Below are 45170 nucleotides of genomic sequence, written 5' to 3' on the forward strand. Positions count from 1 at the left end.
TTCTGATTGCTGCCTTGCTTTTCGTTGTTAAAGCTTTGAATCAATTAAATGAAGAAAATCAAAGATTAAAGAAACGAAGAGACGAATTTGAACAAACTTTTAACAGCGTTAAAGTAGCGTTATGGTCATTCGATGTGAAAACATCGTCTTTCTTATTTTCCAGCGGTGTCAGCCGCATTTTTGGATACAATAGCGAGTATTTGTCACACAATACGAATGCCTGGCGTGAGGCTGTTTATCCAAAGGATGTTAAAAAAGTAAGAGCGTTTGAGGAAAGATTGCTGCGAGGGGAACCGGCAACGATAGAGTTTCGCGTTATTCATCCGAATAGTGAAATTCGCTGGCTGCGCGTTGATGGCACGCCTGTTTTTGATCGCGAAGGTAGGCTTGTAAAAGTCAATGGCATCATTTTAGATATTACAGAAGTGAAGAGCTATGAGGAAAAAATTGACCGCATGGCTCATCATGATTTGTTAACCGGCCTGCCTAACCGCTACTATCTAAAAAAATATTTAGCCAGTTTAGTGGAAAGTCATGTCAAGAAGCAGCTGGCGATTTTATTTATTGATCTAGATCGCTTTAAAGTGATTAATGACACGCAAGGCCATACATTTGGCGATATATTATTGGAAAAAGTAACAGAGCGTTTGCAAAACTGTCTTTCGAAAAATGACTTTATTGTCCGCTATGGCGGAGATGAGTTTATTATTGTTTTGCAAAATGTAACGAGAGAGAAAGTAAGCCATATGGCGGAAACGATTATTGAACGATTTGCAGAAAGCTTTGTTGTAAATGGATTAGAAGTATTTACAACGCCAAGCATCGGCATCAGTATGTATCCAGAAGATGGAAGGGATATTGACACTCTTATAAAAAATGCTGATGCGGCGATGTATCTTGCAAAAGAAAGAGGGAAAAACAATTACCAATTTTACAATTCGTCGCTTCATGAAAAAAATGAGAAGAAGATGAGAATTGAAGGAAAGCTGCGAAAAGCATTGGAGCACAACGAGTTTGTCCTTTATTATCAACCGAAAATTGAATTGAGTACAAATCGTTTAGTGGGTGTGGAAGCATTAATCCGTTGGTACAACAAAGAGCTGGGATTTGTCTCTCCGGCAGATTTTATTCCGATTGCCGAGGAACTAGGACTTATTATTCCAATAGGCAAGTGGATTTTAAGGGAAGCGTGCAGACAATGTGTTGAGTGGCAGCAGCTGGGCTTTAAAAATTTAAGCGTAGCTGTCAACATTTCTCCACGCCAGTTTAAGGACCCTTCTTTTATTCAAACGGTTGTAAATATATTAGAGGAAACAGGCTTGTCTCCGCATTATTTAGAATTGGAAATAACGGAAAGCATTATGGAAGATATAAAGCGGTCGCGCGCTATTTTAGAAAAACTAAAACAAGTCGGTGTAAAAGTGGCTATCGATGATTTTGGAACAGGATACTCTTCTTTGCACTATTTATGCCATTTGCCGATTAATACGATTAAAATTGATAAATCGTTTGTCGACGGAATACATATTAGCGCTGAAAAAGTAGCGATTTTACAGACGATTATTGATATGGGACACCGCCTCCAATTTGAAGTGGTTGCAGAAGGAATTGAAACGCGGAGCCAAGTAGATTTCTTAGTAAATCACAGTTGTCAAGTTGGTCAAGGCTATTATTTTAATAAACCTCTATCTGTAAACGACTTTGAGAAATGGTATATTGCACAAGCTTTTGCAAATAAAGCATAAAGAACGGGGCTGACCCATAAATGTTCTGCTTCCACGTATAGTGGATTTTATCCATTGTTATGTCCTATATATATGATAGTTGTGGAGTTTTTGGGTCAGCTTCCTATTTTTGCTGAAGTTCCATTTTCATCAATTTACGCGTATCCGGGCCGTAAATTCCATCATCTTTTAGCGCGGCATACATGGATTGGAACCTTCTAACAGCATTTTCTGTTTTTTTACCGTAAACGCCATCAATATCTTTCGGATCGAAGTTTAGATGTTTTAAAGCGCGCTGTACCATTTTCACCTCTTCTCCTTCGTCTCCTCTTTTTAAAAATTTGTTTGGAAGAGGAAATTCTTCATTGTGCTGTTATCATACGTAAAGCAGAAAAAATGTTAAAATATTCTTTGTTAAAATAGGAAAACAAGGGAATTTACATATTCTCTACTTTAAATATAATCACTTTAAAGAGTATAAAAAGTTATTCCTAAATTTTCGGTGCAAAAGTATTAAGAAGTATATGAAGCAAAGGAGCAGTTGTAGATGAGGCTAATTATGATTGACGAGTACAACGATAAAACGATGCAATTGGCAAGACCTGTTTATGATCGCCATCGCCGTGTATTGTTAGCAGCAGGGCGGACGATTCATCCGAAATATTTGGAACGTTTGCGGCAAATGGATATTAAATATTTGTTTGTCGATGATTTCATTTCAGAAGGAATTACAATGGAAGAATTAATGGATATGCCATCATGGATGGAAGCGACGGAAATTGTCCAAAAAGCTTTTGAAGACGTAAAAGCAAACAAACCGTTCAATGTTCGTGAACTGCAAAAACTTGCGGTGAAATTAGTAGATGAAGTAAGCAGACGTAAAATGATTATCATTATTCCGTCCACTTCTTTGGCTGCGGAGCTTCGGCCTTATGCCCATGCTGTGAATGTCGCGCTTTTATCGCTGCAGCTGGGAAAGCAGCTGCGGCTCAATGGTTTACAAATGCACGACTTAGCAATGGGAGCTTTATTACACGATATTGGAAAAGCAGTGGAAGGAGACGAACATCATGCGATAAAAGGTTTCGAGTATTTGCGGAAAAACAGGGAAATCAGTCTATTGTCTGCTCATGTTGCCTATCAGCATCATGAAGCCTTTAACGGGGAAGGTGCTCCGAGAAAAGTTCGTCATAAAGAAATCCACCAATATGCGCAAATTTGCGGGATTGCCAATCGGTTTGAAAATCTCATTTCTGAAGAAGGCATTCCGCCGCATGAAGCGATGGAAGCTTTGATGGCAAAAAGCAATATCGATTTTGCACAGGATTTAGTCCGCCTTTTCGTTAATACAATTCCTTCTTATCCGCCAGGCGCAAAGGTGAAAATGAGCGATGGCAGGGAGGCAATCGTAACGAAAATTGTGAATCACATGCAGCGGCCATACATTCGCTATTTATCAACGAACGAGGAAATTTCATTGGCAGAGAAACCGAATTTGCTCATTATTAGCGTTACAGATAAAGATAAAAAATGAGGCTGTCCCCATAAGTGTCTGACCTCACGCGAAACCCATCATATATAGTGTTTTCGTCTAATGTTTTATATGATGGTGGTTGTGGGGTCTGATACTTGGATTAGGGGCAGCCTATTTTTATTTTTTGCGCAAATTCCCTAATTCTTCGGCAATTGCTTGCATTTCACTCGGGCTGAATGATGTTTTTTTCATGACCATATCGTAAATGTCTTTTAAGTCGTCATACAAACTTTCATCAAAATGAGAAGGCTTGATGGCATCAAAATTTAATACTTTAAGTTTTTCCTTAATTTTTTCAATCATGTATTCAATATTTTCTATTGATTTTTTTGTTAAATCCAACGTATTCATTCCTTTCATATGTAATTATCCACATTGTAACATACGGGATGTATATTTTCTTAACTTTTTCCATTATCGAATTTTGTTTATAATGTGTTAGTAAGCAGGGGAAGGAGTTGTCAGGAAAATGGTGAAAGTATTGTTCGTTTGTTTAGGGAATATTTGCCGTTCACCAATGGCGGAAGCGATTTTTCGCGATTTAGTGAAGAAAGAAGGGCTCGAAGATAAAATTATCATTGATTCAGCAGGCACAGGAAATTGGCACATTGGCAAACCGCCGCATCAAGGAACACAACAAATTTTAATGAAAAATAATATTAGCTTTGAGGGGATTCGTGCCCGACAAGTTGTGAAAGAGGATTTGGAAACGTTTGATTATATTATTGCTATGGATGTTGAAAATTTAGGAAATTTACGGCGATTGGCCGGATACAATAAAACCGGCTTTATCGGCCGGCTTCTCGATTTTGTACCGGATAGCGATATTGCAGATGTGCCAGACCCTTACTATACGGGTAATTTTGATGAAGTGTATGAGCTGATTCAAAAAGGGTGTAAAAACTTGCTGGAAACGATAAAAAAAGAGCATCATTTATAAACAACATATTGAAAAGAGGAGGAATAATGGTTAGGAAGATTAATAAGGTATGGAAAGGAATCATGATTGGTGCAGCTATCGGTGCGGCTATGTCTCTTCTTGATCAAGAAATAAGAAAAAAGTTAGGTGCTGACAATAAGTTAGCTCATTTCCTAAAAGATCCAGTTCATATTGTTGAAAAAGTTAGCCAACATATACATAAATGCCGACAATCATTGGAGCAGTTGTCTGAGGATATTTCTTTTATCGCGGACAAAATAAAAGAAATAAACGAAAAAACACCTGAAGTGCTCGAATTGGTTAAAGAAACATTTGCACGGCGAAAGGACGATGATCCTCAACTGTAAATTGGGGGAAGAAGCATGATAATTGACCTCTCGTTTGTTCGGGAGCTTGTGAAGCGGTTTCAAGAAGATGAGATTTCTCGTTTATCGGCAGAATTGGCGTATTTTTTTCTTCTGTCCCTTTTTCCTTTTTTAATTTTCTTATTTACATTGCTTGCCTATTTGCCTATTCCACATGAAGATGTATTGTTGCTTGTGCGTGAATATGCGCCAAAAGAGGCGCTTCGCTTAATCGAAACAAACGTACATGCCATGATGGACCATCAAAACGGAAAATTGTTGTCATTTAGCATTATCGCAACGGTTTGGTCGGCCTCTAATGGGATTAATGCGCTTGTCCGCGCTTTTAACCGCGCTTACGATGTGAAGGAAGAGCGTTCTTTTATTGCGGCAAGAGGAATGTCGGTTTTATTAACGTTTGCGATGATGTCTGTCATTGTTGTTGCGCTTGTCCTTCCTGTTTTCGGACGGGCGCTTGGCAGTTTTTTGTTTTCGGCATTTGGCTTTTCCAGTGAGTTTTTAGCGGTTTGGAATACATTCAGATGGGGGGGCAGCTCTGTGATTTTGTTTATCGTTTTTACCGCTTTATATTATTTTGCTCCCAATAAGCATTTACGTATAAAGGATGTAACAAGAGGCGCTTTGTTTGCAACGATTGGCTGGATGGTTGTTTCGTTTGCTTTTTCTTATTATGTGGGAAATTTGACTGATTACACAGTGATGTATGGGAGCCTCGGCGGCATTATTATATTGATGGTTTGGTTTTATTTATCAGGGATGATTATTGTTTTAGGAGGAGAAATGAATGCGCTTTTTTCTTGCCGCCGCCAGAAAAGAATGTACGAACGTTAAAACCACAAACTTCCTCTCATGAAGAAAAAGAAGCGAGAGATATTAAATGCTGTAAGGCTGGTTGCCTTCACTCCATCATGAGGGGGATTTTACATGACGAAGCATACAAAAAAAGATGGCGGTACGAAACAAAAAGGAAAGCATAAACCGAAGCATAAAACAAGCGGAAGCGCTAACGGACAAAACGGTTATCATTAAAAAGGAAATGAGGCTGACCCATAAGTGTCTGACCTCACATGCATTTCACTATCTTATATATTGTGTTGTGGGGTCTGATACTTTGTTTTTGGGTCAGCCTCTATCTTTGTTAGATTGGCAACCGTTTTTTATTCAACGATTTCTTCATAATGGTAATATGTTTGGTTATAAATGTGTTCAATTTCTGCGTCTGTCATATAAAGAAGTTCGCTTTTGTTAATTCCTTTCATTTTTTCAATAAAATCAATCATATTTTTCCGTTCCGCTCTACTCATTGATCATCGCTCCTTTAATCTGTTTTAAAACAGTATTTTTATGTTAATTGTATTATATAACAGATTTTAAAAAACGGTCAATATATTTTCTGAAAATTAGGCGAAAAAATAAAAAGCCTGTCAATCACTTTAAAGCGATTTCAGGCTTTTTGCGTACAAACAAGGCTGCTGCAATGGTTAACAATATAAAACTTATGACAATAAAAAAGCTTCCGCCTTGCCAATATTGAATGACCACACCGCTAATGAAGGGACCGACAATGCTGCCGATGCTATAAAGAATTCCGCACAGCAAATTTCCGGCAGGAAGCAAATGTTTAGGGAGAAGGTCAGCCGTGTATGACATTCCTAGTGAAAATAAAGATCCAACAAACATGCCGGCAATAAAAAAGCAAACAAAAAGAGCGATAAAGGATTGCGAAAGCACGCTGGCTGTTATAAAGCTGATACAACCGATAAATAGCGCGAATATAAGAACGGTCTTTCGCGGAAAACGGTCGCTCAATAAACCAAGTGGCAGCTGAAAGACGATGCCGCCAATCGTAAAGGCCGGCAAAAGAACAGAGACATGTTGTACAGGAATATTCTCGCGAAGAGCGAAAATTGGAAAGCTTCCGTTGACGGCTGTTTCTAAAAAGCCGTAAGCAAACGGTAATAGAAGAGCAACCCACGCGTATTTCCAAGCTTGTGCAAATCGTTTAAACGTAGCAAAGAAGCTTTCATGTTCATCAGCGGCATCTGGATATTCATTTTTTAACAAAAATAAGGTCAGCCAACCAAGTAAGCTGAGAAAAGATGAAATGATAAACGGCAGTGACTGATGCACTTCAACAAGCGGTGTCAGCAGCGGCCCGACCGCGAAACCGATGCCGAAAAATAAACCGTACAACGACAAGTTGCGGCCGCGGCGATGAGGCGGCGAAAAATCTGTAATCCACGTTTGCGTGGCAAAATGCAGCATATGATCGCCGATGCCAATCAAAAGCCGTAACAAAAACCAGAACATAAACGAGTGCCAAAGTGGAAATACAGCCAGTGATAGTAATACAATAAAGCCACCGAACATAATAATCGGTTTGTATCCATATTTTCTAAGCGGCTTCTCCATAAATGGAGAAATAAGCAGCACGCCGATGTATAAAGCCGTCGCGTGAATACCATTTAGTGACGAAGAAAATCCATTTTTTTCAAGGATAATTGAAATAAGCGGCAGCAGCAAACCTTGTGATAGTCCGGAAATGGCAACAATACTGACTAAAATCCAAAAATGTATGTTGTTCATTTTCATAAAAATAACCCCGTCTGAAAGAAGTCACACTGAATAAAATAGTACAATATATTTTTCGTTAATGACAAGAAAAATGAGGTAATACAAAATGGAATTTCAGAAGTGACAGAATCGTCTGAACTCATTTAACATCCTTTTAAGTTCTCTGTCCTTGAGGGAATATTTGTCTATTTTATATTGATTTGAGACATAAAAAGCGGGAAAATGTTCATGATAGAATAAAAAATAACATTACACTATGAAGGGCTGGAAATGTATGTTTAATAAGCTCTTTTCTTTCATGGTATTCGTTGGTGTGCCGCTGTCTATTGTCGGCAGTATTTTGCACTGGCCTTCCATTCTTATGTTTGTGATTTACTGCTTAACGATTATTGCATTAGCAAGTTATATGGGAAGAGCGACCGAGAGCTTAGCGATTGTAGCGGGACCGCGAATTGGCGGTTTGCTAAATGCAACGTTTGGCAACGCTGTTGAGCTGATTATTTCGATTTTTGCTTTAAAAGCGGGACTGGTAGAAGTTGTGCTGGCTTCCTTAACCGGTTCAGTGCTGGGGAATTTATTGTTAGTTGCAGGATTGTCCTTTTTTGTCGGCGGTTTGAAATATAAACGTCAAGAATTCAATGTATATGATGCCCGCCACAACGCCGGTTTATTAACATTTGCCATCTTAGTCGCATTTGTCATACCGGAAGTTTTCTCAATGACCATGTCCGAAGCGAAAACATTATCGCTCAGTGTCGGCATTTCTGTTATTATGATTACCCTTTACTTAGCTGCGTTATATTTTAAGCTTGTTACACACCGCGGGGTTTATCAGCATAAATCAGATGAAGTCGAAGAGCATGAGGAGCCGGAGTGGTCAAAAGGGAAGTCGATGGCGATTTTGGCGCTTGCCACTGCCGCAGTTGCTTATGTATCGGAAAATTTAGTACATACATTTGAGACGGTTGCGGAGTCATTTGGCTGGAGCGAACTGTTTATCGGGGTCATCATTGTTGCGATTGTCGGTAATGCCGCAGAACACGCTTCAGCGATTATTATGGCCTATAAAAATAAAATGAATGTTGCTGTTGAAATTGCGATTGGCTCAACATTGCAAATCGCGATGTTTGTCGCACCTGTCCTTGTGCTCGTTTCGCTGCTTTTCCCTGTGCAAATGCCGCTAGTCTTTTCTTTGCCTGAATTAATTGCGATGGCCACAGCCGTTCTGCTTACCATCGTTCTTTCAAATGATGGCGATACCAACTGGTTTGAAGGGGCAACGATGCTGGCGGCTTACATTATTATGGGAATAGGTTTTTATTTATTATAAGCATTTTATAAAAAAGGGCTGACCTATAAGTGTTTTACCTCATGTGTAATCCATCATATATAGTGTTCTTACTTGGTGTTATGTACTGTATATGATGGTTTCGGGGTTTGACACTTTGTTTTAGGGTCGGCCTCATTTTCTGTTTGGACAAAACATATATCATCAATAGGTGAAAAAGAAACATCATTTAAATAGCTAGTCGTTATTATCCTTTTATTTCATAAACGAATAAATTTTCGGAGGACTAAAATGATTTATCGTTTTTTATTTTACATCGTTGGTTTGTTTATTATTTCGTTCGGTGTTGCATTAACGATTAAAGCTGATTTAGGTGCTGGGGCATGGGATGCGTTAAATGTTGGTTTAGCAGAAACAATCGGCTTTACGGTTGGAACGTGGGTTGTGATTGTCGGCGCTGTATTAATGAGTATTAATGCTATTCTCTTAAGAAGATTTCCAGAAATATTAGCTATTGCTACCATTATTATTATCGGTATGTTTATTGACTTTTGGCTGAAATTTATTTTTGACAATTGGGAACCATCTGGTTTGTTGTTGCGGTTTTTGTTATTTTTGCTCGGTTTAATCGTTATTTCTATCGGGGTATCTATTTATTTGCAGGCAAAATTTCCACTTAATCCGATTGATCAATTTATGATGGTTCTTAAAGAGAAATTGAAAATTACATTAATGACGGCAAAAACGATAGGAGAAGTGTTGGCGCTTATTTTAGCGCTGGCATTTAATGGTCCAATAGGGGTAGGTACCATTGTGATTACGCTTCTTATTGGGCCGTTTATTCAATTTTTCTTTCCTAAATTTGAGCATCTATTTAAACAAATGAGCAAAAGTCACTAGAAATTTTCAAGTGGCTTTTTCATGATTTGATGGATAAACGGTTTATCTTTGAAAAAAATAACGGTGTAAGCAGTATTTTGAAAGGAGTGAGCGTGATGAAAAAATGGAGTCTTATCTGTTTTATTAGTTTCTTTTTCTTCCAATCATCTGTTATCGCTGCAGAGTCTGCACAAACGTATACAGTTCCAAATTCAGTAATGGATATATCAAAAGATAATACGTACCCGAATCCGACGCAAGATTTGCCATATTTACAGCCGAGTAAATTTGCCAAGCAATTAATTGATTCAGCCAACGTAGAAATTGAAAATCCTGAATTAATTCGTTTATTAAATGAATCTTCTGCTGCAACTACACCGTTTGCGATTGGCTACCGCGCCACTATTTACTTAGGACAATGGCCGCTTAATTATCAATCAACAGAAACGGCAATCAATTGGGAGTATCAAAAAATGAATACGAATTTTTATGATAATCGCGGCGGAAATGCTCCGCAAAAACTTTTTTATAAGCAAGAGATGCAAAAACATATTCACGGTGGCTTAACCGCAAAAATTCCGAATGAAGAAGCCGTCAAAAAGATGATGCTATTAACAGCAATGAAAAAGACAAATTTGCCATTGGCGTTCGATACGGTGATTGGCATAGGAACGAAAAAAGACCGAGTCTATAACGTCCCTGCAAAAAAACTTGGCTATTTATATGCTTATGCTCCTGCTGTCAATGAAAAAGGAAAGGTCACATACGGGGAAGTATATGTCGTCTTAAAAGGAAACAAAAAACGCATTGTTGTGAAAAATATTACAACCCAAGGAATTGGCGCATGGATTCCGGTACAAGACCGCGTATCACTTTCCTACATCATCAGCGACTCTCCAAGATAAAAAAGGGGTCTGTCCCCATCGCGTTAACGCGGTGAATCAATGGGGGCAGACCTCTTATTTTGTCATGTTCGCTTTTCTTACGGTAAAGTCGACATGACGATAATAACTGTTTTTGACAAGTACGTTTGGCCCTAGGCATTGAACAGCTGGGCAATGGCAGTTTAATTGTTTGGCAAGAGATGAATTCATCCATTTTTCATATGCTTCAAGAAGAGTATTATGCTGAATATTGCCAAGGGTTGGTTCATCACCAAAATCTGTAACGATAATATCGCCTGTAAAGATATTGACATTTAAGCGTGAACGTCCATCTGGATCGTTGCGAACAGTCACATTTTTGCTTGAATACAATCGTTTCAACAGCGCTAAATCCTCTTCTTTATCGCTGCATGGATAAAAAGGAAGCGTGCCAAAAAGCATCCATACATTTTCATCGCGGATGTCAAGCAAATGATGAATCGCTTCACGTAATTCATCAAGGCTTAACGTTTCAAGTGCGCTGGCAAAATCGCTCGGATACATTGGGTGCACTTCGTGACGTTTACAATGCATCTCATCGACAATTTGGCGGTGAATCTTCTCTAAATGCGGCAATGTCCGTTTATTCAGCATCGTTTCCGCCGATACGATAACTCCCATTTTCGCAAGCGCTTTAGCATTTTCAATCATCCGTTCAAAATATTTTTCTCTCTGGGCAATCGTCGGCTTGCGTTCCATCATGGCAAATCCGCCTTCAACGAAATCTTCCACTGTACCCCAGTTATGCGAAATATGCAGCACATCTAAATAAGGAATAATTTTTTCATAGCGCTCAAGCTCAAGTGTCAAATTCGAATTGATTTGTGTGCGTACGCCCCGCTCATGAGCATATTTTAAAAGAGGAACAACATATTCGTTTACCGATTTCAGAGAAAGCATCGGCTCCCCGCCGGTAATGCTTAATGAGCGAAGATGCGGTATTTCTTCAAGGCGTTGAATGAGCAAATCGAGCGGCAAGGCTTTCGGGTCCTTTGTTTGCAATGTATACCCAACCGCGCAATGCTCACAGCGCATATTGCATAAAGTAGTGGTTGTAAATTCAACGTTCGTTAATTGCAATTTACCATACTGCTCAATATCTAAATACGCTTCCCACGGATCGTAGTTTGGAGTAATGGGTTGGAGTGTAACACTGTTCATCGTATTCTCCTCTTCTTTCATGAATTGATAAACTAACGTTAATTATGTAAAACAATGTAGAAAGTTGTCAAATTCCTTGCCGATAAATGAAGGTGGCAAGAGAGGATACTTTTGGGCAATATCGTATATGAAAAAGACCTACAACTAAAAATATTGAAAAAACAGTCCGAATATGTATGGATTTAAACCATTTAAAAAATAAGTAATAGCCGCTATAACAGGCAGTTTTTTTCTTTTTTAGGGAGTTTTTGTTACACCATCCCTTTTCAATTGCTTTTCATACTCGGCGAAAAAGGAGTATAATAAACAGAGGCAGTATTCTAAATATTTAGTACATATTTTGAACAAAGGGGAAGGGGCGTTAAACTGTGGAGAAGTTTCAAGAAAGTATGTACAAGCTGATCGTAGAAACGTCTACAAAATTGCCGAAAGATGTTCGCCGCGCCATCGCCCGTGCAAAGGCGAAAGAGAATGCGGGAACGCGTGCAGCAATGGCATTAACGACCATCGCCTGCAATATTAAAATGGCAGACGAAAATGTATCACCGATTTGCCAAGACACAGGGCTTCCGACATTTAAAATTAAAGTTCCTGTCGGTGTCAATCAAATTAAAATGAAAGAAGCGATTCGAAATGCCATCGCTCAAGCGACAAAAGATGGAAAGCTTCGTCCAAACTCTGTTGATTCATTAACAGGAGAAAACAGCGGCGACAATCTCGGCGAAGGTGTTCCGGTCATTAAATTTGAACAGTGGGAAAAAGATTATATTGATGTGCGCCTTATTTTAAAAGGCGGCGGCTGTGAAAATAAAAACATTCAATACAGTCTTCCTTGTGAGCTGGAAGGATTAGGACGAGCCGGCCGCGATTTAGACGGCATTCGCAAATGTATTTTACATGCCGTTTATCAAGCGCAAGGACAAGGATGCAGCGCTGGTTTTATCGGCGTTGGCATCGGCGGCGACCGTTCTTCTGGCTATGATTTAGCGAAGGAACAGTTATTCCGTTCAGTTGACGATGTCAATCCGAATGAAGAACTTCGCCAATTGGAAGAATATATTATGGAAAATGCGAACAAACTTGGCATCGGTACGATGGGCTTTGGCGGTGAAACAACGCTTCTTGGCTGTAAAATCGGTGTGATGCACCGCATCCCGGCAAGCTTCTTCGTTTCCGTCGCTTATAACTGTTGGGCGTTTCGCCGTTTAGGTGTGAAAGTCGACCCGGCAACAGGCGATATTATTGAATGGCTATATCAAGAAGGCGAAGACGTTGATTTTGCGAAAGAGTTAGAAAAGGCAGAAGAAAAGGCTTCTGTAAACATCGGAGAAACTCGTGAGTTCGTTCTAGAAGCACCGATTACCGAAGAACAAATTCGTCAGCTGAAAGTCGGTGACGTTGTCCGCATTAACGGCATGATTTATACAGGCCGCGACGCGATTCATAAACATTTAATGGATCATGATTCTCCGGTTGATTTAAATGGACAAATTATTTACCATTGCGGACCGGTAATGTTGAAAGATGAAAACGGCAAATGGCATGTAAAAGCGGCAGGACCGACAACAAGCATTCGCGAGGAGCCTTATCAAGGAGAAATTATGAAAAAATTTGGTATCCGTGCTGTCATCGGTAAAGGCGGTATGGGGGCAAAAACCCTCGCGGCGTTGAAAGAGCACGGCGGCGTTTACTTAAATGCGATCGGCGGAGCAGCGCAATATTATGCTGACTGTATTAAATCCGTTGAAGGCGTCGACTTCTTAGAGTTCGGTATTCCAGAAGCGATGTGGCATTTAAGAGTGGAAAACTTTACAGCCGTTGTCACAATGGACTCACACGGGAACAGCTTACATGAAGATGTGGAAAAATCATCATTGGAAAAATTAGCGCAATTTAAAGAACCGGTATTTAAGTAAAAATATATCTTTAAACCGCTGGCATTGAATGCCGGCGGTTTTTTATGTAAAAAAATGGAGCGGTTAAGATTGGTCACGTGGAAAAACCTATTTTTAGAAATATCTTTAAGGAGGAGAAGAAAATAATGAAGAAAATTGCAGCTATGCTTTTTCTACTGCTCGTTTTTGGATCTACAATTATTCCTTACCAAGCCTCTGCTATTTCTAACAAAGCGATTCATTGGGGATTTAAGAGAAGCGAGAATCACAAGCCTCCGTCTGCTGGGAAAGAACTGGATGATTTGCTTGCGAAGTATGATGCTTTTTACTTAGGTAATACAAGTAAAAAAGAAATTTATTTAACGTTTGATAACGGCTATGAAAATGGTTATACTGCGAAAATACTTGATGTTCTAAAAGAAAAAAACGTGCCGGCCACGTTTTTTGTAACAGGACATTACCTAAAATCTGCCCCGGATTTGGTCAAACGGATGGTGAAAGAAGGCCATATTGTCGGAAATCATTCTTGGCATCATCCGGACTTAACGCAAGTAAGCGATGAAAAACTGCGGGAAGAATTGGAATCCGTGCGCAAAAAAACGGCAGAGCTGACGGGGCAAAAAACAATGAATTATCTGCGCCCGCCGCGTGGCATTTTTAGCGAACGCACGATTGCTGCCGCAAGAGAGCTGGGATATTATCATGTTTTTTGGTCGCTTGCCTTTGTCGATTGGCACACCGATCAACAAAAAGGCTGGCAATACGCGTATAATAATATTATGAAGCAAATTCACCCGGGAGCGATTCTTTTGCTTCATACCGTTTCGAAAGATAACGCTGAAGCTTTAGCCAAAGTGATTGACGATTTGCGAAAACAAGGTTATACATTTAAGAGTCTTGATGATTTGATGTTAGAAAAAACGATGCCTCACCCGTGGCTGCTTACCCTTTGAGCATGTTGTTCAAAGGGTTTTTTAGACGATTGAAGCGGACTTGCGCACACGGGTGTTGATTAATCAATAAAATCCAGATAAAGCAGGTTTATTTAAGTAGCTTTTCTGCCGAAGTCAGCTAAGCGTTTCGCTTAGCTGACTGGGCATGCGCCCGCATGCCTAACCCGAACGGAGAACGCTTTGCGGACAAATGGATTTGTCTGCCGGCGTTCTCGTTCGGGTATCACGGCAGAAAAGCGTGAATCACTGAGAAAATAGTTATAAATAATCGACATCAACACACCTGAACTTGCTCAAGTTTCTGTTATGATATAATGAAAAGAAAAAGGAATGAACGTCGATGTGGCAGGAACGAGTTGAAGTGCAGGCTCCTTATGATTTTTCCCGCGTTTTGGAGCATTTGGCGCGTGATCCGCTGTCCAATATCCATTTAAATAAGCAAGAAATTATTGTCCCGCTTTATATTCACGAGATCCCTGTAGCTGTTTCCGTACAAAGCATCGGGACAAAAGAAAGGCCGCATTTTCTTGTGACCGCTAAATATCAAGAGTTAAAAGAAGAAATACTTGAGCGCATTTCTTATCTTTTTCAATGGAAAACGCCATTGGCAGCGATACATAACCACTTTTTAAACACAGAGTTAAAAGAAATTTTTATTCAGCATGAAGGCACGCCGCTTATTTTAGATTTTGACCTTTATTTTTGTTTAATGAAATGTCTCATTCACCAGCAATTAAATATGAAATTCGCTTATCGTCTTACCGAACGGTTTGTAAAAACGTTCGGAAAAGAAATCGATGGAGTATGGTTTTATCCGCGTCCGGAAGATATCGCGGCATTAAGTTATGAAGATTTACGGTCATTACAGTTTAGCGGGCGCAAAGCGGAATATATCATTGATACATCAAAGCTCATTGCAGAGGGAAAGCTGAATTTAGAGAAGTTGAGAGAAGCATCGGATGAAGAAGTGATGAAAGCGTTGCTTCCAATTCGCGGCATCGGGCCATGGACAGTCCAAAATTTCCTTTTATTCGGCCTTGGACGTCCGAATCTTTTTCCAAAAGCGGATATTGGGATTCAAAATGCGATTAAGCAGCTTCTTCATCTCGAGCAAAAACCTTCCTATGAACAAATGGAAGAGTTAAGTAAAAAGTGGGAGCCGTATTTAAGCTATGCTTCCTTATATTTATGGAGAAGTATTGAATAGGAGTTAAGAAAATGGAAAAAGCAGCAATCAAAATCAAAAAGGGACAACAGTTTCCGCTTACCATTAAGCGTCTTGGCATCAATGGAGAAGGAGTAGGATATTTCAAAAAACAGGTCGTTTTTGTACCAGGGGCGCTTCCAGGCGAGGAAGTGGTCGTTGAGGCGACAAAAATTGAACCGAGATACGCAGAAGCGAAAATCAAAACGATTCGTAAAAAATCTCCTTACCGCGTTCAACCACTTTGTCCTGTTTACGAGCAATGCGGCGGCTGTCAGCTTCAGCATCTAGATTATGAAGCACAATTGAACGAAAAGCGCGACATTGTGATCCAGGCATTTGAACGTCATTGCCGCATTCCAATTAGAGAGTTGCATATAAAACCGACCATCGGTATGGACAACCCTTGGAATTACCGTAATAAAAGCCAGTTTCAAGTCGGAAAGCAAAAAGGAAAAGTCATTGCGGGGCTGTATGGGCTTAATTCTCATCAACTAATCGATATTTCTGAATGTTCTATTCAGCATCAAGCTACAAATAAAGTAACGAAAATCGTCAAAATGATTTTGCAAGACTTGCAAATTCCGATTTATGATGAGCGAAAACGGACGGGACTTGTAAGAACCATTGTTGCAAGGGTAGGTTTTCACACGGGAGATGTCCAGCTTGTATTAATTATGGCTGAGAAAGAAATTCCCCGTAAAGAACTGCTAATCGCTGAAATTAAGCGCCGTCTTCCTGAAGTAAAGTCGATTGTCCAAAATGTAAACGGACGGAAAACATCTCTTATTTTCGGTGAAGAAACATTTTTGCTTGAAGGAGAAGAGTATATTCAAGAAGTATTGGGAGACCTTTCTTTTGAATTGTCAGCCCGGGCGTTTTTCCAGCTGAACCCTGTACAAACGGTAAAATTGTATGACGAAGTGAAAAAAGCCGCAGCATTAACGGGCAGTGAAAAAGTAGTGGACGCTTATTGCGGTGTAGGAACGATTGGACTTTGGCTGGCAAAAGAAGCCGGGGAAGTCCGCGGGATGGATATCATTCCAGAAGCGATTGAAGATGCAAAGAAAAACGCGGTGAAACATGGCTTTACAAATACGTGGTATGAAGTGGGCAAAGCGGAAGTATTGCTTCCGAAATGGGTAAAAGAAGGATGGAAACCGGATATCGTCATTGTCGACCCGCCGCGCACAGGCTGCGACGAACAACTGCTAAAAACGATTCTTAAAGTAAAACCGAAAAAAATGGTGTATGTCTCTTGCAATCCATCCAGCCTGGCAAGAGACATCGACGCACTGTCGAAATTTTATAAAGTTGATTACATTCAGCCTGTGGACATGTTTCCGCATACCGCTCATGTGGAGTGTGTGGCGAAACTAACCTTGAAATTGTAAAGCCAAAATAAACTCTTGCCATTCACAATAAACCCCTGCAAAAATCAAAACAAAGTTGTGCAAAAGGGCAGGGAAAAGGAGAGAGGAAAAGTGGAAAAGAGAAAAATCCTTATTCCTTAAGCCTTTTCCCTGTCTTTCTATCACGACTTTATTTTCAAACATAATAAAGTTCTGCCAGAAAAAATCGAATCAAAAATCGAGAAAATGAGCGATTCGTGAACGACTTTGTTTTAAATAGAAATAAATGTAATTTTAGAAATGCAGGTTGAAGTGAGGGGGAGAGCAGGAGTTTATTTTGACGGGATAAAAAGATAATAAAGAGATGTAGCAGTAAGTAATAGTCCTTATCGAAGAACCGATAAGGACTATTTTTTATAGAGATTTATGAACCTCTCCCACCTACACTTCGCTTAGAGGTGAGAGACTTCTCGGAGACATGTTAAATTTGGAAATCTAGGTCATTTTACTAAGTTGAAAAAGACAACCAAGTAAGGAATGAATTTGAAAAGCGGAAGATGACTTATGCAAAACTTCATCATTAGAAGATGATCTGTTCTCCCCCAATCGATATAGCAAGCAAGTCTATGCACAGATGACGGTCAATCCTTAGAACGATACAGACACAGCTTTGTTAATAATGTGATCCTCCTATTTCTGTTTTAAACGGTTTTACGAAGTCTCAATAAAAATAGGCACTTCAATCGGTGACAATAACCTAACATGGTTCATAGTTTGTTGAGGAGAGTACTCAAAATAGTTGGCGGATTTATCTGCGGTTTGCTACTTTCGTTCTACTCTCTTTCCCGTTTCTGGTTTCGTCGCTGGAAACAACCAAATTCATAACGATAGGATGGTGCAAAATGGATAATTTCCAAAATGAACTTCAAATGTTAGGCATGGACAATTTCGTGACGGGTGAGGTGATGGTTTGGGATCCTCAAACCCAGACCTATATTATTGAAGATGCTCGTCAATGCGGTGGACGCTGCGGAGGACGTTGTGGCGGACAATGTTTTGGACGTTGTGGTGGACAGTGTTTTGGACGTTGTGGTGGACAGTGTTTTGGACGCTGTGGTGGACAGTGTTTTGGACAGTGTTTCGGACAATGTTTTGGACGTTGTTTTAACTGCTTTAGCTGCTTCCATTGCTGGGGTGGTGGTTTTGGAGGAGGTTTCTAGTTCCCTAGCTCAAAAAGGTGATTACCTAAGAAGGGACTGCCCCTGCATAATCTGCTGCAGGGGTCCTCTCTATAAAAATTAACATAAGGGACAAATAGAAGTACATAAAATGATACTACGTATTTGGGAACAACTCACGGATAAGGAGGAGTAGAATGACAAATCTGAACGCTTCCTCGCGTCTGAAGGTAAAAAAAGATACGTTTTTTCTCCCTGATCCAAACGGTGGTGTGTATTTTAGAAATAACTCAATCTCATTTCGTATGAAAGGCAGTACCATCTATCAGTGGCTTGAAAAGCTGATGCCGATGTTCAACGGAGAGCACACCTTGGGAGAATTGACGGATGGATTACCGGCCCCCTATCGGAACAGGGTGTATGAAATAGGAGAAATACTGTACAAGAACGGTTTTGTTCGGGATGTGAGCCAAGACTATCCGCATCAATTGGAGAGCAGGATTCTCAAAAAGTATGCTTCACAAGTTGAATTTATAGAAAGTTTTGTCGATTCTGGTGCGTTCCGTTTTCAAGTATATCGTCAATCTAAAGTATTGGCAATCGGCTCTGGCCCTTTTTTCGTCTCGTTGGTTTCTGCGTTGCTCGAATCTGGATTGCCTAAGTTCCATGTTCTTGTTACAGACTCGATGCCTACTAATCGGCTGCGGTTGAAGGAACTGGAGGAAAACGCCCGCAAAATGGACTCCGAAGTAGCAATAGAGGAGATAGACCTACAGAGGGGAGCGGAGGGGATTTCTTGGCGAGAAGTGGTGCAGCCGTTTGAGTGGGTTTTATATGTCTCGCAGGATGGCAATGTAGAGGAGCTGCGGATTCTTCACGCAGTTTGCAGGGAAGAGAAGAAGGGGTTTCTCCCCGCCATATTTCTGCAGCAAGTGGGTTTAGCGGGTCCATTAGTGCATCCGGACTGTGAGGGATGTTGGGAATCCGCATGGCGTCGCATACACCGATCCGCGCTTCGCAAAGATCGGCCGTTGCAACCTTTTTCTCCAACAGCGGGAGCGATGTTGGCGAATGTGATTGTGTTTGAATTATTCAAAAAAGTGACAGGAGTGACGAAACCGGAACAGAGGAGTCAATTATTCCTTCTCGATCTGGAAACGTTGGAAGGTGACTGGCATTCGTTCATCAAACATCCTTTGGTGACGACTGAACGTGTGGCAGCTGAACTGGTTCAAGATCTTGATTTGCGTCTTGAACAGGATTCGAGCTGCGATGATCCGAGTAGATTGTTTCATTATTTCAGTCAATTGACATCCACTGCATCAGGAATTTTCCATACATGGGAGGAAAGGGACTTGAAGCAGCTTCCGTTGTCCCAGTGCTGCGTTCAAACAGTTAACCCTCTATCGGAGGGACCGGCTGAGCTGTTGCCGGAAGTTATCTGTGCAGGTCTAACACATGAGGAGGCGCGGCGGGAAGCGGGATTGACTGGGATTGAAGCGTATGTATCGCAAATGATAAATTTACTCGTTACGTCATCGTTACACCGCGAAGAAGAGATTGGTAGGATAGCACCAGAGGAAGTTATCGGGGTCGGAGCAGGAGAAACGATTGCGGAAGGCGTTTGCCGCGGATTGCAAAAGTGTTTGGATGAGGAGCTGAGCAAACGACAGGTTCATCAAAGAGAATCAATTTTTCAGGTACGATTGGGTACGGTAGAGGATGAGCGCTGCAGATTTTATTTGCAGGCACTGACGACGATGCATGGACCACCGATGATTGGCTTGGGAGAAAAGGTGTCAGGCTTTCCTATAGTATGGGTCGGCACAAGCGGCCGCTGGTATGGCAGCGCAGGTTTGAATATAACAATGGCGTTGCGGAAGGCGCTAGAGCAGGCGCTTATGAACGCACAAAATCAAGCGGCTTCACTCAGAATACAAGCACTGGGGGATTCATCTATTCTTCTGAATGAAAAGGAGCCATTAATACTTGAAATCCCCGCTTGTGAAGAGACGACACAATTGGAGTTCTTGCAGTCTGCCATGCAGGTCTTGAAACAAAACAGCATGCGGCTCTTCGTCTTTGATTTAGCGATAGAACCTTTTTTAAAAGAGGAACTTGAAGGGGTGTTTGGTGTGTTGTTAAGAAAGGAGGGTTCATGATGGATTCTCGCGTATTGATGGTTGGAGAAGGAATATTAGCAGATTTTGTGTATGAAAAATTGTCCGTTCAATATCAGGTAATTCGGCAAATCGATTTCGAGGAAGGAGTTCCGGAAGAAACGAATTTTGCTCTAATGTTGCACGATGCTTGGTATCCCTCCGTTCATCACAAGGCGGAAGAGATGTTACGCTCGTCAGGCATTCCATGGCTTCGGGGCTTCGTTTCATTTGGTGAGGGCGTGATCGGTCCGCTCGTCCGCCCGAATACCCCGGGATGCTCTCAGTGTGCTGACATTCGACGCCTTATAGCGGGGTACGACCGCAATGAGATGTGGGAGCTGCAACAGAGGCTGGCGATGCAAGGAGGAATACAGCGTGATGCATGGGCATCACGAACAGGGCTTTTGCAGATGGCTCACCTGATCGATACGGAGACGCAGAGGGTGTTAGAAGGCAGTCGTACCCGCTTAGAAGAAAGGTTGTTCCTTATCAACATGAAAACATTAAAGAACTCATGTCACTTCTTTCTGCCCGACCCGTTATGTCCAGTATGCGGTCAATTACCCGACGATTCACCGGCAGCAGCCCGCATATCATTGCAATCAAGTCCGAAGATCAGTGCTGACAGTTACCGCTGCCGTCCGATAGAGGATTTGAAAAACGTTCTGGTCAAAGACTATCTAGATTACCGAACTGGATTATTGAATGGTAAAATGCATAATTTCGTGCCGCCGTTTGCCGATTGTCTTGTAAATATGCCATTGTTTATGGGGGACGAGGGAGTAGCAGGTCGGACTCATTCATATGAGGTTAGCGAGTTAACCGCCATTTTGGAGGGCTTGGAGAGATATTGCGGTATCGAACCTCGCGGCAAACGAACGACAATTCATGACAGTTATCGAAACTTGGAAGATAAAGCGCTCAACCCTGCAAAGGTAGGAGTGCATGCGAAGGAACAGTATGCCCGGCCCGATTTTCCTTTTAAACCGTTTCATCCAAATCGTCCGATGAATTGGGTATGGGGCTATTCGTTTTTACAAGAGCGTCCGATTTTGGTTCCGGAGCTACTTGCATATTACAGTTTGGGCTGTGGGGATGGCTTTGTCTATGAAACTTCGAACGGATGTGCATTAGGCGGGAGTTTAGAAGAAGCGATTTTCCATGCCATTTTGGAGGTGGTGGAGCGCGATTCATTCTTGATGACTTGGTATGCGCAGTTGCCTCTTTCGCGTCTTGACCTTAATTCCGCTAACGATAAAGAATTACAGTTGATGGTTGACCGTATACGTGTGGTGGCAGGATATGATTTGTATTTTTTCAACTCGACGATGGAGCATGGGATTCCAAGCGTCTTGGCAGTGGCGAAAAACAGGAAGAAAAAGGGGATGAATCTCATCTGTGCTGCCGGAGCTCATCCGGAACCTATACGGGCGGTGAAAAGCGCGATTCACGAGTTGGCAGGCATGATGCTTGTGCTTGACGAGAAATTGGAGGCAAACCGAGAAAAATATGAGAAAATGTTACACGATCCGTTCTTAGTACAGCAGATGGAGGACCATGGCATGCTTTACGGTTTGCCGGAAGCCGAGGAACGCCTGCGATTTTTGTTGGATGATCATCGCCCTTCGCGAACGTTTGAAGAGGAATTCAAGCGGCAAACGAAGAGTGCAGACTTGACTGATGACCTGCAGGACATTCTTCAGAAGTTCCGGCGATTGAACCTTGATGTAATTGTGGTGGACCAGACAACACCCGTAATCAAACGAAACAGATTATATTGCGTGAAAGTACTGATTCCGGGAATGTTACCGATGACATTTGGGCATCATCTTACCCGCTTGACAGGTCTGGAGAGGGTGCTCCGGGTACCGATGGAACTTGGGTATACAAAACAACCGCTCACGCTTGAACAGCTTAATCCACATCCCCATCCGTTCCCATAGGAGGCAAAAGGAGGATGAAGCTAGAGACATTTCTACACCATCTTCATTTTAACGTCGATAAGATTGTACCGTCAGATTGGGAGGTCGATTGGGAAGATGCACCTCTCGCATATAAGCTGTACCGCAGCTTACCTGTGATTCCGCTTTCTCCAGAAGTACCGTTAACGCTCGAGGAAAAGGAAGCATCCAGAAAGATCGACTTAGAAGGAATAGGTCATTTTCTCTGGTACGTATTCGGCCTTACTCAAATTTGCCAGGCAGACTTTTCCTTTGGTTCCACGGAACAAGCGGTAAACCTCATGCAGTTGTACCGGCGTTTTGTTCCCTCCGGAGGGGCGTTGTATCCAAACGAATTATACGTGTATTTGAAAATAAAGGATGTTCCAGATGGAGTGTACCATTACGATGTAGCGCACCATCGCTTAGTGTTGTTGCGGGAAGGCAATTTCGATTCCTATCTAACTAGGGCCCTGGGCAATCGATGTGATGTTTCGGCTTGTTTCGGTATCGTTTTTGTATCGACCATGTTTTGGAAAAATTTTTTTAAATACAATAATTTTTCCTATCGTCTGCAAGGGCTGGATGCCGGCGTGCTAATCGGGCAGCTGTTGGAAGTGGCGAAACGGTTCGGCTTCGCATCGGCACTGTATTTCCAATTTCTTGATAGGGCCATCAACCATCTGCTTGGACTATCCGAACAGGATGAAAGTGTATATGCGGTTATTCCATTATCTGCGGAGTCTTCCATCACTTGGTTTCATAACGATAATAACTTAGAAGAAAGTGTCTCTGCCACTGAATTGTGCCGAGAATTGCCAACAGTACAGCATCATTACTATATTCGGTCACGGAGGATGATTGAGTATTCGATGCTGAGAAAAATGAATGAAGCATCCATGTTCGAATCAACTCGATCGTTTCGGAAGATTAAGGAAGACAAAAATGTTACCTGTGGGATGCAAACGGTAGTTCTGCCTCGCGTGCAGCGGTTATCGTATGATCTGGCGTCAGTCTGCCAAAAGCGGCATTCACCAGATATAGATTTTGTTTTGGGAAAGGTAAGTCAAGAACAATTGGCCGCTTTGTTACAAGAGGCGGCGCTTTCTTTCTCGTATCAAAACGATTTAGATGGAGCACATGAGGAGCCGAAGTCCCGTGTCTCACTGTATGGCAGTTTTTATAACGTTGAAGGCGTTCCAGATGGCGTTTACTATTATGACAGTCATGCTCATGCGTTAGGACGGATACGCTTCGGGGATTATCGACACTTCCTGCAATCCGGAATGTCAATGGATAATGTCAATCTGTTCCAAGTACCGCTCTGTCTACATGTGGCAGGAGACAAGGATCACCTTAAAATGGAATTAGGGTACAGAGGATATCGCATTCAACAAATGGAGGCGGGGATGCTCGTGCAACGGCTGCTCTTGGTGGCGTCTGCTATAGGGATAGGTGGTCACCCACTTCTCGGATTTGATGTGACCTCATGTGATAAACTTTACGAGATCGAACGGAAAGGGAAAACTAGCTTAATCCAAATCCCAGTCGGTCCCTATCGCCCTCGCGCCTGGTTAAAAGGGAGTTTGCGCAGCTAGGAGTGATAAGAGGAAAGATCCCGTTTTCATTGAGGTGATAACCATTTGAACACGAGGCTGACTCAAAAGCAAAGTGTCAAACCCCACAACACAATATTATAGACATAACATAAGATCAATGTATATATTATGAATATGAAATGCATGTGAGGTCAGACACTTATGGGTCATCCTTCTTTTTTCAGAATTGTTCAACAATCATTCCCTGTTCAAAAGAATCTTCACATAATTGATTTTATAAATTTCGTCCAAAATTCTTATGCAGGCGTTCCTTACACTCGCTCCAAGCGGGAATATGATCTGCTTCCCAATTAATATATTCTAATTCGTCTGCCATATTTCTTGATATTTTCATTGCCTTTAAGTGGCTGCCTTTATTACGAAAGGCTTTCATACAATCTTTGTTTTTCCACACCGTTAGCGTCCAGTACGTGTCCCAACCTTCTTTTTCAAATGAAGAATGCACTAGACCCTCTGCTTTTTTGCTTGAATAATTGACTTCATTGTATGCCAAAAAAAGATGGGCAACTTACGCTTTCCTTTTAGACGCAATCTAGTAACAGAAATGAACATATTCATTTCTCCTTCCAACTGAATATTTCATTAATTGATTAAAATATCCTGTTATAAAAAAGATATATATAACTTCTCCTGATATGTTTGTTCTGTATTTAAATATCATATCCTGCTTTTCGTTGAACAAAAAATCAACAACATTCTTTAACGGAGTCATTGGTAAAATTTGATTACTTTTTTCTTTTGTTTCTTAAGTTAATATATACATAAAATATGAAGTGTGTAATTCATTTTTACATATTTGTTAAATTCAGTAATACTAATATGGAGGATACAGCTGGAATAAGCAAGTGAGTGTAAAATGATACAGAAAATTTCAAAAACTTTATTTATGGTATGTTGAAACATGTAGTTTATTTTCTGTAGAATAAAAAGGCGCATCTTTTAAAGGAAAGGCTATATTAAGTATTATGTTGATAATAGGGATATTTTCTTAATTTCGCATTTTCCTTTTTTTCACATATATTTAAAAGATTCTTGAACAAACTCAAATCGACTTGAATCTTTTTTATTTTTTTTATATTATTATATCGAGAATTCTAGATATTTATATTTTTGTATTGATATATCTGTAATTCTAGATATTTATAAATATGTATGTAACGGAACGATTATGAGTTGGTTTGGTAAACATAAAGGATATTCACGCCTGTTTACAGAAAGCCATCTGACTCTTATCTCTACAATGTGTATGCAAAACTTTCAAGTAACAGCTCCTAATGAAGTGTGAATGATCGATATTATCTACACTTCTATAACAGGGTTGTATTAAATAGGGAGAATAAACAGAAAGAGTGATTTATTACTCGGCTTAAAGTAACCATATTTTTAAGCGCTTACATAGACGTTAAGGAGGTGATAATCAATCGCGAAAGATAAAACTGCTGCTGGTATGAACATCAAAGAAGAATAATCGTCCGATATCATGACGAAATCATGCAATCAGTTAAAGTAGAAGCCTATAAATAAGAATCACATAGAGAGGAGACAATCAAACATGATCCGTGATATTGATTTACAATCCATTCAAGAAGTAAGAGACTACCTTGAACAAGCTAAAGCGGCACAAAAAATTGTTGAAAAGATGACACAAAGCGAAATCGACAAGATTGTTGAAAGCATGGCAAATGCGGCAAAACAAGAAGCGGAACGCTTAGCAGCTATGGCAGTAGAGGAGACTGGTTTTGGTAATGTTAAGGATAAGACGGTGAAAAATCTTTTCGCTGCTAATGACGTTTACAACTCTATCAAAGATGTGAAAACTGTTGGAATTGTTCGTCGCGATGAAGAAAATCGCGTATGGGAAGTAGCTCAACCTGTAGGGATCGTTGCAGGAATCGTCCCATCTACAAACCCAACTTCGACAGTTATTTTTAAATCATTGATCGCGGTTAAAGCAAGAAATGCTATTATTTTCAGTCCACACCCAGGGGCTGCAAAATGTACAGCAGAAGCAGCAAGAATCATGCAAGAAGCAGCAGAGCGCGCCGGAGCACCAAAAGGTTTGATTTCTTGCATCACTCAACCAACAATGGCTGCGACAAACGAGTTAATGAAACATAAATTAACAGACGTCATTCTAGCAACAGGCGGTCCTGGTTTAGTGAAAGCGGCTTACAGCTCTGGAAAACCTGCATATGGCGTAGGACCAGGGAACGTACCAGTCTATATCCATGAAAGTGCCAATATCGCAAAAGCTGTTCAACTAATCATCCAAAGTAAAACTTTTGACAATGGAACAATCTGCGCTTCCGAACAAGCTCTTTTAGTTGATGAGTCTATTAAAGAAAAAGTTGTTGCTGAATTAAAACAACAAGGCGCTTACTTCTTGAATGAAGATGAAAAACAAAAAGTAGCTTCCATCATCATGGTAAACGGTGCGTTAAATGCTAAGATTGTTGGAAAAACGCCTCAAGTAATTGCGGAAATGGCCGGAATTGAGGTTCCGTCCGACGTGAAGTTACTTGTTGCTGAAGAAACAGAAGTAGGTAAAGAATATCCATTCTCAATTGAAAAATTGTCTCCAATTCTAGCATTCTATACAGTGAAAGATATGGAAGAAGCAAGCGAGCTTGCACTAAAACTGCTTGAAGTGGGCGGACTCGGTCACACAGTTGGAATTCACGCTGAAGACGAAAAAGTGATCGAAGCGTACACAATCGATAAACCAGCATCTCGTATTATTGTAAATGCTGGTACAACATTTGGTGGAATTGGTGCTACAGTAAACATAAAACCATCCTTGACACTTGGATGCGGGGCTATCGGTAACAACATTACATCTGACAACGTTACAGTAACTCATTTGTTCAACATTAAACGTGTTGCATTCGGAGTTCGCGAGATGCCACAACAAGATGCAAGCAAAGAAGCTGTATTAACTAAGTAAGAAAGCAGGAAAGTAATAGTTATACCACAAACCCAGCGATAAGTTGGGTTTGTGGTGTTTTTTAGCAATTGTTACATTCAAACATTGTCTCGGATTAGGGATTTCGCTAAATTCACGCCGTATGAATTGCATGATGATGATTTTGACTGTTATATCCGTCATGTTCATCGTGTGAACGCTGAATATATGCTGGAATGAACGTGGCGTTTGTTTAATACTGCAAAGCGGAAAATCGGACTTTTATTTGAGATGTAAGTATATCATCCAGTAAGGAAGGGTGGAAGCTTCATTTGGACGGAAAACGACAGGGAATTCGGTTTACGTGGACTATCTCATTTTGTGTCTGCAAATTACAACACCACTGTTCGATACGTGAACAGAAATAAACTTAACCGTTTCGCTAACTCAATTTAGTTTAGCCGTAACATAAGTAAATATGAAGCGACTCAGTTTATCTAAAACGAACATGGAGGAGAAAAATGGCAAAAATAAAATAAAGACAAATGCGATGCGTATTCTTGATATGAAAAAGATCAATTACATGTCCTTACCTACGATAGTCAGGATGGAAAAATCGATGGAATTTCTGTTGCACATAATATTGTGAAAGACCCTCGAATGGTATATAAAACATTAGTAACTCAGGGGAACAGTGGAAACATTTATGTGTTTGTCATCCCTGTGGAATCGGAACTGGATTTGAAAAAAGTTGCGCAAGTAACGGGCGAGAAAAAAGTCGAAATGGTGCCGGTGAAAGATATGCAAAAGTTGACAGGCTATATCCGCGGAGGGTGTTCACCGATAGGTATGAAAAAACTTTATCCAACCTTTATTGATTCTAGTGCTTCTCAACTTGAGTATATCGTCGTCAGCAGCGGCAAGATCGGTGTGCAAATTGAAATTAGCGTGGAAGCTTTACAAAGTGTAACAGAAGCCGTGCTGCAAGAAGTGGTAAAATGACTTAGTACGCTGTCACCATCCTAGGTATTGAGGTATTGTAGATTTCTTGACGATGTGCTAATCTATTCATACAAGAGGTATAAACCTACTTATTCGGATAGTTTAATTGCCATTCTATTCTAACCAAGGAATCGGTTCATGTCTTTTTTATGTGCACTTATCAATTTGTATTAGTGAATTTACTCAAGTACAGTAATGTAATATAATATAAAAATACGATTGGATTTGATGAACTCGGAGGGAGAAATGGAACTTTTAGAAGTATTTAAAGCCTTGTCCAATGAAACGAGGTTACAGATCGTACAGTGGTTAAAAAATCCTGAAATCCACTTTCAAAAACCGCAACACGGGGATATACACGAAGACGGGGTTTGTGTGAGCGACATCCATAAAAAAGTGGGATTGTCACAATCCACCGTGTCTCTTTACCTATCGATGCTGCAAAATGCCGGATTGATAAAAGCAAAACGAGTTGGGCAATGGACTTATTATAAAAGGGATGAGGAGAATATCAAAAAAATGATTGAATTGTTATCTAGGGATTTATAGAGCATTCCTTGCTTACCGCTTATAAGCAATCATTTGCTGTACTTGAATCCCTTTTATTTTTATATTACTATATCGATAATTCTAGATATTTATAAATACAGATATGGAGGAATGATGATGAACCGATTTGATAAACATAAAGGATATTCTCGCATGTTTAAAGAGAACCATCTGACTCTCGGGTTGTTCTTTCCTATAGAATCATCCACGCAATTTAAGATTCCAAGCGGGACTGATAAAAAATTGGCGTTCTCATACCGAGCAATTTAAACCATTCAGTCAGTGTCTATACGTTGATTTAACGGAGGATCCCAACCATCCGCCAATTCCTATTCATTTAGGGTTCAGAGTTGGGCGCAATATACTGATTGAGTTCCTTGAAAGTCTTAAAAATGCTGGTGTCAATCACGTAATTATCAACTTAAAATATGGGCAACGTCCTGTAGAAGAAGTGATTGAAGAATTAGGAGAAGAAGTTGTCCCACACTTCCCTGCATTAACCGACAATTAAAGGATGATAGGATATGTCCATCTTTGATTCAGCAGCTGTTTTCTTTTTAGGATATGGTAAAAACTTCTGAACTAAATAGCAATACCATGCCAAAAATGTTGAAAATTCATGTGTTTGTCCGGGAAGTTCACAACCTAAATACCGGAGAGTAACGAAAAATTGAAAAATCGCATGAATCGCCCTAAGATCGGAATGATTGGTCTTAGGGTTTGTTTTACGCGGGAGCAGCGAGATCTAATACTACAGACGCGGTTTATCTAAAATGAACAAGGGGGAAGAAGAAATGGTAAAAGAAAAAACAAATGCGATGCGTATTCTTGATCAGAAAAAGATTCCTTACAATGTCATTACCTATGACAGTCAGGATGGAAAAATTGATGGTATATCTGTTGCCCGTAAAATCGGGAAAGATATTCAATTCGTATATAAAACATTAGTAACGCAGGGGAGCAGCGGAAGCATTTATGTATTTGTCATCCCTGTGGAATCGGAACTGGATTTGAAAAAGGCTGCACAAGCAACGGGTGAGAAAAATGTTGCACTGGTGCAGGCGAAAGATATGGAAAAATGGACGGGCTATATTCGCGGCGGATGTTCTCCGATCGGCATGAAAAAACTTTATCCAACCTTTATTGATTCCAGTGCTTCTCAATTTGAGCAGATTGTCGTCAGCGGCGGAAAAATCGGGGTGCTTATTGAACTTAGCGTGGACGCTTTACAAAGTGTAACAAAAGCTGTATTGCAGGAAGTGGTAAAAAAGAAATAACAAATGGAGGGAGGCTGAATCTCAGCCTCCCCAATCATCATTATCGTACATAACGTTAGATGAGAGAGCGATATATAATGGATTTTCCGCGAGGTCAGACACTTTTAGACCAGGCTCCTTTTTTAGTGCTTTCCATGTTTTCGGCAGATAGGAGGAGATTTAAAATCGAAACGATTACCTAAAATGATCGGTTGCCAATCTATGTTTGGCTAACTTGCATCGGCGTTTCAAATGGATCATACATGTTTTTATGGATGAAAAAGGCTGCGGCAAGAAGGAAGATGAATAATGACAGATAGAGAGTAACATCGCCGCCGATTTCGTGAATAAGCGCGCCGAGCATTGGGCCAATCGCTGCCCCGGTAAAACGGGTAAAGTTGTATATTCCCATTGCCGTCCCTTTTTCCTTGACGAACAAATTCACCAATGTAGTGGATTGCGAAGGCAAGCTCGTTCCCAGCAAAATGCCGTAAGCTGACAAAAATAGAATGAGGACAGGCATAGTGAGAACGTTGAACATTAAGCAAACTCCAAAAGCGAAAACAACAAGTGCGATTACATAGGAAGTATAGACAAGAATCGTTTTGCGTGTAAAACGTTTTTGTACTTTTCCACCCAAAAATGTCCCAAGTACGATTCCAGCTGTCAGTGGTATAAAGAAAAGACCTTTTGCCGCTAAAGAAATATGAAATAGCTTATCTAATAAATCAGGTAAAAAGACAAGAAAAATATAATAACCGTAAAATTGAAAGAATCCAAGAAACATAATAGAGAAAGCTGCTTGATTGAAAAAGATTCCTTTAAATGTTTGCAAATGAATTTTGCTTCGCGTTATGTCTTTTGGCAATGTCTCATGCAATATACAACGGTTATATATGTAACTGAGTAAACCGGCAAACGCCAAAGTTATAAATGCCCATTGCCAATGAAAATAGGCAGCAATGAAACTTCCTAATAATGGACCTAGAACCGGACCTAGAAAGACCATCGTTTGATAAATGCTCATCGCGCTTCCGCGTTCTTTAGGCGTGTAAATGTCACCGATGACGGCAGCGGCAACGATTGAGCCGGTACTGATTCCGAATGCTTGAAGAGCCCGGCCAAGCAAGAAAGCATAATAGTTGGTTGAAACAAAACAAATGAGAGAGCCAAAAATGAAGAAAAGAAGGCCAGGGAGCAGCACTGCTTTGCGACCGCGTGTGTCCGTTAAAGGACCAATTAGAAATTGACTGCAAGCTAATATAATCGTATAAAGTGAGATGGTGAAGTTTACCATCAATTGATTGACGGCAAAAAAATGCTTAATCTCTGAAAGGCTTGGTGTATAAATCGTCTGAGTGAACGGTCCTAAAAAGGCAGCTATAGAAAGACCAAACAGTATTTTTCCTTTACTGGACATTCCGTTGTTCACTTCCTTTAAAATTAACAGTGAATGAGATTGATTTGTAAAATATGGAATAGAAATATTGTAACAGAAGTGAAGGGAATTTGCATTTAATATGTATGTGCTTCAATGCTTGCCGCCTTGCAAATTTTATCAAAATTAGCCTCGGACATTTTTAAAGAAAAAAGCAGGAAACGATTGGGGTTTCCTATTTTTTTATTTCTGAAGTGAAGATAGAATATAAGCGGCAGGTGAAAGGAGTGAGTTTATAGAAAGAAGGAGTAATATTTAGATTTGATAATGATTTGGAGTGATGAATATGAAATTTCAACGATATACAAACTGAAGTTGTATTTGCTCATCGAGTCTCTGTTCTAGGGGAACAAAATTTTCATCTTTTAGTGTGCCATTTATGAATAAGTTAAGGAGTAACAATATGAAATGGTTTAAATCGCAGATCTTTTGGAAAATCTATATGATTAATCTAGCCATTATCTGTACACTTTTAGTTTTAATGTTTATTGTATCACGTATTATATTGCCGGAAATTTCAAAGGAACAATATCAGCAAATTACCGATAAAACGGTTTTGCGCATGAAACACCAGATTTCTCTCATTGCAAAAGACCTTCAAAGTCTTGAACATTATGTTCAATCCGATGAAAACTTTAAGTCGAATGATTTTAACCGGCTTTTTAAGGGGTTAGAGAATATTGTTGACGTTTCGCCTTATATTGATAGTGGCACGGTTGTAGATACAAATGGATATGTACAAGGGTTTTATCCGAATGATTTGAAGCATTTAAAAAATTATAATTTAAGCAAACGCGAATATTTTCAACAGCCGCTTAAAACAAAAAAAGTTTATTTAAGCGATGTCGTTTCCGCGGATACAGGACGGTATTTGATTGTTGTTTCAGTCCCGGTTTTAAACGATCATAAAGAAGTCGAACGAGTCGTCAATTTATCGTTACGTATTGAAGATAATGAAATTTTTCAATCGATATTTCAAAGTTTTAAAATCGGGGAAAACGGGTACACGTTTATTGTCGATCGAAACGGAAAAATTATCTCCCATCCGTCAAAAGAACGAATCGGGGAGGATGTAAGCGGAAACCCTATTGTAAGAAAGTTATTGAAAAAGCAGTCAGGGTATCAGGAAGTTACGAATACAAAAGGTATTACGATGCTTGCTTCGTTTGAATATATCCCGATTTTAGAATGGGGCGTTGTCGCGCAAATACCTGTTGATGAAATTTATCAGCCATATTTAGCCTTTCAAAAATCATTGTGGACGATCTCGTTAGTTACCTTTATTGTTTTATCTATTTTGACTGCTTTATATGCAAGGCAAATGATTCATCCAATCCGCCGGTTATATCTTGCTGTCGATCAAGTTGCCAAGGGAGATTATAATCAACGGATAGAGAAAACGGACAGTACAGAAATTGGAAAACTATCCAGCCGGTTTAATGAAATGATTCATTATATTCGCCAGTCGAAAGCGAACTTGCAGCTTAAAGAAGAACAATTGAAAGAACAGAAAGAATTTCTTCGCAAAATTATCGATATGAATCCAAGTTATATATATGCCATCGACAAGGAGGGGGAATTCACCCTTGTAAACGAATCATTCGCTAAGCTTTTAGGAACAGAAACACATGATCTTCTTGGTAAAAAGATCGATGATTTTCAGTTTAATATAGAATTTAATCGAGTTCGTGTTTGGGAAGAAATAGAGAAAGTGAAGGAACGTCTTGTTCTTGAAGAAGAGTTCAAGGATCAAAAAGGGGAGACTAGATGGGTAGAAACAGTAAGACTACCTATTTTCTCTCCTAATGAGGGAGCCGATCAAATCTTATTTGTTTCTACTGATATAACAGAGCGCAAACAAGCGGAAGAGTTATTGCGGAAATCGGAAAAGCTTGCGGTTGTAGGGGAACTCGCTGCAGGGGTGGCCCATGAGATTCGAAATCCGTTGACCTCTATCAAGGGGTTTATGCATCTATTAAAAGAGGAATGTAAAACACATAAACATTATTTTGAAATTATCGAATCTGAATTAGAGAGAATTAACTTTATTGTGAATGAATTTTTGATGCTAGGGAAACCGCAGGTGATGAATTTTCAGCAGAAAGATGTTTCTGTTCTTTTGAAAGATGTGATAACTTTGTTTGACGCCCAAGCTATCTTAAATAATGTTCAAATCATTTCAGAATTTGAACCTGATCTTCCGCTGCTTTATTGTGATGAAAATCAGTTAAAACAAGTATTCATTAATATTATTAAAAATGCCATTGAGGCGATGCCAAACGGTGGAAAGATAAAGATTCAAGCGAAGATGCAGGAAAATAGCCTTATCATTCGCTTTATTGATCAAGGATGCGGGATACCTAAAGACAGAATCGCAAAGTTAGGAGAGCCTTTTTATAGTACGAAGGAAAAAGGAACAGGTTTAGGATTAATGGTAAGCTATAAAATTATCGAAGCTCACAGCGGAAGTATTAAAATTGAAAGCGAAGTAGGCCAAGGAACAACGGTAGATATCATTTTTGAGGGTCTGACCCCCGTTGCGTTAAAGCGGTAAGCATTTCGATATGGATGGAGAAAGTGAATTTTTTCAAAAAGAAGTTTACAAAGCTAATAGGATATGATAATATTTAGAAAAATCAAATAATATTTGCAACAAATCTACTAGGGGAGTCCAATAGCTTGGACTGAGAGAAGAACGCGCTTAAGTTCTTTGACCCTTTGAACCTGATCTGGGTTATGCCAGCGTAGGGAAGTAGATAGTGGGAGTACGTGCACGTACTTAGGCTATTGTACATTCCATCGGGTTCTCTTTGAGAACCCGATTTTTATTTATGACTGCCGATACATCTCCCCGTCTAATCACCCAAACGTTTTGGTGTAACTTCAGATTGAAAATCATGAAAGAAGAGGAGAGGAAGTTACATGCAAAACATTACATGGAAAACGCAATTTCCAGGAAGTAAAAAGGTATATGTGGAAGGTTCAAGGCCTGATATTCAAGTCCCAATGAGAGAAATTGAATTAAGTCCTACAAAAACGGAAGCAGGAACGTTTGAGAACAGACCTGTAAGAGTATACGACACAAGCGGGCCTTACACAGATCCAAATTTTCATCCTGATATTCATAAGGGGCTTCCACAATTGCGTAAAAAATGGATTTTAGAGAGGGGAGATGTTGAAGAATATGAAGGCCGTGAAGTGAAACCGGAAGACAATGGATTGCGAAATGGAAAACAGCCTGATATTGTTCCGCCATTTAACCGAAAACCGCTCCGCGCAAAAAAAGGACGCAACGTGACACAAATGCACTATGCGAAAAAAGGAATCATTACTCCGGAGATGGAGTTTATCGCGATTAGAGAAAACATGGATCCGGAATTTATTCGACAAGAAGTGGCTGCCGGACGGGCGATCATCCCATCCAATATTAACCATCCTGAAAGTGAACCGATGATTATTGGACGTAATTTCCATGTGAAGATAAATGCGAACATTGGCAATTCAGCAGTGACATCTTCCATAGAAGAAGAAGTCGAGAAAATGATTTGGGCTATCCACTGGGGCGCAGACACAATCATGGATTTATCTACAGGAAAAAACATTCATGCAACAAGGGAGTTTATTATTCGAAATTCACCTGTCCCTGTAGGCACTGTTCCGATTTATCAAGCGCTTGAAAAAGTAAACGGTATTGCTGAAGATTTAACGTGGGAAATATACCGTGATACGCTGATTGAACAAGCAGAACAAGGTGTTGACTATTTTACCATCCATGCCGGTGTCCTGCTTCGTTACATCCCAATGACGGTCAACCGTACAACCGGAATCGTATCTCGCGGCGGGTCAATTATGGCGCAATGGTGTTTAGCCCACCATAAAGAAAACTTTCTGTATACCCATTTTGAAGAAATTTGCGAAATCTTAAAAACTTACGATATTGCCATTTCGCTAGGTGATGGCTTGCGTCCTGGATCTATTGCTGATGCGAATGACGAAGCGCAATTTGCCGAACTAGAAACATTAGGCGAACTGACAGAAATTGCATGGAAGCATGATGTTCAAGTGATGATTGAAGGCCCTGGCCATGTTCCAATGCATAAAATTAAAGAAAATGTTGATAAGCAAATCGAAATTTGTAAAGGGGCTCCTTTTTATACATTAGGACCGTTAACAACAGATATTGCTCCGGGATATGACCATATTACTTCAGCAATCGGAGCGGCCATGATTGGTTGGTACGGGACGGCGATGCTTTGTTATGTAACACCGAAAGAACATTTAGGTTTGCCGAACAAAGAGGACGTGCGCCAAGGAGTCATTGCCTATAAAATCGCTGCACACGCAGCTGATTTAGCAAAAGGGCATCCAGGGGCGCAAATACGGGATGATGCATTATCAAAAGCACGCTTTGAATTTAGATGGAACGACCAATTCAACCTTTCTCTTGATCCGGAACGGGCGAGGGAATACCATGATGAGACGCTGCCTGCTGAAGGAGCAAAAGTAGCTCACTTCTGTTCGATGTGCGGACCAAAGTTTTGTTCCATGAAGATTTCGCATGATCTGCAAAAAATGGTGAAAGAAGAAGGAAAAATAGAGCAAGAAATGATTAAAGAAGGAATGGAACAAAAAGCGAAGGAGTTTGTTGAAAATGGCTCAACCATTTACCGGTAAACCTCAATCATTTGAAAATGTAGCGGCATTAAAAAGCGAAATCCTTCGTTTGAAAGAAAGAATTGTTGAATTAGAACAACAAATTTCAGACATTCAACAAAAGTGCCGGCATGTGTTTTTCGAAACACCTGTTATGCGAAAATGCATAAAGTGTCATTATGCAGAGAGTTTATATTATTAACAAGCCCGTAAATTTTAGCAAAGGTACTGTCCTCATATAATTTGTATGTACAATTTGCGAATTATTTAAGGACGTTAAATATTTCTAGTTCTTCTAATGAAAAGAGGGGCATTATCGCCCCCCTTGATTTTTTATGGATTTTTTCTTACTTATGCTAGCTTTACAACCGTTCTGCCGCGCAGTTTGCCTTTTAGGATGTTCGATAATGCCTCAGGAAGTTGTTCAAGCGTGATTTCTTGTGCAATAGATTCTAGTAATTTATCAGGTTTTAAATCAGTGGCCATGCGCTCCCAAATTTGTTTTCGTAACTCCATCGGGCAATAGACGGAGTCAATGCCAAGTAAGTTGACGCCGCGAAGGATAAACGGGAAGACGGTTGTTGGAACGTCTGCGCCACCTGTTAACCCGCTGACAGCTACGGAGCCGTTATATTGGATTCGGCTAAGGATCGTGGCGAGAGTTCTCCCGCCGACAGGGTCAACAGCCGCGGCCCAATATTGTTTATCTAACGGGCGGATCTGTTCTAGACAGACTTCTTCGCGAGAAATGATTTCTTTTGCGCCGAGCTTGCGCAGATATTCGTGTTCGCTTTCTTTGCCCGTACTTGCAACAACGTGATAGTTTCGTTTGGCCAACATGGAAACCGCGATGCTTCCGACTCCGCCAGTGGCTCCTGTCACAAGCACTTTTCCTTTTTCAGGGGATAATCCGTTTTCTTCTAAGCGGTGGATGGACAATGCCGCCGTAAACCCTGCCGTTCCTAAAGCCATTGCTTCTTTTAATGTCAATCCTTTTGGAAGAGGGACAATCCAATCTCCAGGAATGCGGGCGTATTCGCTGTAGCCTCCGTAATGTGACACGCCGATTTCATAGCTCGTTGCAATGACTTCGTCTCCTTCTTTAAAGCGCGGATCCTTAGAAGAGGCGACAATACCGGCGAGATCGATACCAGGGATAAATGGATACGATTTCACAATTTTTCCATTCGGAATGCATGCTAATCCATCTTTATAGTTGACACTGGAATAAGCAACTTTAATGACAACATCTCCTTCTGGAAGGTCATCCATGGAGACGGTTTTCACATTCACCGTAAAATCTGTCTCCGTTTTGTTCACTACTAGCGCTTTGAATTGGTCCACTTGACATCCCCCATTTCGTTTTTTCATATTCTTACCTATAACGATAACAAAATTATTCTGACCGGTCAAAATATTTTTTTATCAAAAATTCATGTATAATGTCGTTATGATCGAAGTGTGAGGGGTGGATTGGATGAAGAAAAAGGCAGAAGAAAGGCGAGAGCAAATTTTAAGGGCTGCTTTTCAAGCGGTTTCCGATAAAGGATACGAAACGGTGACATTGCAAGATATCGCGGATTATGCGGGTGTAAGCAAAGGGGTTACGAATTATTATTTTGAAAATAAGGAAGATGTTTTTTTAAGCTTGCTGGAATGGGTGACGGATCGGATTTATCAACATGAGCATAAAGCAGTTAGCGAGAAAACAACGGCGATCGAAAAGTTAGAGGCATACATTCATTCGGTGTTTATCGATCCGGAAAAGAATAAAAAGTTTTATAAAGTGTATCTTGACTTTATCGCACAAGCCAGCCGAAATCCACAATATCGGCAAATTAATCTCAAGTTTTACGAAAACTGTTGGAAAATCGGACGCGACATTGTTGCACTTGGACAAAAGGAAGGAACCTTTTCAGCGGACATTCAGGCGGATACAGCTTCCAAAATGATTCGCTCGATCATCGATGGATGTCTCATTCAGTGGTTAATGTGTGATGAGGATCATCTTCATGAGTTTTATAAAAATACTTGTTATGATGTCATTTTAAAGTATTTAAAATAAAAGAGGCTGACCCAAGCAAAGTGTCAGAACTCACAACATATATATAAATGGACTATATTGAAACGCACGTGAGGCCAGACACTTATGGGTCAGACTGATATCATTTTTACTAGCCCAAAGTTGGTGATGGGTTGTTATAAAGAAGTGAAATAAATTGTTCAAACGGCACAGGGGGACTGAATAAATAGCCTTGGGCCATGTCACAATGATGTTGTTCTAAGAAACGAAGATGCTCTTTTGTTTCAACTCCTTCGGCAACAATTTTTAAACTTAGGCTGTGCGCCAATGTCACTATGGCAGCGGTCAATTGGGCGGTATTGGAATTCGTTGTCACGTCAAAAAGAAACGATTTATCGATTTTTAATGTATCGACGGAAATCGTCCGCAAATATCCGATTGAAGAGTAGCCGCTGCCGAAATCATCAATGGCGATGCGAATGCCTAAATTTTTTAATGCCCGAATGCTGTTTACTACGTGTTCTTCATCACTCAAGGCAATATTTTCTGTAATTTCCAACTCTAAACAATTCGGTTCTAATGCTGTTTCTTGTAACAATCGACTAATAAATGCTGTAAAGCCATGATGCCGTAATTGCCTTAATGAAAGATTAACACTAACGTATAAATGGTTAAATCCCATTTTGTGCAAATGCTTTAGATGTTGGCAAGCTGTTTTTAATATATGTTTACCAAGCGGTACAATCAGACCATTTTCTTCTGCAATCGAGATAAATTCGTTTGGCGGAATATATCCAAGTTCTGAATGACTCCAGCGCGCTAATGCTTCCAAGCCGATAATCCGTTTAGAAACAGTATCAACAATCGGCTGATAATATAAAGAAATCTCTTGATTTTCTACTGCGATATGAAGCAGTTGTTCAATTTTGGATTTTCTTATTCGTTGTTGTTCTAATTCGGCGGTATAGAGTGAAAACTGGTTTTTTCCTTTCTTTTTCGCATCATACATTGCCATATCAGCATGTTGAATTAAGGTCATCTCATTATTGCTATCTTTTGGATATATACTGATGCCCACGCTTGTTGTAACAAAGACTTCTTTATTTTCCAGCATAAACGGTTGTCTTAATGTTTGTATGGTTGTGTAAGCTAGTTCGTTGAGATCAGGAATATCACCAGAAAAAAGAACAGCAAATTCATCGCCGCCCAAGCGAGCGATAAAACAGCTAGGATGAATAACCGTCAAGCGTTGTGCCACGCTTTTTAATAATAAATCTCCCATGGCATGCCCAAACGAGTCATTAATGTTTTTAAAGTTATCTAAATCCAAGTAGAGTATGGCAACTTGACCACCATGCTTTTCTGCTTTCTTTAATTCACTCTTTAACTTCTCAATCAAGTAGCGGCGATTTGGTAAATCGGTTAATGCGTCATGATAGGCTTGATATTTAATTTTTTTATCATATTTTTTTCGCTCAGTAATATCACGAAAGACAATAACGGCTCCGGTTACTTCTCCATTATCGTCGATCATTGGAGTAGAAACATAAGCAATTGGCAACATAGTCCCATCTTTTCGGATATAAAAATCTTCATCTACCCGGTATGTTTTTTTGTATTTTATTGTCTGATAAACCGGACATTCTTCTGAGAGGGAATCGCTTTTATCTGTTTTACCGCAATGAATTTTGTAATGGAATGTTTTCCCTAACAATTCTTTTTCCCGATAACCAAGCAAACGCTCGGCCTCTTGATTCATAAAAGTCACTTTGTTCTCTCTGTCTAATACGATGACCCCTTCCCCTAATGAAGAAGTGATCGTTTTTAGATGTTTTTCCCGCTTTCTCAATTCTTCTTCTGCCTTTTGCCGGGCATCGTATGGTTCTTTAATCGTAGCAATGTATATTCCTTTCATAAAATAAATGTAACTGATTCCTTTGTACAAATGACCTAAAAAAATTTGTAAGTCGTACACGTTTTTATACAATGTAAACAAAAGTTCGCTTAAAATTAAAAATACAAATGCTAATATAAGATCAAGATAGGATTTTTTTGGTTGTTTTTTGTTGGAGACCAACAGCATAAAGATAGTAAAAGCATAAAAAAGAATAACAATATATTCCAAAAGATTTTTTAAATCTGTTGTGCCTTTCCCTTCAACAACGAGAAGCGGAAGTTTTTGTTCATAGCGAATAATAATGTAAAAAATAACAAATACATAGAGAAGAGAAAAAATAAATACAGTCTTTTTTTGTCTGCTTTGTACTTGTTTATCTGGAAAAAACATGATAAGAAACAGCATGCACGCTTGCGTTAATCTAGCGGTAATCCAAAACCATGTGGCTTTTTGCACAGAACTTCCAGTAATAATTAAACCCGGCATGCCTTTATAAGAAAACGTGTGAAATAAATCAATCATGCCAATTGCTAGAAATGTCCCGGAATACCATAGACGATGTCTCGATAAATGATGAGGAAAAATCATCCATCCTTGAATCGCAATCGCAAATGAGACGGTCATACTAAGGAATTCTAAGATGGTGTGCAAGGATAAATAATGTTCCCTTTTAGCGACAAAATAAAGTTCATTGCGGAACAAGATGGCGATTAAAAAAATTAAGAAAGCAATGCCAGTAATCATCATCGATTTTTTCTCTTCTCGATTTAAGACGATAGACTTGCTTATCATAAATATCCCACTCCCTAATTGTCTAAAATAGTGGCATCCTCCCCTCACGAATACATCATATATTATTTTTTGCTTAGTGGAGTATTATTTTTAAAAATATGGTGAAGTTTGTAGAAATATGAAACTATGGTTGTCTGATATATTAAATTGAGAGAAGGTATATAATCAAGGAGAATATCGGTTCAACGGTTACTAGCAGCTTATTTAAACATTAACAATGCGCATTGTTAGAAGTCTCCTTCCTCTAAACGGAGGGTAGGTGGGAGAGGTTCATGGGACAAACTGAGAAAACATTGCATTTGCTTGTAGCTATTTCACGTATGATTAACTTTGAGCCAAATTAATTGCAAAGGTGTATGAAGTTAAGGAATTAGACACATTGAATGAGAAGCAAGCAACATTGTAAGAAGAGCAAGTAGAATAGGAGAACAATTAGCAGCATTGTCACATGAAACAGCATCGAAGGCAGAAAGGTACGAGAATAATCGAAATTCACGAAAAAAGTAGTCAAAAATCTCGTTGGTTCACTGAATGTCAATAAACAACAAGTGAGCGGGACAATGCAGCTTTTGGAAAATGTTGTCCTGTTGTACATAGCAAAAATAAAGGACGGAAGGAGAAACCTTTCCGTCCTTTTATTCATTTTGTTTCTTTGTTTCTTTTTTCAGCCGTCCTTCACGTCGCGCGGCATCGCGCAGCAAAAATTCAATATGCGCGTTAACGCTGCGAAATTCTTCCTGCGCCCAGCGTTCAATGATTTCGTATAGTGCCGGATCGATTCGTAATGGAAAACTTTTCTTTTTTGCCATGTGACTCCACACCATCAATATAAACTTCCGGTATTAATGACCGGTTGGGTCGCCCGCTCGGAAACGATGGCGACCATTAAGTTATTGACCATATTAGCTTTTCTTTCATCATCTAACTCGAAAACGCCTTCTTTTTCAAGCTGTTCAATCGCCATTTGTGCCATGGAAACGGCACCTTCGACGATTTTTTTGCGTGCTGCCAAAATCGCCACAGCTTGCTGCCGCTGTAGCATGGCACTCGCGATTTCAGGAGAGTACGCAAGATGACTGAGGCGAGCTTCTATTACTTCCACACCGGCAACCGTCAGCCGTTCTTGCAATTCTTTCGCTAATACTTCAGAAATCACATCGGCATTTCCTCTTAGCGTAATCTCATAATTTTCAAATGTGTCATAAGGATATTTCGTTGCGACATGGCGAATCGCCGTCTCGCTTTGAATTTCAACGAATTTTTCGTAATTTTCTACATCGAAAATGGCTTTGGCAGAATCAATCACTTTAAATACGATAACCGCTGCAATTTCGATTGGATTTCCTTCAACATCATTCACTTTTAATGTACTGCTGTTAAAGTTGCGGACACGGAGGGAAACGGTTTGGCGAATCGTTAATGGAACCGTAAGAAATAACCCGCTGTCACGAATGCTGCCTAAATAACGCCCGAAAAAGGTGACGACTTTTGCTTGATTTGGCTGAACAATCGTAATGCCGCTTGCGAATATCCCCGCCAAAATTATGCATATAACAGCTACGACGATCCGTTGATGAAAAAAGCTAAACACTGCTGCCCCTAATAAAGCTCCAATGAGGACAATCCCGACAAACCCATTGATATACGATGCTTTTGTTTCTTTCATAAACATCCCCGCCTTAATATTAATTTTATATCATAATGATATCACTATTTCAAAAATATGTAAACGAAAATGGGCATTCAAAGTAAAATTTTTATGAAGGTGTTTTAAAAAAGCCGGAAGACTTATCCGGGGGCATGAAACGATTGTTTTGCGATTTTTCAGGAGTGATTCATATCGATGAATAATAACCGCAAACATATGAAAGAAAAACATAGATCGGCACGTGATTTTGCCAATAGTAAAACTTATACGCAAATAGGGGAAAGAGCACGGTGTTTCCAATCCATACGATGAAAAATGTTTACCATTGAGATATAAAAGAGGTTAATGAGGAAAGCGTTTAACAACTTGAAAAAGAAGTTGCTGCCATTTATATTCGATTGATATGACCGTTCTTGACAAGCGTATCCACTAGATTGTCAGGCGCGATTAGTTAAGCAGCAGGATAGCGCTTTCCTAATTTAGTGCGGTAGCCTTATTAGGGGGATACGATATGAGGAAAGCGGTTGATATCGCAAAATTGACACGACAATCGATTTTCATAATATGACAAGCTTTACAGCTGCATAGGTGATGATGAAGTTTTTAATTTTAAAGAGAAAGAAAAACGGTATGGATTTTATATAGAGGGGGCTGGCTCATAAAGTGTCTGCCCCTCACATCAAAAGTTTTAATTCACTCATATATTGTAGCTGTGGGGTATGACACTTTACTAGGTCGGGTCAGCCCCTATTTTTGTATGTCATCAATGATTCGAGGCTTTTTTATAGCGGTATTGTTGCCATTGATAGCGAATAAAACATCCCACACAAAATCCGAGGATAGCGACAAATGCTGCTAACGCTACCATCGCTGTGAAGATATATGCAACGACCATCCAGTCAGCTAAGTAACCTATTAAGCCAACAGAAAGGCAGATGACAGCAATGACTTGGTTGAACTGCTGCTGCTCGGCATCTTCTGGAACATACTCAGAAGGACGCTTCTTTAAAAACAACTTTGCCAACTGCATAACAGGATTAAAATTAAAGAATAATCCAAGCAATCCAGTAACTAATGGAAAAGCGAGCACCCATTCTTGTCCTGACAGCCATGTCGCAACAACACTGATAACAATAAACCATTGATTCGCTCTTACAAGCGGACGGGGGATAGAACGGTTCGTTTCTTTCATTTTTATTCCCACCTTTCTTATATGATTATATGAATTTTACTACTGTTTTGTAATTTTGTGAAGCCGATAAATGCCTCTGAAAAAATGAGAGTTATTGAAAAGTGGAGAATTAGTACGGTTGAAGAGGAAAGGAGGGATTTATCGGTAATTTTTCGACATACGTATTTATCCGATGTGTTATGTATATTTTAGAAAATTAAGATAGGTGTTCAAAGAATGAAATAATCATGTCCAATAGTATACTTTTTATCACTATGTAAAAATAAAGTGCGTACTTTCTAAAGAAAATCATACATAGTATACTGATTGCTGTACAAGCGGTAAGCAGGTAAAAGATACGTTCACTTGTACAACAAACAATAAACCTTATATTAGGGGGGAAGAATTCATGCAACTACAATTAGCATTGGATCTTGTAAATATTCCTGAAGCAAAAGAGCTTGTGAAAGAAGTTGAGGAGTATGTGGATATTGTAGAAATCGGTACTCCTGTTATTATTAATGAAGGCCTGAGAGCTGTTAAGGAAATCAAAGAAGCATTCCCTCATTTAACAGTTCTAGCTGACTTAAAAATCATGGATGCGGCTGCATATGAAGTCATGAAAGCATCCGAAGCTGGCGCGGACATTATCACGATCCTTGGAGTGGCTGAAGATATGTCAATCAAGGGGGCCGTTGAAGAAGCTAGAAAACAAGGCAAAAAAATCTTGGTTGACATGATCGGTGTGAAAAATTTAGAAGAACGCGCTAAAGAAGTGGATGAATTTGGAGTTGACTATATTTGTGTACACACAGGATACGATCTTCAAGCAGTCGGAAAAGATTCTCTTGAAGAACTTCACACAATTAAGCGTGTTGTAAAAAATGCGAAAACAGCCATCGCTGGCGGCATTAAATTAGACACGCTGCCAGAAGTCATTAAAGCAAAACCAGATCTTGTCGTTGTCGGCGGCGGTATTACCGGACAAAAAGATAAACGAGCTGTAGCTGCTGAAATGAAAAAAATGATCCAACAAGGTGAATGAAATTATGCAGACTACACAATATTTAGCGGAAATCATACAAGAGTTAAATCGTACAGTCGATTTAATCGCTGATGAAGAAGCTGAAAAATTGGTAAAGGGGATTCTTGAGGCAAAGAAAATCTTTGTAGCTGGTGCAGGCAGATCTGGATTTATGTCCAAATCTTTTGCGATGCGAATGATGCATATGGGGTTAGATGCCTATGTAGTAGGAGAAACGATAACCCCTAACCTGGAACAAGATGACATTTTAATCATCGGCTCCGGTTCAGGAGAAACGAAAACGTTAGTTTCCATGGCGGAAAAAGCAAAACGCTTAGGCGCGACAGTAGCGCTTGTTACGATTTTCCCTGAATCAACCATCGGACAATTAGCTGATATCACTGTTAAATTACCTGGTTCACCGAAAGACCAATCAGACAGCGGATATAAAACGATCCAGCCAATGGGCTCACTATTTGAGCAAACTCTCCTATTATTCTATGATGCGATCATATTGAGATGCATGGAGAAAAAAGGATTGGACTCCAATACGATGTTTCAAAGACATGCCAATCTTGAATAGTGTAAGGAGTCCTAATCACCATTTTAAGTCCTAACCAAAATTTTAAACTAATTCAAGTAATTGATCAAACTGAATTTTCACCTCAATAAACAAAGAATAAAAAGACCGCAAAGCGTTTCTTAAAGGAAGCGTTTTGCGGTCTTTTCATTAGAGTCGTGCGAAGTATGAGATTTCTTACCTTTTCATGAAAATGCGCCTTCGTGTTAGATTGAGAAGTAAAAACTGCTCATAAATATTTTGTGTCTATATGATCATCGACAATCAGTGCAACATGTCGTTTAAATCAAAAAGGCGTCCCCATAGGAGAACGCCTTAATAAACGATTTTACTTCTTTAATAACTTAATAAATTCGCGCATGAATGCTGGTAAATCTGGCCATGCATGAGCAGATACGAAATTGTTATCAACATGAGTTGGCTCAGATACATAGTTGGCGCCAATTGCCTCTACACCTGGCTTGCAGGCAATATATGCAGTCATGCTGCGCCCTTTCATAATATCAGGAAGGGTTTCTAACACGAGCGAAGCATGGCAAATCGC

Annotated in this window: 38 protein-coding genes, 3 pseudogenes and 1 riboswitch (1 of these 42 cut by a window edge); of the genes and pseudogenes, 28 read left to right on the forward strand and 13 right to left on the reverse strand. The window is 39.9% G+C overall.

What is annotated here, in order from left to right; genetic code table 11:
- Positions 1-1745, forward strand: the 3' portion of a protein-coding gene (locus tag B0I26_RS10120) for a putative bifunctional diguanylate cyclase/phosphodiesterase (protein WP_111645327.1). 121 nt of this gene lie to the left of the window's left edge; the window shows 1745 of its 1866 coding nt (coding positions 122-1866); its start codon lies off the left edge, out of view; its stop codon occupies positions 1743-1745.
- A 103-nt stretch (positions 1746-1848) separates the two neighbouring features.
- Here B0I26_RS10120 and B0I26_RS10125 read toward each other — a convergent pair whose 3' ends face one another.
- Positions 1849-2034 carry a peptidoglycan-binding domain-containing protein gene (locus B0I26_RS10125; protein WP_281268700.1) on the reverse strand — a complete coding sequence of 62 codons (186 nt, stop codon included), beginning with the start codon at positions 2032-2034 and terminating at the stop codon, positions 1849-1851.
- Positions 2035-2271: 237 nt separating this feature from the next.
- Between B0I26_RS10125 and B0I26_RS10130 the strand changes: the two genes are divergently transcribed.
- Complete coding sequence (locus B0I26_RS10130) at positions 2272-3258, forward strand: HD-GYP domain-containing protein (protein ID WP_111645329.1); 987 nt, start codon at positions 2272-2274, stop codon at positions 3256-3258.
- Positions 3259-3375: 117 nt separating this feature from the next.
- On the opposite strand, the gene B0I26_RS10135 is transcribed toward B0I26_RS10130, so the two are convergent.
- Positions 3376-3600, reverse strand: a complete 225-nt coding sequence (locus tag B0I26_RS10135; RefSeq protein ID WP_111645362.1) for a DUF1128 domain-containing protein — start codon at positions 3598-3600, stop codon at positions 3376-3378.
- Between the two features lie 127 nt (positions 3601-3727).
- Here B0I26_RS10135 and B0I26_RS10140 point away from each other — a divergent pair, with 127 nt between their 5' ends.
- From B0I26_RS10140 to B0I26_RS10150, 3 genes are read left to right on the forward strand one after another with little or no spacing between them, the layout of a single operon-like run.
- Positions 3728-4198 carry a low molecular weight protein-tyrosine-phosphatase gene (locus tag B0I26_RS10140; protein ID WP_111645330.1) on the forward strand — a complete coding sequence of 157 codons (471 nt, stop codon included), beginning with the start codon at positions 3728-3730 and terminating at the stop codon, positions 4196-4198.
- Between the two features lie 26 nt (positions 4199-4224).
- A complete protein-coding gene (locus tag B0I26_RS10145; protein WP_111645331.1) occupies positions 4225-4545 on the forward strand; it encodes a YtxH domain-containing protein in 321 nt (106 codons plus the stop codon).
- A 15-nt stretch (positions 4546-4560) separates the two neighbouring features.
- Positions 4561-5394: a YihY/virulence factor BrkB family protein gene (locus tag B0I26_RS10150; RefSeq protein ID WP_111645332.1), complete on the forward strand. Its 834-nt coding sequence runs from the start codon at positions 4561-4563 to the stop codon at positions 5392-5394.
- Positions 5395-5720: 326 nt separating this feature from the next.
- Here the strand turns inward: B0I26_RS10150 and B0I26_RS10155 are convergent, their stop codons facing one another.
- Positions 5721-5867 (reverse strand): BH0509 family protein, encoded by a 147-nt coding sequence (locus B0I26_RS10155; RefSeq protein WP_111645333.1) that lies wholly within the window; start codon positions 5865-5867, stop codon positions 5721-5723.
- 124 nt (positions 5868-5991) lie between these two features.
- Positions 5992-7155, reverse strand: a complete 1164-nt coding sequence (locus B0I26_RS10160) for an MFS transporter (protein WP_181502832.1) — start codon at positions 7153-7155, stop codon at positions 5992-5994.
- 256 nt (positions 7156-7411) lie between these two features.
- Between B0I26_RS10160 and cax the strand changes: the two genes are divergently transcribed.
- The 3 genes from cax to B0I26_RS10175 all read left to right on the forward strand — a co-directional run bounded on the left by cax (position 7412) and on the right by B0I26_RS10175 (position 10209).
- Positions 7412-8467, forward strand: a complete 1056-nt coding sequence (gene cax, locus B0I26_RS10165) for a calcium/proton exchanger (RefSeq protein ID WP_111645334.1) — start codon at positions 7412-7414, stop codon at positions 8465-8467.
- 249 nt (positions 8468-8716) lie between these two features.
- Positions 8717-9325: a YczE/YyaS/YitT family protein gene (locus B0I26_RS10170; RefSeq protein ID WP_111645335.1), complete on the forward strand. Its 609-nt coding sequence runs from the start codon at positions 8717-8719 to the stop codon at positions 9323-9325.
- A 95-nt stretch (positions 9326-9420) separates the two neighbouring features.
- Positions 9421-10209, forward strand: coding sequence for a YfkD famly protein (locus B0I26_RS10175; RefSeq protein WP_111645364.1), 789 nt, complete (start codon positions 9421-9423; stop codon positions 10207-10209).
- A gap of 54 nt (positions 10210-10263) precedes the next feature.
- On the opposite strand, the gene yfkAB is transcribed toward B0I26_RS10175, so the two are convergent.
- On the reverse strand, positions 10264-11388 hold the full coding sequence (yfkAB, locus tag B0I26_RS10180) for a radical SAM/CxCxxxxC motif protein YfkAB (protein WP_111645336.1): 1125 nt from the start codon (positions 11386-11388) through the stop codon (positions 10264-10266).
- Positions 11389-11756: 368 nt separating this feature from the next.
- Here yfkAB and B0I26_RS10185 point away from each other — a divergent pair, with 368 nt between their 5' ends.
- The 9 genes and pseudogenes from B0I26_RS10185 to B0I26_RS10220 all read left to right on the forward strand — a co-directional run bounded on the left by B0I26_RS10185 (position 11757) and on the right by B0I26_RS10220 (position 23670).
- Positions 11757-13304: a fumarate hydratase gene (locus B0I26_RS10185; RefSeq protein WP_111645337.1), complete on the forward strand. Its 1548-nt coding sequence runs from the start codon at positions 11757-11759 to the stop codon at positions 13302-13304.
- 143 nt (positions 13305-13447) lie between these two features.
- A complete protein-coding gene (pdaA, locus tag B0I26_RS10190) occupies positions 13448-14236 on the forward strand; it encodes a delta-lactam-biosynthetic de-N-acetylase (RefSeq protein WP_111645365.1) in 789 nt (262 codons plus the stop codon).
- A gap of 340 nt (positions 14237-14576) precedes the next feature.
- Positions 14577-15443: a DNA-3-methyladenine glycosylase family protein gene (locus tag B0I26_RS10195; RefSeq protein WP_111645338.1), complete on the forward strand. Its 867-nt coding sequence runs from the start codon at positions 14577-14579 to the stop codon at positions 15441-15443.
- Between the two features lie 11 nt (positions 15444-15454).
- Positions 15455-16834: a 23S rRNA (uracil(1939)-C(5))-methyltransferase RlmD gene (gene rlmD / locus B0I26_RS10200; RefSeq protein ID WP_111645339.1), complete on the forward strand. Its 1380-nt coding sequence runs from the start codon at positions 15455-15457 to the stop codon at positions 16832-16834.
- Positions 16835-17730: 896 nt separating this feature from the next.
- Positions 17731-17919 (forward strand): annotated as a pseudogene (locus B0I26_RS18985) (heterocycloanthracin/sonorensin family bacteriocin); the annotation flags it as partial.
- Positions 17834-18094: a hypothetical protein gene (locus B0I26_RS18990; RefSeq protein WP_409991422.1), complete on the forward strand. Its 261-nt coding sequence runs from the start codon at positions 17834-17836 to the stop codon at positions 18092-18094. The pseudogene B0I26_RS18985 and the gene B0I26_RS18990, both read left to right, overlap by 86 nt.
- Positions 18095-18167: 73 nt before the next feature.
- Positions 18168-20132: a putative thiazole-containing bacteriocin maturation protein gene (locus B0I26_RS10210; RefSeq protein ID WP_111645341.1), complete on the forward strand. Its 1965-nt coding sequence runs from the start codon at positions 18168-18170 to the stop codon at positions 20130-20132.
- Complete coding sequence (locus tag B0I26_RS10215; RefSeq protein ID WP_111645342.1) at positions 20132-22075, forward strand: TOMM precursor leader peptide-binding protein; 1944 nt, start codon at positions 20132-20134, stop codon at positions 22073-22075. Before B0I26_RS10210 ends, B0I26_RS10215 begins: the two co-directional genes overlap by 1 nt.
- A 14-nt stretch (positions 22076-22089) precedes the next feature.
- Positions 22090-23670 (forward strand): SagB family peptide dehydrogenase, encoded by a 1581-nt coding sequence (locus tag B0I26_RS10220; protein ID WP_111645343.1) that lies wholly within the window; start codon positions 22090-22092, stop codon positions 23668-23670.
- A 235-nt stretch (positions 23671-23905) separates the two neighbouring features.
- Here the strand turns inward: B0I26_RS10220 and B0I26_RS10225 are convergent, their stop codons facing one another.
- Positions 23906-24184, reverse strand: a complete 279-nt coding sequence (locus B0I26_RS10225) for a DUF3291 domain-containing protein (RefSeq protein ID WP_245934758.1) — start codon at positions 24182-24184, stop codon at positions 23906-23908.
- 1059 nt (positions 24185-25243) lie between these two features.
- Here B0I26_RS10225 and B0I26_RS10230 point away from each other — a divergent pair.
- The 5 genes and pseudogenes from B0I26_RS10230 (at position 25244) to ybaK (B0I26_RS10250) (ending at position 29421) form a co-directional block, all read left to right on the forward strand.
- The gene (locus B0I26_RS10230) at positions 25244-26635 is read left to right on the forward strand and encodes an acetaldehyde dehydrogenase (acetylating) (protein WP_111645344.1); all 1392 of its coding nucleotides are present in this window, start codon (positions 25244-25246) and stop codon (positions 26633-26635) included.
- A 466-nt stretch (positions 26636-27101) separates the two neighbouring features.
- Positions 27102-27595: pseudogene (gene ybaK / locus B0I26_RS10235) on the forward strand (Cys-tRNA(Pro) deacylase).
- A gap of 246 nt (positions 27596-27841) precedes the next feature.
- Entirely contained in the window at positions 27842-28144 is a 303-nt protein-coding gene (locus tag B0I26_RS10240) for an ArsR/SmtB family transcription factor (protein WP_111645345.1), read from the forward strand.
- Between the two features lie 202 nt (positions 28145-28346).
- Positions 28347-28655, forward strand: a pseudogene (locus B0I26_RS18600) (LLM class flavin-dependent oxidoreductase); the annotation flags it as partial.
- A 283-nt stretch (positions 28656-28938) separates the two neighbouring features.
- Complete coding sequence (gene ybaK, locus B0I26_RS10250; protein WP_111645346.1) at positions 28939-29421, forward strand: Cys-tRNA(Pro) deacylase; 483 nt, start codon at positions 28939-28941, stop codon at positions 29419-29421.
- 199 nt (positions 29422-29620) lie between these two features.
- Here ybaK (B0I26_RS10250) and B0I26_RS10255 read toward each other — a convergent pair whose 3' ends face one another.
- A complete protein-coding gene (locus B0I26_RS10255; protein ID WP_111645347.1) occupies positions 29621-30820 on the reverse strand; it encodes an MFS transporter in 1200 nt (399 codons plus the stop codon).
- 421 nt (positions 30821-31241) lie between these two features.
- Between B0I26_RS10255 and B0I26_RS10260 the strand changes: the two genes are divergently transcribed.
- The 3 genes from B0I26_RS10260 to B0I26_RS10270 all read left to right on the forward strand — a co-directional run bounded on the left by B0I26_RS10260 (position 31242) and on the right by B0I26_RS10270 (position 35693).
- Positions 31242-33392, forward strand: coding sequence for a PAS domain-containing sensor histidine kinase (locus B0I26_RS10260; protein WP_111645348.1), 2151 nt, complete (start codon positions 31242-31244; stop codon positions 33390-33392).
- A gap of 99 nt (positions 33393-33491) precedes the next feature.
- Positions 33492-33606: riboswitch (TPP riboswitch) on the forward strand.
- A 154-nt stretch (positions 33607-33760) separates the two neighbouring features.
- On the forward strand, positions 33761-35512 hold the full coding sequence (thiC, locus tag B0I26_RS10265) for a phosphomethylpyrimidine synthase ThiC (RefSeq protein WP_111645349.1): 1752 nt from the start codon (positions 33761-33763) through the stop codon (positions 35510-35512).
- Positions 35490-35693, forward strand: a complete 204-nt coding sequence (locus B0I26_RS10270) for a hypothetical protein (RefSeq protein WP_111645350.1) — start codon at positions 35490-35492, stop codon at positions 35691-35693. Before thiC ends, B0I26_RS10270 begins: the two co-directional genes overlap by 23 nt.
- 149 nt (positions 35694-35842) lie before the next feature.
- On the opposite strand, the gene B0I26_RS10275 is transcribed toward B0I26_RS10270, so the two are convergent.
- Positions 35843-36835 carry an NADPH:quinone oxidoreductase family protein gene (locus B0I26_RS10275; RefSeq protein ID WP_111645351.1) on the reverse strand — a complete coding sequence of 331 codons (993 nt, stop codon included), beginning with the start codon at positions 36833-36835 and terminating at the stop codon, positions 35843-35845.
- 133 nt (positions 36836-36968) lie between these two features.
- Here B0I26_RS10275 and B0I26_RS10280 point away from each other — a divergent pair, with 133 nt between their 5' ends.
- Positions 36969-37556 (forward strand): TetR/AcrR family transcriptional regulator, encoded by a 588-nt coding sequence (locus B0I26_RS10280; protein ID WP_020961369.1) that lies wholly within the window; start codon positions 36969-36971, stop codon positions 37554-37556.
- A 109-nt stretch (positions 37557-37665) separates the two neighbouring features.
- On the opposite strand, the gene B0I26_RS10285 is transcribed toward B0I26_RS10280, so the two are convergent.
- The 4 genes from B0I26_RS10285 to B0I26_RS10300 all read right to left on the reverse strand — a co-directional run bounded on the left by B0I26_RS10285 (position 37666) and on the right by B0I26_RS10300 (position 43043).
- On the reverse strand, positions 37666-40203 hold the full coding sequence (locus tag B0I26_RS10285) for a bifunctional diguanylate cyclase/phosphodiesterase (RefSeq protein WP_111645352.1): 2538 nt from the start codon (positions 40201-40203) through the stop codon (positions 37666-37668).
- A gap of 635 nt (positions 40204-40838) precedes the next feature.
- On the reverse strand, positions 40839-41012 hold the full coding sequence (locus B0I26_RS10290) for a type II toxin-antitoxin system antitoxin (protein ID WP_111645353.1): 174 nt from the start codon (positions 41010-41012) through the stop codon (positions 40839-40841).
- A gap of 14 nt (positions 41013-41026) precedes the next feature.
- The gene (locus B0I26_RS10295) at positions 41027-41869 is read right to left on the reverse strand and encodes an SPFH domain-containing protein (RefSeq protein WP_111645354.1); all 843 of its coding nucleotides are present in this window, start codon (positions 41867-41869) and stop codon (positions 41027-41029) included.
- Positions 41870-42614: 745 nt separating this feature from the next.
- Complete coding sequence (locus B0I26_RS10300; protein WP_111645355.1) at positions 42615-43043, reverse strand: DUF4395 domain-containing protein; 429 nt, start codon at positions 43041-43043, stop codon at positions 42615-42617.
- 388 nt (positions 43044-43431) lie between these two features.
- Here B0I26_RS10300 and hxlA point away from each other — a divergent pair, with 388 nt between their 5' ends.
- Positions 43432-44067, forward strand: coding sequence for a 3-hexulose-6-phosphate synthase (gene hxlA, locus B0I26_RS10305; RefSeq protein ID WP_091703670.1), 636 nt, complete (start codon positions 43432-43434; stop codon positions 44065-44067).
- Between the two features lie 4 nt (positions 44068-44071).
- Positions 44072-44629, forward strand: coding sequence for a 6-phospho-3-hexuloisomerase (gene hxlB / locus B0I26_RS10310; protein WP_111645356.1), 558 nt, complete (start codon positions 44072-44074; stop codon positions 44627-44629).
- 325 nt (positions 44630-44954) lie between these two features.
- Here the strand turns inward: hxlB and B0I26_RS10315 are convergent.
- Positions 44955-45170: DJ-1/PfpI family protein (locus B0I26_RS10315; RefSeq protein ID WP_181502834.1), on the reverse strand; the 216-nt coding region annotated here is incomplete at its 5' end.

Origin of the sequence: Paranoxybacillus vitaminiphilus (assembly GCF_003259935.1) — a bacterium.
GTDB classification, from domain to species: domain Bacteria; phylum Bacillota; class Bacilli; order Bacillales; family Anoxybacillaceae; genus Paranoxybacillus; species Paranoxybacillus vitaminiphilus.

What these genes read in the sequence shown, in the direction of transcription:
- ybaK (WP_111645346.1), top strand. Translation starts at nt 28,939, where the DNA reads ATGGTAAAAGAAAAAACAAATGCGATGCGTATTCTTGATCAGAAAAAG.
- B0I26_RS10280 (WP_020961369.1), top strand. Translation starts at nt 36,969, where the DNA reads ATGAAGAAAAAGGCAGAAGAAAGGCGAGAGCAAATTTTAAGGGCTGCT.
- B0I26_RS10160 (WP_181502832.1), bottom strand. Translation starts at nt 7,155, where the DNA reads ATGAAAATGAACAACATACATTTTTGGATTTTAGTCAGTATTGTTGCC.
- B0I26_RS10255 (WP_111645347.1), bottom strand. Translation starts at nt 30,820, where the DNA reads ATGTCCAGTAAAGGAAAAATACTGTTTGGTCTTTCTATAGCTGCCTTT.
- B0I26_RS10220 (WP_111645343.1), top strand. Translation starts at nt 22,090, where the DNA reads ATGAAGCTAGAGACATTTCTACACCATCTTCATTTTAACGTCGATAAG.
- B0I26_RS10210 (WP_111645341.1), top strand. Translation starts at nt 18,168, where the DNA reads ATGACAAATCTGAACGCTTCCTCGCGTCTGAAGGTAAAAAAAGATACG.
- B0I26_RS10175 (WP_111645364.1), top strand. Translation starts at nt 9,421, where the DNA reads ATGAAAAAATGGAGTCTTATCTGTTTTATTAGTTTCTTTTTCTTCCAA.
- B0I26_RS10295 (WP_111645354.1), bottom strand. Translation starts at nt 41,869, where the DNA reads ATGAAAGAAACAAAAGCATCGTATATCAATGGGTTTGTCGGGATTGTC.
- rlmD (WP_111645339.1), top strand. Translation starts at nt 15,455, where the DNA reads ATGGAAAAAGCAGCAATCAAAATCAAAAAGGGACAACAGTTTCCGCTT.
- B0I26_RS10150 (WP_111645332.1), top strand. Translation starts at nt 4,561, where the DNA reads ATGATAATTGACCTCTCGTTTGTTCGGGAGCTTGTGAAGCGGTTTCAA.
- B0I26_RS10140 (WP_111645330.1), top strand. Translation starts at nt 3,728, where the DNA reads ATGGTGAAAGTATTGTTCGTTTGTTTAGGGAATATTTGCCGTTCACCA.
- B0I26_RS10215 (WP_111645342.1), top strand. Translation starts at nt 20,132, where the DNA reads ATGGATTCTCGCGTATTGATGGTTGGAGAAGGAATATTAGCAGATTTT.
- hxlA (WP_091703670.1), top strand. Translation starts at nt 43,432, where the DNA reads ATGCAACTACAATTAGCATTGGATCTTGTAAATATTCCTGAAGCAAAA.
- B0I26_RS10300 (WP_111645355.1), bottom strand. Translation starts at nt 43,043, where the DNA reads ATGAAAGAAACGAACCGTTCTATCCCCCGTCCGCTTGTAAGAGCGAAT.
- B0I26_RS10195 (WP_111645338.1), top strand. Translation starts at nt 14,577, where the DNA reads ATGTGGCAGGAACGAGTTGAAGTGCAGGCTCCTTATGATTTTTCCCGC.
- B0I26_RS10130 (WP_111645329.1), top strand. Translation starts at nt 2,272, where the DNA reads ATGAGGCTAATTATGATTGACGAGTACAACGATAAAACGATGCAATTG.
- B0I26_RS10230 (WP_111645344.1), top strand. Translation starts at nt 25,244, where the DNA reads ATGATCCGTGATATTGATTTACAATCCATTCAAGAAGTAAGAGACTAC.
- B0I26_RS10270 (WP_111645350.1), top strand. Translation starts at nt 35,490, where the DNA reads ATGGCTCAACCATTTACCGGTAAACCTCAATCATTTGAAAATGTAGCG.
- B0I26_RS10155 (WP_111645333.1), bottom strand. Translation starts at nt 5,867, where the DNA reads ATGAGTAGAGCGGAACGGAAAAATATGATTGATTTTATTGAAAAAATG.
- pdaA (WP_111645365.1), top strand. Translation starts at nt 13,448, where the DNA reads ATGCTTTTTCTACTGCTCGTTTTTGGATCTACAATTATTCCTTACCAA.
- B0I26_RS10285 (WP_111645352.1), bottom strand. Translation starts at nt 40,203, where the DNA reads ATGATAAGCAAGTCTATCGTCTTAAATCGAGAAGAGAAAAAATCGATG.
- thiC (WP_111645349.1), top strand. Translation starts at nt 33,761, where the DNA reads ATGCAAAACATTACATGGAAAACGCAATTTCCAGGAAGTAAAAAGGTA.
- yfkAB (WP_111645336.1), bottom strand. Translation starts at nt 11,388, where the DNA reads ATGAACAGTGTTACACTCCAACCCATTACTCCAAACTACGATCCGTGG.
- hxlB (WP_111645356.1), top strand. Translation starts at nt 44,072, where the DNA reads ATGCAGACTACACAATATTTAGCGGAAATCATACAAGAGTTAAATCGT.
- B0I26_RS10170 (WP_111645335.1), top strand. Translation starts at nt 8,717, where the DNA reads ATGATTTATCGTTTTTTATTTTACATCGTTGGTTTGTTTATTATTTCG.
- B0I26_RS10145 (WP_111645331.1), top strand. Translation starts at nt 4,225, where the DNA reads ATGGTTAGGAAGATTAATAAGGTATGGAAAGGAATCATGATTGGTGCA.
- B0I26_RS10290 (WP_111645353.1), bottom strand. Translation starts at nt 41,012, where the DNA reads ATGGCAAAAAAGAAAAGTTTTCCATTACGAATCGATCCGGCACTATAC.
- cax (WP_111645334.1), top strand. Translation starts at nt 7,412, where the DNA reads ATGTTTAATAAGCTCTTTTCTTTCATGGTATTCGTTGGTGTGCCGCTG.
- B0I26_RS10240 (WP_111645345.1), top strand. Translation starts at nt 27,842, where the DNA reads ATGGAACTTTTAGAAGTATTTAAAGCCTTGTCCAATGAAACGAGGTTA.
- B0I26_RS10260 (WP_111645348.1), top strand. Translation starts at nt 31,242, where the DNA reads ATGAAATGGTTTAAATCGCAGATCTTTTGGAAAATCTATATGATTAAT.